At 46.7% G+C, this 41,825-nt stretch carries 48 protein-coding genes; all 48 read left to right on the top strand.

All coding sequences use genetic code 11. From position 1 onward, the window contains the following. Nucleotides 1-128: 128 nt before the first annotated feature. A complete protein-coding gene (gene cpaB / locus HP568_RS26795; RefSeq protein WP_173630694.1) occupies nucleotides 129-857 on the top strand; it encodes a Flp pilus assembly protein CpaB in 729 nt (242 codons plus the stop codon). Continuing rightward, nucleotides 854-2,257: a CpaE/TadZ family protein gene (locus tag HP568_RS26790; RefSeq protein WP_048035597.1), complete on the top strand. Its 1,404-nt coding sequence runs from the start codon at nucleotides 854-856 to the stop codon at nucleotides 2,255-2,257. The genes cpaB and HP568_RS26790 overlap by 4 nt, the downstream gene beginning before the upstream one ends. 11 nt (nucleotides 2,258-2,268) lie before the next feature. Continuing rightward, complete coding sequence (locus HP568_RS26785; protein ID WP_048035598.1) at nucleotides 2,269-3,756, top strand: TadA family conjugal transfer-associated ATPase; 1,488 nt, start codon at nucleotides 2,269-2,271, stop codon at nucleotides 3,754-3,756. Nucleotides 3,757-3,767: 11 nt separating this feature from the next. Beyond that, entirely contained in the window at nucleotides 3,768-4,664 is an 897-nt protein-coding gene (locus HP568_RS26780; RefSeq protein ID WP_048035599.1) for a type II secretion system F family protein, read from the top strand. A gap of 11 nt (nucleotides 4,665-4,675) precedes the next feature. Beyond that, complete coding sequence (locus tag HP568_RS26775; protein WP_173630693.1) at nucleotides 4,676-5,590, top strand: type II secretion system F family protein; 915 nt, start codon at nucleotides 4,676-4,678, stop codon at nucleotides 5,588-5,590. A 90-nt stretch (nucleotides 5,591-5,680) separates the two neighbouring features. After that, nucleotides 5,681-5,857 carry a hypothetical protein gene (locus HP568_RS26770; RefSeq protein ID WP_017246982.1) on the top strand — a complete coding sequence of 59 codons (177 nt, stop codon included), beginning with the start codon at nucleotides 5,681-5,683 and terminating at the stop codon, nucleotides 5,855-5,857. Next, entirely contained in the window at nucleotides 5,854-6,351 is a 498-nt protein-coding gene (locus HP568_RS26765) for an A24 family peptidase (RefSeq protein WP_173630692.1), read from the top strand. Before HP568_RS26770 ends, HP568_RS26765 begins: the two co-directional genes overlap by 4 nt. After that, on the top strand, nucleotides 6,348-6,779 hold the full coding sequence (locus tag HP568_RS26760) for a TadE/TadG family type IV pilus assembly protein (RefSeq protein ID WP_056493455.1): 432 nt from the start codon (nucleotides 6,348-6,350) through the stop codon (nucleotides 6,777-6,779). The genes HP568_RS26765 and HP568_RS26760 overlap by 4 nt, the downstream gene beginning before the upstream one ends. After that, a complete protein-coding gene (locus tag HP568_RS26755; protein ID WP_173630691.1) occupies nucleotides 6,776-7,285 on the top strand; it encodes a hypothetical protein in 510 nt (169 codons plus the stop codon). Before HP568_RS26760 ends, HP568_RS26755 begins: the two co-directional genes overlap by 4 nt. Before the next feature lie 97 nt (nucleotides 7,286-7,382). Beyond that, nucleotides 7,383-8,000, top strand: coding sequence for a DUF4046 domain-containing protein (locus HP568_RS26750; RefSeq protein WP_056493481.1), 618 nt, complete (start codon nucleotides 7,383-7,385; stop codon nucleotides 7,998-8,000). Between the two features lie 108 nt (nucleotides 8,001-8,108). Then, nucleotides 8,109-8,387 carry a hypothetical protein gene (locus tag HP568_RS26745; protein ID WP_048035604.1) on the top strand — a complete coding sequence of 93 codons (279 nt, stop codon included), beginning with the start codon at nucleotides 8,109-8,111 and terminating at the stop codon, nucleotides 8,385-8,387. Between the two features lie 148 nt (nucleotides 8,388-8,535). Next, a complete protein-coding gene (locus tag HP568_RS26740) occupies nucleotides 8,536-9,300 on the top strand; it encodes a hypothetical protein (RefSeq protein WP_173630690.1) in 765 nt (254 codons plus the stop codon). A gap of 44 nt (nucleotides 9,301-9,344) precedes the next feature. Beyond that, the gene (locus HP568_RS26735; protein ID WP_254551546.1) at nucleotides 9,345-10,181 is read left to right on the top strand and encodes a CpaE/TadZ family protein; all 837 of its coding nucleotides are present in this window, start codon (nucleotides 9,345-9,347) and stop codon (nucleotides 10,179-10,181) included. Beyond that, a complete protein-coding gene (locus HP568_RS26730) occupies nucleotides 10,178-10,966 on the top strand; it encodes an SAF domain-containing protein (protein WP_173630688.1) in 789 nt (262 codons plus the stop codon). The genes HP568_RS26735 and HP568_RS26730 overlap by 4 nt, the downstream gene beginning before the upstream one ends. Further along, a complete protein-coding gene (locus HP568_RS26725) occupies nucleotides 10,963-12,081 on the top strand; it encodes a P-loop NTPase family protein (protein ID WP_173630687.1) in 1,119 nt (372 codons plus the stop codon). The genes HP568_RS26730 and HP568_RS26725 overlap by 4 nt, the downstream gene beginning before the upstream one ends. Then, nucleotides 12,081-13,433 carry an ATPase, T2SS/T4P/T4SS family gene (locus HP568_RS26720; RefSeq protein WP_048035609.1) on the top strand — a complete coding sequence of 451 codons (1,353 nt, stop codon included), beginning with the start codon at nucleotides 12,081-12,083 and terminating at the stop codon, nucleotides 13,431-13,433. The genes HP568_RS26725 and HP568_RS26720 overlap by 1 nt, the downstream gene beginning before the upstream one ends. Then, on the top strand, nucleotides 13,430-14,329 hold the full coding sequence (locus tag HP568_RS26715) for a hypothetical protein (protein ID WP_173630686.1): 900 nt from the start codon (nucleotides 13,430-13,432) through the stop codon (nucleotides 14,327-14,329). Before HP568_RS26720 ends, HP568_RS26715 begins: the two co-directional genes overlap by 4 nt. Then, the gene (locus HP568_RS26710; protein ID WP_173630685.1) at nucleotides 14,329-15,168 is read left to right on the top strand and encodes a hypothetical protein; all 840 of its coding nucleotides are present in this window, start codon (nucleotides 14,329-14,331) and stop codon (nucleotides 15,166-15,168) included. The genes HP568_RS26715 and HP568_RS26710 overlap by 1 nt, the downstream gene beginning before the upstream one ends. Before the next feature lie 12 nt (nucleotides 15,169-15,180). Beyond that, nucleotides 15,181-15,327, top strand: a complete 147-nt coding sequence (locus HP568_RS26705; RefSeq protein ID WP_007725181.1) for a hypothetical protein — start codon at nucleotides 15,181-15,183, stop codon at nucleotides 15,325-15,327. Between the two features lie 394 nt (nucleotides 15,328-15,721). Continuing rightward, complete coding sequence (locus tag HP568_RS26700; protein ID WP_048035612.1) at nucleotides 15,722-16,129, top strand: hypothetical protein; 408 nt, start codon at nucleotides 15,722-15,724, stop codon at nucleotides 16,127-16,129. 3 nt (nucleotides 16,130-16,132) lie between these two features. After that, nucleotides 16,133-16,285: a hypothetical protein gene (locus HP568_RS26695; protein ID WP_007725191.1), complete on the top strand. Its 153-nt coding sequence runs from the start codon at nucleotides 16,133-16,135 to the stop codon at nucleotides 16,283-16,285. After that, nucleotides 16,285-16,701 carry a hypothetical protein gene (locus HP568_RS26690; protein ID WP_173630684.1) on the top strand — a complete coding sequence of 139 codons (417 nt, stop codon included), beginning with the start codon at nucleotides 16,285-16,287 and terminating at the stop codon, nucleotides 16,699-16,701. Before HP568_RS26695 ends, HP568_RS26690 begins: the two co-directional genes overlap by 1 nt. 55 nt (nucleotides 16,702-16,756) lie before the next feature. Further along, nucleotides 16,757-17,320 (top strand): hypothetical protein, encoded by a 564-nt coding sequence (locus HP568_RS26685; RefSeq protein ID WP_048035614.1) that lies wholly within the window; start codon nucleotides 16,757-16,759, stop codon nucleotides 17,318-17,320. A 137-nt stretch (nucleotides 17,321-17,457) separates the two neighbouring features. Further along, a complete protein-coding gene (locus HP568_RS26680) occupies nucleotides 17,458-17,799 on the top strand; it encodes a DUF3870 domain-containing protein (protein ID WP_173630683.1) in 342 nt (113 codons plus the stop codon). 136 nt (nucleotides 17,800-17,935) lie between these two features. Then, nucleotides 17,936-18,874: an ABC transporter permease gene (locus tag HP568_RS26675; protein WP_048035615.1), complete on the top strand. Its 939-nt coding sequence runs from the start codon at nucleotides 17,936-17,938 to the stop codon at nucleotides 18,872-18,874. Nucleotides 18,875-18,900: 26 nt separating this feature from the next. Next, nucleotides 18,901-19,788, top strand: coding sequence for an ABC transporter permease (locus HP568_RS26670; protein WP_375154946.1), 888 nt, complete (start codon nucleotides 18,901-18,903; stop codon nucleotides 19,786-19,788). Nucleotides 19,789-19,793: 5 nt separating this feature from the next. Beyond that, nucleotides 19,794-20,819: an ABC transporter ATP-binding protein gene (locus HP568_RS26665; RefSeq protein WP_173630682.1), complete on the top strand. Its 1,026-nt coding sequence runs from the start codon at nucleotides 19,794-19,796 to the stop codon at nucleotides 20,817-20,819. Between the two features lie 117 nt (nucleotides 20,820-20,936). Beyond that, nucleotides 20,937-22,595, top strand: a complete 1,659-nt coding sequence (locus tag HP568_RS26660) for a peptide ABC transporter substrate-binding protein (RefSeq protein ID WP_048035618.1) — start codon at nucleotides 20,937-20,939, stop codon at nucleotides 22,593-22,595. A gap of 151 nt (nucleotides 22,596-22,746) precedes the next feature. Further along, nucleotides 22,747-23,841: a dipeptide epimerase gene (locus HP568_RS26655; protein ID WP_173630681.1), complete on the top strand. Its 1,095-nt coding sequence runs from the start codon at nucleotides 22,747-22,749 to the stop codon at nucleotides 23,839-23,841. A 1-nt stretch (nucleotide 23,842) separates the two neighbouring features. Next, nucleotides 23,843-24,760 (top strand): C40 family peptidase, encoded by a 918-nt coding sequence (locus HP568_RS26650; RefSeq protein ID WP_173630680.1) that lies wholly within the window; start codon nucleotides 23,843-23,845, stop codon nucleotides 24,758-24,760. 25 nt (nucleotides 24,761-24,785) lie between these two features. Next, complete coding sequence (locus HP568_RS26645) at nucleotides 24,786-25,745, top strand: ABC transporter ATP-binding protein (RefSeq protein WP_173630679.1); 960 nt, start codon at nucleotides 24,786-24,788, stop codon at nucleotides 25,743-25,745. Between the two features lie 250 nt (nucleotides 25,746-25,995). After that, the gene (locus HP568_RS26640; RefSeq protein WP_007725227.1) at nucleotides 25,996-26,940 is read left to right on the top strand and encodes a sigma-70 family RNA polymerase sigma factor; all 945 of its coding nucleotides are present in this window, start codon (nucleotides 25,996-25,998) and stop codon (nucleotides 26,938-26,940) included. 189 nt (nucleotides 26,941-27,129) lie between these two features. After that, entirely contained in the window at nucleotides 27,130-28,002 is an 873-nt protein-coding gene (gene hslO, locus HP568_RS26635; protein WP_048035622.1) for an Hsp33 family molecular chaperone HslO, read from the top strand. 28 nt (nucleotides 28,003-28,030) lie between these two features. Further along, on the top strand, nucleotides 28,031-28,933 hold the full coding sequence (locus HP568_RS26630; RefSeq protein ID WP_173630678.1) for a peptidyl-prolyl cis-trans isomerase: 903 nt from the start codon (nucleotides 28,031-28,033) through the stop codon (nucleotides 28,931-28,933). An 82-nt stretch (nucleotides 28,934-29,015) separates the two neighbouring features. Beyond that, nucleotides 29,016-29,948, top strand: coding sequence for a cysteine synthase A (gene cysK / locus HP568_RS26625; RefSeq protein ID WP_048035624.1), 933 nt, complete (start codon nucleotides 29,016-29,018; stop codon nucleotides 29,946-29,948). Between the two features lie 120 nt (nucleotides 29,949-30,068). Next, nucleotides 30,069-31,562 carry an anthranilate synthase component I family protein gene (locus HP568_RS26620; RefSeq protein WP_173630677.1) on the top strand — a complete coding sequence of 498 codons (1,494 nt, stop codon included), beginning with the start codon at nucleotides 30,069-30,071 and terminating at the stop codon, nucleotides 31,560-31,562. A 17-nt stretch (nucleotides 31,563-31,579) separates the two neighbouring features. Next, the gene (gene pabA / locus HP568_RS26615; RefSeq protein WP_173630676.1) at nucleotides 31,580-32,164 is read left to right on the top strand and encodes an aminodeoxychorismate/anthranilate synthase component II; all 585 of its coding nucleotides are present in this window, start codon (nucleotides 31,580-31,582) and stop codon (nucleotides 32,162-32,164) included. A gap of 136 nt (nucleotides 32,165-32,300) precedes the next feature. Beyond that, nucleotides 32,301-33,944 carry a PhoX family protein gene (locus HP568_RS26610; RefSeq protein WP_173630675.1) on the top strand — a complete coding sequence of 548 codons (1,644 nt, stop codon included), beginning with the start codon at nucleotides 32,301-32,303 and terminating at the stop codon, nucleotides 33,942-33,944. Nucleotides 33,945-33,964: 20 nt separating this feature from the next. Next, nucleotides 33,965-34,165: a twin-arginine translocase TatA/TatE family subunit gene (gene tatA, locus HP568_RS26605; protein ID WP_017247013.1), complete on the top strand. Its 201-nt coding sequence runs from the start codon at nucleotides 33,965-33,967 to the stop codon at nucleotides 34,163-34,165. A gap of 69 nt (nucleotides 34,166-34,234) precedes the next feature. Beyond that, entirely contained in the window at nucleotides 34,235-34,969 is a 735-nt protein-coding gene (tatC, locus tag HP568_RS26600; protein ID WP_048035628.1) for a twin-arginine translocase subunit TatC, read from the top strand. Nucleotides 34,970-35,002: 33 nt separating this feature from the next. After that, complete coding sequence (gene pabC / locus HP568_RS26595) at nucleotides 35,003-35,848, top strand: aminodeoxychorismate lyase (RefSeq protein ID WP_173630674.1); 846 nt, start codon at nucleotides 35,003-35,005, stop codon at nucleotides 35,846-35,848. A 52-nt stretch (nucleotides 35,849-35,900) separates the two neighbouring features. After that, nucleotides 35,901-37,088: a dihydropteroate synthase gene (folP, locus tag HP568_RS26590; protein WP_173630673.1), complete on the top strand. Its 1,188-nt coding sequence runs from the start codon at nucleotides 35,901-35,903 to the stop codon at nucleotides 37,086-37,088. 2 nt (nucleotides 37,089-37,090) lie between these two features. Then, complete coding sequence (gene folB / locus HP568_RS26585) at nucleotides 37,091-37,462, top strand: dihydroneopterin aldolase (protein WP_173630672.1); 372 nt, start codon at nucleotides 37,091-37,093, stop codon at nucleotides 37,460-37,462. After that, nucleotides 37,459-37,989 (top strand): 2-amino-4-hydroxy-6-hydroxymethyldihydropteridine diphosphokinase, encoded by a 531-nt coding sequence (gene folK, locus HP568_RS26580; protein ID WP_048035631.1) that lies wholly within the window; start codon nucleotides 37,459-37,461, stop codon nucleotides 37,987-37,989. Before folB ends, folK begins: the two co-directional genes overlap by 4 nt. Beyond that, nucleotides 37,941-38,150 carry a helix-turn-helix domain-containing protein gene (locus HP568_RS26575; protein ID WP_173630671.1) on the top strand — a complete coding sequence of 70 codons (210 nt, stop codon included), beginning with the start codon at nucleotides 37,941-37,943 and terminating at the stop codon, nucleotides 38,148-38,150. Before folK ends, HP568_RS26575 begins: the two co-directional genes overlap by 49 nt. Nucleotides 38,151-38,221: 71 nt before the next feature. Further along, entirely contained in the window at nucleotides 38,222-39,250 is a 1,029-nt protein-coding gene (gene dusB, locus HP568_RS26570; protein WP_048035632.1) for a tRNA dihydrouridine synthase DusB, read from the top strand. 217 nt (nucleotides 39,251-39,467) lie between these two features. Then, nucleotides 39,468-39,944, top strand: a complete 477-nt coding sequence (gene greA, locus HP568_RS26565) for a transcription elongation factor GreA (RefSeq protein ID WP_047074771.1) — start codon at nucleotides 39,468-39,470, stop codon at nucleotides 39,942-39,944. A gap of 102 nt (nucleotides 39,945-40,046) precedes the next feature. Next, on the top strand, nucleotides 40,047-41,567 hold the full coding sequence (gene lysS, locus HP568_RS26560) for a lysine--tRNA ligase (RefSeq protein WP_048035633.1): 1,521 nt from the start codon (nucleotides 40,047-40,049) through the stop codon (nucleotides 41,565-41,567). The last annotated feature ends 258 nt before the right edge of the window (nucleotides 41,568-41,825 follow it).

The following is a 41,825-nucleotide window of genomic DNA, read 5'->3' as shown; positions in this document are numbered from 1 at the left end:
GTAATGGAGAATGCAGCTTTTTTTGTGTAATAGGTGTAACCGTGCAGAACGAATGCACGGTTTTTTTGTTTTCTTTTTTTGTCCCTCTATTCTCCCCTACGCTAGAAAAAATGGAGAGGAGGGGGAGAATGTCTATACATCCGCTACGACTATTGGCTATATTGCTTTTCGCTACATGTATAGGTGTAGCGACTTACATCATTTTGAAGCCGCAACAAGTGACCTATATACAATTGCGATCAACAGTGGAAAAAGAAAGTGGCCAATTACTTGAGGCGAGGGATATGGAACCATTGACACTGAGACTGGGAGGGATCTTTCAACAACCCATTGCCCCAATTCCAGGCTTGATTCCATGGGAAGAAGGACAGAGTCTTGTCGGTTTAGCACTCACGCGTCAAGTAAAGGGAGGACGACCGTTATTGCAAAGTGATTTGGAGCAAAAAAGCAAAGCGCAAGGCAGCGGAGAGATATCAGGAAAAATGACAGGTATGAGCATTCCCGTAGACAATGTAGCAGGAGTTTCACCGCATGTATCAAGCGGAGAAAGGGTACACGTCTATGCTTCCTTTGAAGATGAGACAGGAGCACATTCTGGACTCCTATTGCAAAACATGCCGATCATTGGCATTCAACGTGAAATGGAAGGTGATCATCCCAATTTGGTAGCTGTTACTCTCTCCCTGACACGTGATGAGGCTGTTCTACTAACACACGCACTTCATTATGGAAAAATCAGATTGGGCTTGGCGGCAGTGAAGGATGGGGGAAATCCGGGAATAGGGGACGCAAAATTCGCTGCAGAGTTAATGAAGACGAAAACACGCTGGGGAATTCAAAAGGAGGAGCACGAGTGAAAAGGCGTTTGCTCATAGTAGATGATGATCGAGATTCAGTTCGCTTGTTAACGGCTCAACTTATAAACAGCAGATGGATAGAAGTGTGCGGGGAAGCATTCGGAGTGGAAGAGGCATGGGCAAAACTACAGGCAAACCAACCTCATTTTGTGTTGCTGGGTGGTATTAAGGGAACGGAAAGAGGGGTGTTGTGTCAGCAGTTTCGGCTAGCCTTTCCTCATCTTTCATTTATTGCTGCTTGCTCAAGCAATGAACTGATGTGGGAGCCCTTTTTCCGGAACTTAGGCTTATGGGTTATTGCCAAGCCCATTGAATCAGGGCAAATTGAAGCGTTAGCCATGATGATACAACCTCCAGGCATGGTAGCAGAAGCTGCGCCACAACAACAGCAGTATATCATCCAGGAACAAACCAAGAGCTATCCGAGCCAACCGCCGTCATTCCCCGAGCCGATCACAGAAAGTCAAGTTCCTGAAATGGCTCGTCCCAAACAGCTTATTACTGTTTACGGTCCAAAGGGTGGCGTAGGAAAAACATTTATTTCTCGAGAGTTAGCAATTTTCTTTTCCATGCAAAAAAACGAAGGTCTCCCATTGCGGGTAATCGCTGTTGACTTCAATCTTGATCTCGGAACATTTGCGACTACCTTGAATCTCCCTCGTACCCCTAATCTTTTTACGTGGGTAAAGGATCTTGATGCTCAGTTGCATGCCCTTATTCAGAGTCAAGGAAAAGAGCCGTATTCCATTAGCAGTGAGGAATGGCAGGAATACGCACAAGCCTTGCCGTTATCTCCACAACAAATCGAGAAATATGTGGTTGCTCATCCTGATACGGGATTGCATGTACTTACTTCCCCCCGTGATATTCGGCAAAGCTTTGAAATCCGTGACTATCATTTATATCTGATTCTCGAAACGTTAAAACAAAGCAACTACGACGTCATCCTAATCGATACGGCTCCTGATACAACAGATGCAACGATTCAAGCGCTGTTTTTTGCAGAACATGTCGTGATGGTGGGAAATCCGGTGGTAGATTCCATTGAAAATATTCAACGATTGCTGAAACTGTTGAGAGAAGCAGAGTACCCTGAAGAACGCATTCAAATTTGTATGAATCGTTTGCAGCGGAAAGAAATGTTTACCTTGGATGAAATTCGTGCCTATTTCCAACTTCACCCTAGCAAAAAAATCTTCTCAATACCTGACGATGTGGAAGTAAAAAAATCGATTAACACCGGAACGCCAGTCATGCTCCAGACAGGGAGAATTCCGGCCAAGGAAGCTATTGAAACATTAGGAAAAGCACTGTTCCCTGTAGATGGGGAGCAAATGAAGGCTGCTGGAAAAGAGAAACAAAAAGAGAAAACATCTCTCTTCAAGTGGTTATGGGGATAAGGGAGGGTGTCATGTTCGATAAAAAACACTTACTAGGCATCTCTAATCAAGTCCGACCTGCCCAAGAATTACGATCAACCGGCAGGGGAATGGCGGGAGTTCCTTCGACGCTTCACGAAAAAATGCAAGCCCCCGATCACGAGCGGACGAATGAAAAATGGGTCGGGACAGATAGAGAAACATCGATACGCACCCAGATTGTCGAGAAATACGGAAAACGATTATGGGAAGAAAAGCAGTCCCCACTCTTTTTAGATGAGCTAACAGCAGATATTCGAATGCTGTTGGAGTCGCAAACCACCCTGACTTCCGTACAAAGAGAAGCAGAAGTAAAACGATTACTGCATTCTTTGACCGGTTGGGGGCCATTAGACGCTTTATTAGAGGATAACGACATCACGGAGATTCTTTTTCACCGCTATAACTATCTCGTCATTGAAAGAAAAAGTACTGGTCGCCTTGAATCGCCGGACATTGCTGTTTTTCGCGATGAGGAGGAGCTGCTGCGCTTATTGGAACAAATTGCAGCGACAATGGGGCGTGAGTTTAATGAAACAAAAGCAGAGCTACATACACAGCTTCCAGACGGTTCCCGGGTTGCTGCTACACATCGCTCTATTTCTCCCGATGGTCATATGCTCACGATCAGAAAACACCGTGAGTTACTCAGCGAGTTCGACTACTTGCGGTATGGTTCCATTTGCGAGCCGATGCTTCTCTTTTTAAACAGAGCCGTCCGTTTATCTCGTGCATCTGGCATTGTCAGTGGAGGAACAGGCTCAGGCAAGACACACATGCTCAACCTTATCTCCCAATATGTCCCTGATCATTTAAGTATTATTACGATCGAGGACGTTTTGGAGATGAAGCTTCAGCATCCTTTTGTGCGCAGATTTTTAGCGAAACCTGCGAATTATGAGGGCAAGGGTGGGTTTTCGATCAAGGATTGTGTTCGTTTGTCCTTAAGAAAAAGGCCGGATGTCATTATGGTCGGTGAGACACGTGGTGGTGAAATCGTAGATATGCTTTGGGCGATGAATACAGATCACCCTGGTAGCTGGAGCACAGCGCATGCAAACTCACCGCGAGCTTTGGTCGATTCAACATTGCCCATTTTATTTGGAAAAGCAGATGAAGGGTATAGTGCTGAGGAGCGCAATTTAATGATCGGTTCAGCACTAGATCTGATTGTTCAAGTAAAACGTTTTGAAGAAGATGGCAGTCGCAAGGTGGTTGCAATAACGGAGGTAGTGGGGACGGGTCAATCGCATGAAGAATGGATAAAACGGGCTTGCAACATTAAACAGGTTCTCCCTGATCGGGTGTATTTGCAAGATATTTACGTGTACGAAGCAACTGGGGTGGAGAATGGGAGAGTAAAGGGTCACTTTAAATGGACAGGCTATCGCCCAGAGCGATTGATTAAGCGATGGCTAGAAAAAGGGCTGTCGCGAGAGGAGATTGAGCAAGTCTTTTTCACCACACCAATACCGCTATAGGAGGAGAAGGCATGGATATTAGCTTACCTGTTGCGATAGGGATGGGAATGGCCATCCTGTTATTGATCATGCCCAACAAATTTTACATGCGGGAACCGACGGGGAAGCACGAAATCGTAGAAGTGCTGCAACAGGACAGAAAAACGATTTGGAAGCAGTTTGAGGAGAGGTTGGCGAAATCGCGCTCAGGGTGGGGGGTAAACCAGTATGTCACCCTCTCTTTTTTATTGGGGATCGCGTCCTTTGGTGTGAGTAGTCAGATCTTGCAGTCTTGGTGGATGGCATTGCCTGCTTTGCTGGCAGGGATTATGTTTACCGAACGGTTGGTGAGTGTATGGGGGGCTCGTCGAAAGGACGATTTCGAAGCAGGCAATGTAAAAGCGATTCGTCTCATGGCCAGTTCTTTACGTACCTCTCCATCGTATTTACATGCGTTTGAACAGGTAGCGGCTAGTCCATTTTTATCAGAAATTGTATTAGAGGAGTACAAGCGCATTGTAGAGCTATTGCGGGCACAAGTCCCGTTGGAGCACGTAATGAATCGATTCTTTGAACGTACAGGATCAGCAGATGTCAAATATTTAGCGACCATTGTTCACATTCAACGTGAGATGGGTGGAGATATGGCCAAAACGCTCGATTTGGCTGCTTCTTCGATATTGCGGCGCAGACAGTCACTCCGTAGACAAAAAGCAGCTATGGCTCAGATCGTTGCACAAGTAAATTTACTAAGTGTCATGCCGTTTGTTTTTGTCATTGCGTTGTATGTGAATAATCCCAATCATTTCGACCCACTAACGGCCACAATGGGGGGACGGTTGCTTATTTTGGGTAGCTTGGCTTCTATTTTGATTGGGGGAGAAGCAATTCGTTATGTTGCGCATAAAAGCATAAGCAGGGGAGCATAGGAGAGGGTGCAATGTTCGTTCTCGTTATAAGTATCATGGTGAGTGTTGCTATATTTCTGTACGGCTTGCCGTCTTGTGTGAGTAAGGGAGAACCATTCTCCTCCACACTTTTGGGCAGGATTGATGTTGAGCAACAGGCAAAGCTTGAGCAAGCGTTTCAAAAAGGACGAAAAAGGTGGACACTGATTCGAGGCTTGGAGAAAAACCAGGTACTGCTACAGTATTTCTACAAATGGACGGGTGTCGATAAGAAAAAAATAGAGGAAACATTGGCGCGTCTGGAGATTGATATAAGCCTGACAGAGATTGTCTTGTTCCGGCTCATCAGTATGTGTTTCATTGCTTCTTCTTTAGCTTCATTGGCAATGACCATGGTTAACGGTGAGCAAATCGGTATGGTGACTGGGCTTCCCTTAACGTTTAGCTTATTTTTGTACTTGCTACCCAATATGTTGCTAGATTGGGTGGACAAGCGGGCAAAAGCTGAAATTCGTGAGCAGGTCCCTATCTTTTTCAGCATTGTGCAATCACTTGTGGAAGCAGGCATGCCATTGCAGCAGGCTGTTAAGCAGACAGCGAGACGTTTTGATGCAAGACTGGGCAGAGAGCTCGCGAGCCTAGAAATGGGAGAAAAAAGGCATGGGAACTGGAGAAAGGCGCTTGAAGAGCTGGCATTTCGGTGGGAGGTTGATTCGTTGACTACCATTGCGTTGGAGATGAACGAAGCGATGAAAAAAGGGGTTAGCATATCACAAATGTTGTCTGTTCAAGTAGAGGAGCAAGTGAGACAACAAGAAGACGAGGCTGCTACCCATATGAATCGGTTAAATATCAGGTTATTGCCTTTTGTCATTTTGTTAATGGGTCTACCGCTATTGTTCTTGGTGATGGGCCCTGCATTCATCGGTATCGGAGAAAGCTTGTAGAAAAATAAGTCCGTGTAAATATTTTTGCGAGAGGCACTGTCTTTTGGCAGAGTGAAAATAGAACCAAAATCTCAATGAGGAGTGAATGGAATGGGAGCCATCGCAGATTACGTGAAGCGTTTTTGGTACGAGGAGGACGGTGTTACGATCGTGGAAATGGTCATTATCATTGCCGTCATCTTGATTGTGCTTATTCCGACACTGACACAACTAGGCACTGCCGAAGACGAGAAGCTGAAGGAACTGCAAGAAAAGATAAGCAAATGACAAACGTAGTCTTGCTTGGCGTGTTAGGAGCGGCAGCATGGATGGATTGGAGACAAAGAAAAATACCGAATACTCTTGTTTTTCCAGCGATTGCTGTCGGCTTATGGTATCAGTGGGAAGGTGAATTATTAGCTGGAGCATTGTTAGGTGTGGCAGGAGCCTTTTTGTTGACAGTTGGTCCCGTATTCTTAAAAGGGATGGGGATGGGGGATCAAAAGCTGCTGATGGCTGTTGGTGCTTGGACGAGCTGGAGTGTGGTGTACTCTTTGTTTTTGCATTCCATCGTTTTGTGCCTGATTGTTATGGTGTTCTATCCGCAAAATTGGGCTCGTTTACGCAACAATCTTCAAATCATAGCAGCCGGATGGTCGGCTCATCGACAAGTATGGCTTCCAGGTAGGGGAAAAACAGCCTTTTCATTCCCCTACGCGGTATATTTGCTGGGTGCTTTTGTGTTCCAATCCGTACGAAATGTCATCGGAGCAAGCGGATGATCACACGAATGGGACGAGTGATACGTGCGAGGGCGAAAGATGAGCGAGGCAGCCAAATGATTGAGTTTATTTTGGTGTTTCCTTTAGTTTGGATCTTGATCGTATTCTCCTTTGACCAATTCAGCATGATGTACAACAAGCAAAAGGCATTGGCAGCTGCGTATGAGGCAGGAAGAATTGCTGCAGTGCAGCCCAATTTCGGTTTGGCCAAATTCCATGCGAAAGAGCGAGGCACATCGGAATTAGCACAAGGTATCGGAGTCCTTCATAAAGATGTGCAGTTGGAGCTTGATGGGAACGGCTGGAGAAAAGGCAGTCATGTAAAAGCTGAAGCAACAGTTTCATTTCGGCTTCTCGCTACGGGGGAATTATACGAGATAACCGAAAGTTATCACATGATGGTTGAAAATGCGGAGGAGAAGCAATGAATGATCTGTTGCATCATTTTTTGATTCGAGTGAAGGAAGAGCGCGGGGCAACAATGATTACTGTGCTCTTCTTTCTCTTCTGCTTGGGCAGTCTGCTCTCTATCCTGTTATTTTTGGAGCAGACAGATTATCTAAAAATGAAGATGCAACATACAGCAGATCTGATTACCAAAGGATCGCGTGCGGCTGGAAAATGGGAGTACGTAGATTCAAACGGTGATAAGCAAATCAGATTGTTTGCGACAACAGAAGAAGCTGATCGGCGTGATGCGGATATCATTCGCGGGGCACGTGAAGAAGCGGAGATTCTTTGGAGATTAAATAGGGCGAATCTAGAGGGGACAAGTGATGAAGTCTCTGTCACTCACCAAAAAGGTGAACGGCCTTATCTGTACTTGCAAGGAATCTATCATCTAGAAGTAAAGGTTGAAAAGAATATACCTGTATTTTGGGATGAGCTTTTTGTAAAAATGAACAGAGTCTCCCAGTCTGGGGTATATGAATAAAGTCACAATTGCGAACGAAGTTACTGTTATTTTTGTCCTATTCTCGCATGGTAATTTAGTAGCATATTCCAAAAATGGGGATAGGAGTGAGATAACAGTGCCCTCAAAAATAGTCGATAGGTACAAACGAATTCTTAACGGAGAGCAAAAGCGTTTTTCCCCGTATGAGTTCGAAGATGTGCAGTACCGTAAGCAAAAAGTCCAATTAGTTGTCAGATATGCGATTGAAAATGTAAAAAGATGGACGCCAGAGCAAGCGCGACGCGAATTGAGCTTGCAAGATGTCAAAGAACTGAAGCTGCATTTAGTGAGAGAATTTATTGAGCCGCCTATTGAGGCAAAGGCTGAGGATGTGTATTACTTCGTCGAATTTGCTTATCCGTATTTACCTCGGCTTTCAGAAGAGCAACGAGTGCTATGGGTTTACCAGGAAGTGCTTTCAGGCATAAGACGCCATTTTCCCCCCGGTTATTTTCAGAGCATAAAGGGTGAGGAACGGGCAAAAATATGCGTCGATTATATGTGCGAGCATCTACTAAAGCTGGCAGATTTGCGTCAACTGCCAAGTATCTTCAGCAAAACAGAGAGAGCGTATACGCTCCTGAAAACATATAAACTCAAGATTCTAGTCGATACACTCTACTTTTCACCATTTGATATGGTCACTGAAATGTATCCCGAACTTAGTGATCCCTCTTATTGGGAAGAGTTATAAAAATATTTGCACAACCCTGCTGTCTTTTTTTACGGTAGAGATAGTTTCATAGGCTTATAAGCAGATGAAACGGCCGTACTCTACAGGTGAGAGAAGGAGGCGTTGCGTATGGCAACAGTAGAGGCTCACCAGAAATGCTCTGCATCCGTGGAGCAGCTTCTAGGGCGAAAAGTACGCTACCAGAAGCACAAACCCGGCAGGTATCTTTCAGTGGAAAGAGTTCCGCAGGGAGCGTTCCAGATCGAATCCGTACATCGATTTGGAGACAGAGTAGTACTCAATGACGGACTGATTGTAATGGAGAATGCTCCAACCGTCATGGAGCGCGGGGGAAGGATCGCTCTTCTTTTCGCGACCGGAGAAGAACTTTACTTTGTAACGCAGTAGGTTCTCTTAATCGCCTTGCACGGGTGCGTGTGAGGCGACCAATAAAGCGAAATGCCTGGTTTATCAGGCTAAATAGGATTCGATGAGTCGAGAATGCTCTTGGAGTATATCTATCGCTCTATAAAAAGAAAAATGGGGGTATTTTTACGTGTTGGCAAAGAGTGCAATCGAATTAGTCAACCGCTGCTATGAGGAGACAAACAAGCTGACATTGTTGTCATTGGAAGAGTTTAAGGAATCCTTTATTGCTTTTGTTTTTGGAGATTACCAGGAAGAGTTTATGGTTCAGTATGATCTGGAAGAGTTTTATGAGCATCTGAATCAGCTTCAGTTATCAAATTGCCGGAGAGATTTTGATCGAGCAGTTGAGGAATGGTACATCACAGAGTATGGAAGTGGGAATAAAGGCGTCAATTATCATGACATTTTGTTTACGCTAGTAAAGGAAGCAGTCGTTCAATACCAATCTCCAAATCGGATAGCACTCATCCGAGACGTAACCAAGCTCCTAACTATGCCAAATGGATTCCTTGCCCGTTGGCAAAATGGGCAGATACGTGAGCGTCCCATCCCCACATATTTTAAATATTTGATGAAGCTCGGAGTACGTACACATGAAGATATCGAAATGTTGGTAGACATGTGGCTGGTAGAGTACCCAAACGCATTTAATAAAAAGCAACAGGAGCTATTTGCCAATCCACCGAGAAGAGGAAGACCTAACAACGTCGAGCTCGCTCTGTTAATCGAGCTAGCCATGAAAGTGAGACCAGAAATGACAGCTCAGGAACGGGAGCGACTGCGCAAAATATACTATTATCATCGCAAGTCCCTCACTGTTCGAGAGATGGTTGAGAAATTCGAGAAATACATTGCCAGTAAAAATAAATCAAATGATTCCCAGGTGGGATAATCATGTTTTGCCAAATGAGCCGCTTTGTCTCCAGGTTCCGTGATTTGGAGCAGCGGGAGTTTTCACAGTCTATTGAAGAAGAGCGACAATGGAGAGTGCTTAAAGAAAAGCTTGCTTCGTCACCAATAGTTGAGCAACAGGAGTCGTATCAACGTAAATGTATTGCTGTTATGAGTTTGTACGAACAGGCTGGAGCTAGTTTTCTTGCAAGTAACCTAGCGTATGCATGGTCAGGAAAAGGCATTCCCGTCACCCTTTGCGAGTTACCAAAAGTGACTTCCTATTATTATTTTGCACTTGATTTTGAACGTAGAGTTCGACAACAAGTAAGAGATTCGCTTACACCATCGCTCCTCATGCAGAATAACCATCTACGCATCCAGATAGAATCCCCAGCACAATTTCAGCACGAATCTTCTCAAACAGATATAGCCAACTGGTTACTACGGATTTGTAAGGATAGTCCCATTGTTGTCATTGATGTTTCTTCCTACTGGAATGATATCCACTCCAAACAAATTTTTGAGCATGCCGACGAAATATGGGTAGTATTTGATGCCGATTTGGCAAGACTTACCCGTTTGTTCCTAGTAGGTCCAGCCCCTGCTTGGTGGAAGACAGAAAGAAGGAAAATAAAAATGATAGCAAACAAGTGGAATAGCCAATTGTCTCGGACAAGCATCATGAAAAAAGTAGAAGGAACGCTCTCCCTATGGGATCAGCAGCCTGGAGCTACACGGGTAACTGACATGATTCCATTGATGGATGGAGAGAAAACAGCATTGGCAAGCGCCAAAGCCAATCTACTATTGGAGCTTTTTCCGGAGGAAGAGATTGAGTTCCAGTCATTGATTCATGCTTATAAAGGAAGGATGTTATGAAGAAGCAAACATTACTTGTCATTTGTTTAATCTCATTTCTGTTAGCAGGGTCGTCCTTTTATGCAGCGACTCAATATATTGACGCGATGGCTGCGGAAAAGCTGTTTGCCCCAGTTGTAAAGGTTGCTACAGGAAAAGAAATATCAGCCTTCGAGCCGATTACACAAGATGATGTGATACTTGTACAGGAAGAAGTGGATGAAATTCTTCCAGATTCAGCCCGTGATTTGGATACTGTTCTGGGGAAAAGGAGCACGCAGACTATATACGAAGGCGAGCAATTATTAGTGGAAAAGCTGACAGATTCGCAGCTTTTACCGGAAAAAGGGGAGGCGCGCTACGAGTTCCCCCTACTATCCATTCATCCTTTAACGGAATTACGCAAAGGCGATCATGTGAAAATTTGGGTCAAATACAAGAGTCTCTCGGAGCTGCAAGACTATCCTACACCACTGCATTTTCGAAAAACCAATGATACGGCAGATTTGCTATTTGAAAGTCAGCTTGCAAGCGTGAGGGACAGTAATGGTATTGAGATCTATACATTAAAGCCGAGCTTGTTGCCATCGCCTGATCAGATGGATTCCATCTTTCATGGATCACGAGAAAAGCCGTTGCAGAATGGCGAAAAACGATATCGTGACTACCGGGTCCAGCCAACAGCACTACCTGCTTTTATCGGCTTTAATTTGACAGACGAGGAGTATGTGATAGTAAGCGAGGCAATGTCATATGGGATGCTTCAGGTAGGTCATATCATGGGTTCAAAGGAGCAAGCATCATGAAAATTTTAGTTTGTTATCCGATGAAGTCACTCGCCAAGACGTATATGCCTGAGTATAGTGATGTGCTGGTAGCAGAGTCGGCGGAGGAGTTTTCACGGCTTGTACAGCTTTATATGCCAGAGGCTACCGTGATCTTTTCCGAAATGTTCAACGCTCCCGTTTGGGAATGGCTTCCCGCCCTGAAAGGACAACTCCCGTCAAACTCACCGTTAATTATTGTTCCTCTCTATCGGGATGAGAAGATGATTGAGAAGGTAGCGGAGGAGTCCGGGCTAGAGCGTGTATACCTGTTATCAGCCCATTTATCACAAGAAGAAATACGCCATCAAATCAGTCTGATTCTTGGCTTCGTGCAAGAGTGTCCTGATATTGGGTCGTCAAAAGAAAAGGGGCTCGTATACGCTTTGTTGAGCTACGGAGCTTCTGGCATTACTACCTTTTGTATTAATTATCCCGTCATACTAGCGAGGCAACATCCTGAAAAGCGAATTGTTGTACTTGATATGAATGAAGCCAAGCCGGATCTAACGCGTTTCTTCAAGCTCCAACGACATCAATTATCTTTATTTCGTCCTGATTTTATCGATATACAAAAAACTGCCAAGCGTAACTGGAGCAATGTCTGCAAACAGAGCGATCACTTACCTAATCTGTATTACGCACATGCTGCTAGCAAATGGAAAAGCTCAGAATTAAGCAATCTAATTCGTGTGTTTCGCATGCAATTTGACTATGTATACGTCGATTGGGGTTACTGCTTTCCTGAGTCTGAGACTCTACAGCGGTTGCTTCATATCGTTGACCGCAATCTTTTATTCGTGAGAGCTGATCCCTTTAGTATCGACAGTGCCAGAGAGTGGTTGCACAAATGGAGAGAAAGAGGAGTGAAATGCGAGGTTTTACTCAGTCATTTAGATCCTGGGCAACCCTTTCGAATCGGGGAGGATGTTTCGGTTTATGGTGTAGTACCACGCATTTCGGAGAGTAGACTCAATCAATCTCATCAGAGCTGCAGTGTATTAATAGAAGAGTTTTTCCCTCCCAAATCGTACATCAGCAGTTTGAAGGAGATTGCTAAGGCACAATATATGGATAAAAGTGCGGTGTTTTACTGATGAGAGGGATAGAACGAGAACAACCAATTAGATCGGACATCCAAACCATTGAGGACATTAAACAAGCAGCAAGAGATTATTTAAATCATTTTGGCAAAACTCGAGAAGAGAAGCTAGAGATGCAACGAATTCTCGCTTTGGCAGAACAGGGAGATCGTGATAGTCACAACCATATTATTCTTCGCTTGCAGCATTATTTTGAAGAAGTCCTCCAACGACCAGTAACCGAACAAATTTTGCCGCATGTGAACGGTTACGAAGGTCTCACCTTTTCTACATACGGGTGGGGCATACTCGATGCTGTCCTCCATTTGTCTCCGTGGGTAGAGGAAGTGCGAATTTCTGCAAACCGCAACATTGCGTACTTGGAGCAAGGGGTCAAAAAATTTCTCTCTTACACACCGAGCTGGAAAGAGGTTGAAACCCTCCAACAAAAGTTGACTAATACAGCCGGTCTATCTTTTAACGAGAAAAAACCTAGATTGAGCGGATACTTACATTCACTAAAAGCGAGACTGACCATGTTTACTTTCCCTTATTCCAGAGTACCGACCATTCTGGTTAGACGATTTACTACGCCTACTTTTTCGCTCGACCAACTCCGTACACAACAACAGCCAGCTTTCGACGAAAGAATTCAATGGCTAATGGAACAGCAAGTGTACGGACGCAGCAATGTACTGGTTATTGGACCGATGGCTGCTGGGAAAACAACGTTGATGATGTGTATGATGAAGCTGAAGGACCCTCGGACAGAATATATCACGATCTTTGAAAGTGAACATGAAATGCGATTCGGTGATATTTGGCCAGGTGAAGTGATTGAACTCCAAAACGTGGAGGAAATCGGCATTGAATTAGGGCATTGCTTCAAAGACATGTATCGATCGACCGCAAATACGATTTTAATTGGAGAAATTCGTGAGCCAATAGAAGCGTACCATTTTATAAATGCCGGAATTAGAGGGACGGACGCTACAATCGGTGCGATGCACGAACGATTTGCTCATAGAGCGTTACATGATTTGACCGATCTTGTTTATCAATACGGAGGGCGGAGTGTCGAGCTGACCCAGGAGCGGATTAGCAGGGCAGTCAATTTTGTTAATTCACTTACATACCGCAACAGTGGTCACCGTTTTATTGATGCCATTCATACAACGGAGTGGAATTCATCTTTTAACCGAGTCGAATCTATTCCCCTCGTAGTTCGCAATATGCAGACGGGAGCTTATGAATGGACGGGAAATCAACTGAGCCCACATTTAGTTGAATACATGTGTTACGTCGGCAAAGCAGACATTGAAGTGTTGAAAGAGCTACGTCTTACCGATATAGGTAGGCAGCTATGATTTACACATTTCTTTTCCCGGTGTTTCTATGTCTCTTCTCTGGCTTTCTGTTTCTCGGCTTACACCTGTATAAGGGATGGAGAAGTCCACGCGTATTCTTCCCGCGTACAGTTGAGGTATGGAGAGAGAAATTTTTAAGGCATTCTACCCGGCGCATGATGTATGAACGCTTTGAGCGTTGGTGTCAAATCGTGGGGGGGACAGCAGAAGGATACTTAATACTATCCATGATTGGCGGGGTAGCGGGATTCATCTCGGGTATTTTGTTAGGAAATATGATTGTATCCTTGTCGCTTTTTCTCTTATTCCTCTTGCTGCCAACACTGATTCTATACGCACGCTATACCGTGCAAATGAATAAAAAAATCAGCTCATTCTGTCGTTTCGTCGAGTTGTTTGCCCGTTATTATAACAGTCGCAAAAACATTATTCTTACCTTTCGCGAAATGATAGAGGAATGCCCTAAAGAGTTATTGCCTGACCTCCTTCTGCTGAACAATAGCCTATCGGATGGGGGAAACTCGGTTGCGGCAGTAGAACAATTTGCGCAGAGACTGGACCATCCGTGGGCTTTTGACTTTGCAACGTATATTTCCAGTGGTTTGGAAGGAGAAACAGAAGATATTCAATCACCTCTAAATCGGTTAACGAATGAGATGTTTGTACAACAAGATGAAAAGCATGAGCGTAATAGTGAAATATACTCCATTTGGATCAGCCTGCTTATCGTCATTGCGATTTGCATTTGTTTGATCCCTTACAATCAAGGGTTGCTTCAAGATTCCTATCGTCTCTATTTCTACACGCCAGATGGACAAGCCATATTAGCGATTGCGGCGACTGTTTGGACTTTTTCGATCCTATTGGCGTTTATTTGGGGAAGGAGATATCGCTAATGCCAATGCTAATCATGTATACCTACCTTGGATTAGGCGCTCTATTTGTTTTTAGTGCAACGTTTATGATCGGGAAGTATTTGTTTCACAAGCAAAAGCCGAAGCTGTTTGTTTCCGGGGTGTGGTGGGGAAAGTGGGAGCAGGCACTCAAGCCTGACGAAGACGACAAATGGGAGCAGTTACTATCACGAGCAGGAAGACCTTTTGGGTGGGGAAAACCGGAGTGGGTGTTTCTGCAATTGTTGACTGGAAGTACCGTTTGCATCCTTATTCTTATGTGGGTCGTCGTAAGTCGAATGGAATCATTTCCACTTCTGTCGATGTGCCTGGCATCTGCAGGGAGTTACATGCTTCCGTACATGGGCTTGAAGATGTGGGCAAATCACAGGGAGGATATGCTGAGCACAGATATCGCCAGATTTATCAATCGCTATGTGACCCTTCTAGAAAATCAGGTGCCCATTTACAATGCCATGGTCAAGGCAGCAAGACCGACTAGAAAGCTAAAAGAGTATATCCCTACTTTATCTGAGTGGAACAGGGACCCTAATGAGGCACTTGAGAGCTTTAAACGCAAAATCGGTGTCGACGACGGAATCATTCTCGTATCGAGTATGCGTACAATTGAGACGCTGAGCGAGGGACATGTAAGTACAACTATGCAACGAATGGAGTGGGCTGTCGATCACCGAAGAATGTTCCGTCATCGAAAAAAGATAAAGTCTTTAGGGATTGGCTACACGGTCATTGTCTACCCGGCATTTTATATGGGGTTATTGGTAGCCATGTTTCCTTGGTATAAGCTGCTTACAGAAATTCTGGATAAATATTTGACCTGAGGAGGAGCAACTATGACAAAGCTATTATCAATCATCATGTGCATCGTGTTCTCTTTAGGAATAATAGTTTCTAGCTTGTCCGAAATAAACACATCGGTTGTGAGAGAAGACGGGCTGAGAGATCGAGCAGTTGGATGGATCGACAAAGCCATACCTTAAATCACGTATGAGAAAAGGGGAAATTCGAGATGTCGAAAATGTTTTTTATATTTTTAGCATGTGTCATGGTGTTAGGGATCGGTGTCAGTAGTTATGGTAATGAGTTAAGCCCTGCGGCAAACGATTCTGCCGAGAGCATTAACCAATCTATCACATCGCTGAATTACGATACTCGCAATGAAAACATAAACTTTAGGATGCAAAACGGGACATCCTATACGTCGTCAAAATGATGCTGCACATCCACGTTCTTCTCATCATTTCGATTATGGTAGGGAGCTTATGCGCGGTGCTTTGGAATCTCCAGCCAGAGGAGCAGCTTAAACAGACGCAACAAGAAAGGGTATATCGAGCAGCGACGGTCATCTTCCATTAAAGAGGAGTTGGCTAAAAGATGGTGAAAGCAAAGGTCTTTCTTATTTGTCTATTGGTCCTTCTATTGGTTACTTCTGCACTGGGAGCTTACCACTTGTACGCAATGGAAAGGGCGATTGCCCGTGGAATCTATGCTGACTTACTGGATGATATGCAGGACATCGGGTATTTGGAGCCTAAGTTAGCAGATTACTATCTCCTTAAAATGAAAGAATTGGGTTGGGAAGTGACAGGAGATGCGTTTGCTGGGAGCTGGCCTCGAACCGAGAGCGAGCGAGCTCGCAAAGAGCGGCAGGAGGCGATTACCTTGTCGGTTACCATCCAGCCTTCAAAAGTGACCCAATGGCTGCACAAATTTGTGGAGGGGGATACATCCTTTTCCTTTACGGGAAGCCGTCCGTCCGAATACTTTGATCCAGGGTGGTAGTGCATGAATAAAATGATTAGCATTTTGGCTGTAATGGCTATTGTATTGCCTTTGACGGTAGGTTTGCTTCTCACCGGTCCGCAAAATCTCCTTTCGGCATGCACGCAGTTTTTCGGTGATTTGCTCGCTGAAGTAACGCGTTTTGGTACAGGCTAATGGGTCAATTAATCGCTGTGATTCTGAACATTATGGTTATGCTACTCGTTCCATTGGGACTTTTACAGGTACATACGGTTGTTCAGGCCAGAAACGAATTATTGGAAGTGAGCGTGGCCGCTACGAAATACGTCAGCAACCACGGGGGGACGAGTGAAGCCAACTTACAACAAGAGGTTCGGGAATTGATCGCTCGGGAGCTGAGGGAGAAAAAGTTTTCTGTTTCAGAGCAGGATCTGTCTGTCAGTATCACTCGCACTCGTTCACTCGATCCCGTCCTGTGGAGCCACGAAGATGAGTTTGTCGTGGAGCTAGCAATCCCATACCCTCGCTTTACCTCATGGATTCCAATGCCGGCTGATTCCTTGCAAGTCCAAAGAATAGGTACAGTTAACATCATGGACTACGATCTGTAAAAGCTCCCGTTAGGAGGCTATCGTTACGGGTATAAACATCTTATCCATTTCTACAATGCTGTTCTTTTTGCTGGTAGGTATGTTTATTGTAGATGCAGACATCGCCATGCAGAAAAAGACAGAAGTGAAGATACTCCTGGAGTTGTCTAATCATCACGCCACCTTTGCTGTTGATCCTGTATTGAAAACAGAGGGTGTGATTGATCTGCTGGAAGACGAGGCGCTTGAACGTTTTGATGACAGAATGTACGAAAATGGAGGATACCGTCGTGAGCAAGCCTTGTTCGTCCCTCAAGCAGATAGTGTGACCACTGATCCCATTCCTTTCTCACGCTATTATGTGGATTTCCGTTCGTGGCGCAATGACCTCCAATTACGCCTACAGTACAATGGGACGACCCTCGTGACAGAGCGGGCAACGAAAGGTCCAGCTCGTCCGGGAGGCGGAATGCTGCAAATTACCGTAGTAACCGAGCGTGGCGAAGTACTACAGCTCGCACCGAAAATAATGGTCGGTCCATCCCATGTCGTAGTTGCCTACATCGACGAGCGACCGTTTCTGCCGATGCTGCCGTCACATTCGTTTCCAGTCGTATCTGTAGAAGAACTGAAAGATTAGTCAGACTTATTTACAAATTGCGAATTCTTCTGGTACTATGTAGGAAAGTGCTTACCCAGCTTGCGATTGTGAGGAAGTCGCTCTCCGAACATCCCGTTTGCCGGTCCGTTAAGCATAGTAAAAGTGGGGTTATTGATTTGTTTGATAAAGATACCATTTATATCGTAGGCGATGCACAGTCCTCTTCGAACAATCCGATTACACAGCAGTTCAGTGCTTTTTTTATCGGATTGGTTGTCGATACTTCCAACAACAAGATCGTAGATGCGGCCTGTTCCTCCACAGTTCAACTGACGTCTGATTTTGCTCGGTCGATCTTTATCGGTCATTCGATTATGGCGTCTGAGGAAATTGGTGAAGAGATTCGCTTTCGGTATTTTGGATCTTCTCAAAAAACATTGATCGCAGCGTTCAAGGACGCGCAAAAGAAGTACAAACAAGCAGTTTCAACGAGAAATAAAGCCACAGTCACCAAATGAATACACCCGCTGCTTTATTTATTCGTATGCACGGCATACACGTAAGTAAAACCCAGCAAATGCCATGGTTGTGTGCATTTGCTGGGTTTTTTGCTTATCACGATAGGTCAGTTTTTGATGAAAAGGAGGAGAGTCCTTGCTATCTTTTGTTTTCCGCAGATTTATCTCCATGATCGTGACGTTATGGCTCATCATTACCCTCACCTTTTTCCTGATGCATGCCGTTCCAGGATCTCCTTTTGAAAGAGAAGGAAAGGCATTAGACCCAGCGGTGGAAGCTAACCTCAATGCATACTACAACCTAGATAAGCCGCTAGTGGTCCAATACGGGCTGTACTTACAAAAGCTGGTGCAATTTGACCTCGGGCCATCTCTTGCCAACAGTTCAGATACTGTCAACAAAATGATCGCCCGTGGATTCCCCGTTTCTTTTCAACTCGGTCTGATTTCTGTCGTCTTTGCGATTGTCACCGGTATCGCACTTGGTGTGATCGCTGCCCTACGACATAACCGTCTCATTGATTACCTTGCCATGATTATTGCCGTTATCGGGATATCTGTTCCCAGCTTTGTTGTCGCTTCCTTATTAATCAAATATTTGGCGGTCGAATGGAAGCTGTTGCCGACCGCAACATGGGGGACTTGGCAGCATGTGATTATGCCAGCGCTTGCATTGGCGTTTGGTCCGATTGCGATTATCGCTCGTTTGACCCGTACCAACATGCTGGAAGTGTTGACTCAGGAATACATTGAAACAGCTCGAGCAAAAGGGCTGTCTCCGGCGACGATTGTGTTGAAGCACGCACTGCGTAATGCGATTTTGCCTGTCGTCACGCTTTTAGGCGCACTGATTGCCAACGTTTTAACGGGAAGCTTTGTAATCGAAAAAATATTTGCGATTCCTGGAATGGGGAAATATTTCGTCGCTGGCATTAATAACCGTGATTATTCCGTCATTATGGGAACGACAGTTTTCTATAGCGCACTTTTGATTTTTCTGATGTTTGTCGTCGATGTACTGTACGGCATCATTGATCCACGAATTAAGCTGCATCGAAAGGAGAGCGAAGGATGATCGTTTCTGATGATTTATTTATCCCGATGCGTAAAGACAACCTCAATGCGGAAGCGATTGTGCGACCTCAACTGACGTTTTGGCAAGAAGCTTGGCTTCGCCTCCGAGGAAACAAGCTGGCCCTGATGGGGTTAGTGGTTATTATCTTGCTCGGGGTTATGGCTACGATTGGACCGATGATCTCTGGTCATGAATACGCCAAACAGTCGATTATTATGAAAAACAAGCCGCCGTCGGAAGTAAACTGGTTTGGTACCGATGATTTTGGCCGCGATGTGTTCACGCGTGTTTGGTATGGTGCGCGCATTTCCCTGTTTGTCGGTTTGACGGCAGCACTTATCGATTTTTTCATTGGTGTCTTGTATGGAGGAATTGCTGGATATTTTGGCGGGCGAATCGATAATATCATGATGCGCTTCGTCGACATTTTGTACGGTCTTCCTTATTTGTTGGTTGTGATTTTGCTGATGGTCGTCATGGGGCCCGGACTTTTAACCATTATTATCGCGTTAAGTGCGACCGGTTGGATCGGGATGGCCCGGACTGTGCGTGGTCAGGTACTGCAAATGAAAAACTCCGAGTACGTACTGGCTGCAAAAACAATGGGGGCAAAGCCTTTCTACATCATTCGCAAGCACCTGCTGCCCAACACAATTGGCATCATCATTGTCTATGTCACGTTATCTGTTCCATCTGCGATTTTTGCAGAAGCGTTTCTGAGCTTCCTCGGTCTCGGTATTCAGGCGCCAATGGCTAGCTGGGGAGTGATGGCTAACGATGGACTCCCTACCATTTTGTCCGGTCATTGGTGGCGGCTCTTTTTCCCTGCTTTCCTCATCTCGCTGACGATGCTCGCGTTCAACGTGCTTGGTGATGGCTTGCGCGATGCGTTCGATCCGAAGTCAAGGAGGTAGGCAACATGGATAAAACGGAAAAGCTACTGGAAGTCAGTGGGCTTCGGGTCACATTCAAGACGCATGGCGGTGAAGTGAACGCTGTTCGGGACGTGAACTTTACCTTGAACAAAGGGGAGACACTGGCGATTGTTGGAGAATCCGGATGTGGGAAAAGCGTGACTGCAAGGAGTATCATGCGACTAATCCCGGAGCATATCGGAAAAATCGCGGGTGGAAGCATTCATTTTAAAGGGCAGGATCTGGCAAAGCTACCGGAAAAGCAAATGCGTGAGCTGCGTGGGAAAGAAATCTCCATGATCTTTCAAGATGCGATGACGTCGCTCAACCCGACCATCACCATTGGTGAACAGATAATGGAAGGAATCATTCGCCATCAAAAGGTCGCCAGAAGCGAAGCCAAGCGGCAAGCGATTGAAATTCTCAACTTGGTCGGGATCGCCAATCCAGAAAGTCGTCTTAAGCAGTACCTCCATCAGTTCAGTGGCGGGATGCGTCAACGGATCATGATTGCAATTGCGCTAGTCTGTAAGCCGTCCATTCTGATTGCGGATGAGCCTACGACAGCATTGGATGTGACGATTCAGGCGCAAATCATCGAGCTGTTCAAAAGCATTCAGCAAAAGACCGGAGTCTCGATCATTATTATCACGCATGATTTGGGAGTAGTTGCTAAGATTGCGGATCGGGTCAATGTCATGTATGCCGGAAAAGTAGTAGAGTCCGGACCTGTTCGCGACATTTTTTATAATCCGCAGCATCCATACACCAAAGGCTTGCTGGCATCGATGCCTCGTTTGGATGCGGATCGCTCTATTCCGTTGAGTCCCATACCTGGAACACCCCCGGATTTGTTCAGCCCGCCAATTGGCTGTGCATTCGCAGCACGCTGTGACTACGCGTTGGAAGTATGTCGGAATTTCCAGCCTGCGGAGACCCATGTCCATAGCAAACACGCGGTTTCCTGTTGGTTGCAGGACCCGCGGGCGAAGAAGTTGCTGGCGTCGATGCAACCGCCAACGGGAACCTGATTCTTGGCTGTCGAGAGTAGTGGTCAAGCCCGGCTTCATTCGTGTAAAAGAGGGTGTCGTCTGACGGCGCTATCCTTTTACGTCATACAAAAACAAAGAAATAAGGGGGACGAAACAGTGAAAAAACTATCAACATTGTTGCTGTCGGCTACGCTGGGTGTGTCTATGCTCATGGCTGGATGTACATCGGGTCAACCAGCTGCACCGAGTGAGCCTGCACCAGGTAACACGGCTCAGCCAAACGCTCCGACGCCGGGCGATCAAGCGGCAAAGCTTCTGTTGCTGAACAATATTAAGGAACCGACGTCATTGGACCCGCCGATTGGCTTCGATGAGCCGTCTTATAACATTTTGAACAACTTGATGGAAGGCTTGACTCGCCTGGACGAAAATCAAAAGCCTCAACCAGCGGCCGCTTCCGAATGGACAGTCTCTGTAGATGGAAAAACCTACACCTTTACCCTTCGTGACAACAAATGGTCCAATGGTGAACCGGTAAAGGCTCAGGACTTCGAATTCGCGTGGAAACGCATGCTTGATCCTGCACTGGCATCTCCGGCGGCATCCCTCGCGTACATTATTGAGGGAGCGGAGGCATATAACAGCGGTAAAGGACCGGCGGATGGCGTAAAAGTAAAAGCGGTGGACGACAAAACGCTAGAGGTCGTTCTCGCTCAACCAGCATCCTGGACGCTTCTATTGGCATCCAACCCAGCTTTCTTCCCTGTACACAAAGCAACTGTAGAAAAAGATCCGAAATGGGCAGCAGAAGCAGCAAGCTTTGTTGGAAACGGACCATTCAAGCTGACAGAGTGGGCGCATGACAGTGAACTGAAAATGATGAAGAGCGATACGTACTGGGATGCAGCAAATGTAACTCTGCCTGGTGCGGTTTGGAAAATGATTGATGACGAGAATACCGAGTATCAAATGTTTACGAACGAAGAGCTGCACAGAACGACAACTGTTCCTGCGGACATGGCAGACCAATTGTTCAAAGACGGCAAAGTATTCGTGCGTGATGGAGCAGGTACAGAGTTCTATCGTTTCAACGTAACGAAGGAGCCATTCGATAACGCCAATATTCGTAAAGCCTTTAGCTTAGCGATTGACCGTAAGACACTGGTCGACCTGGTGCTGATGCGTCAGCAAAAACCGGGAACAGGCTTCGTATCTTTTGGTTTGCCTGATGCCAACGGTGAAGGACAATTCCGTGAAGTAGGCGGAGAATTGGTGAACTTCAACCCAGATGAAGCGAAGAAGCTCCTGGAACAAGGAATGAAAGAAAAAGGCTACACAAAGCTGCCAGAGGTTACACTCACGTACCGCAGCGGAACGGCTAACGAAAAAACGGCACAAGCCGCGCAAGAAATGTGGAAGCAGACGCTGGGCGTTGATGTGAAGCTGCAAAAAGTAGAAGGAAAAGTTTTGACGGATATGCAAAAGCAATTGCAGTATCAAATTGCTCGTTCTTCCTGGTTGCCTGACTTCGGTGATGCGATCAACTTCCTTGATATTTTCCAATCGAAGGCAGCAAGCAATCGTACGGGCTGGAGCAATGCGCAATTCGACAAGCTGATCCAAGATGCATACAAGGAGCCAGACGATGCGAAACGTCTGAAACTACTGCATGATGCCGAAAAAATCTTGTTGGATGAAGCGCCAATCGCACCGCTGTATTTTTACAACACTTCCTTGCTCTCAAGCGACAAGGTGAGTGGTGTACAAAGCTCTTCACTTAGCTACACAGACCTGAGAAAAGCTGTCGTGAAGTAAGAAAAAATGAGTTGGGAGAAGTCATTTCAGGCGGATGGAATGACTCTCCCCCCTTTTTTGCTAGAATTTTTAATAGTGCTATAATTTAGTATGTCTATTAGAAAAAACACAGCTAAAGAAAGCACGAGTGCTGGAGAAGATGGAGGAAAACATGATTATTCAAGCCATCGAAGTAAAACGAATATCTGTTCCATTGAAAAAGCCTTTTAAAACCGCTTTGCGTACGGTGCATAGTCTGGAATCGATTCTGGTGAAAATCACCTGCGACAACGGTATGGTCGGGTGGGGCGAAGCTTCGGCTACCGTCGTCATTACCGGAGACAGCATCGAGAGCATCGAGTCGGCGATTATGAATACGATGAGACCTCAGCTCATCGGCTTGAATTTGCTTGCCTATGAACGAGTTTTCCAAACCTTGCATCAATCCATGGTAGGAAATACGAGTGCGAAGGCAGCGGTAGACATTGCGTTGTATGATCTCATTTCTCAACGCGCAGGAATGCCGTTGTATCAATTCCTGGGTGGCTACCGTGACCAATTGGAGACTGACTATACCGTCAGTGTGAACTCCCCGAAAGAAATGGGCGAGGATGCGGCTGCCTATCTCAAGCAAGGCTTCAACGTACTGAAAATCAAGGTTGGCAAGGACAATATCGAGGATGACATTTTGCGCATCCAGGAAATTCGCAAATCTGTGGGCAATCAGGTGAAGATTCGTCTTGATGCCAACCAGGGATGGAATGTAAAAGAAGCGGTGCAATCCATTCGCAAAATGGAGGACATGGGTCTTGGCATCGAACTCATTGAGCAGCCTGTAAAAGCGCATGATCTGGAAGGCTTGAAGCGGGTAACAGATTCGGTCGATACGCCAATCATGGCTGACGAGAGTGTGTTTTCACCAGCGCAGGCCTTGCAGGTTTTGCAAAACCGTGCGGCTGACATGATTAATATCAAGCTGATGAAGGCTGGCGGCATTTACAAAGCACAATTGATCAACCAATTGGCTGAAGAGTACGGTATTCCATGCATGGTTGGCAGCATGATCGAATCGCGACTGGCTGTATCAGCAGCAGCTCATTTTGCAGCTAGTAAGAAGAACATCACCCACTTTGATTTTGATGCTCCGTTAATGCTTTTGCACGATGGTATAGAAGGTGGCGTAACGTACGAGGGCCGCTTGATGCGCATGCCAGAAGAGTCTGGGCTCGGTATTCGTTCCGTCAGCTTGTGGGAGGGGGAGAACTAAGATGAAATCTGCCATTGTTTCTGTCTCTGTTGCCACTGTGTGGACCAAGCCGGAGTCGCCGCGTGAAATTGACCAAGTAGCACTCCAATCCCCGGTTGATGCACGAAGCTGGCTCGCTTCCCTTACTGTGGAGGAGAAGCTTGGTTTTTACGACAATAACGCGATTCAAACACAAGCACTGTACGGTACACGCGTAGAGGTAGTCGAGGAGCAAGGGGAATGGTCACAGATTCTGATTCCTGATCAGACTACGAACAAAAACGCAACAGGCTATCCGGGCTGGATTCCGTCTCGCCAGCTAGCACCGTGGTCAGATGCTTTTGAGGTACAGCAAGGCCAAAAGCTGGCGATGATCACGGCGGCGTTTACCCATCTACATACAACGGACAAAAAGCCAGACATGGAGCTTGCGTTTTTGACCAAACTGCCGCTGATTGAGGAAACTGCGGATTGGGTAACGGTAGCGACACCGAACGGCACAGCACTTTTGCCAAAAGCAGACGTCCAAATCGTAAAAGCAAATGAGCCCATCGAGCTTTCCGGTAATCGTGGAAAGGCAATCGTTGAAGCGGGCAAGCGATTCCTCAACCTGCATTATTTATGGGGCGGCATGTCTTCTTACGGGTATGACTGCTCGGGATTTGCGTACAACATGCACCGATCTGTCGGTCTCCAGATTCCGCGTGATGCATCTGATCAGGCAAAAGCCGGACAGCTCGTGGAAAAAGAAGCTTTGCTTCCGGGCGATCTGCTGTTTTTTGCCCATGAAGAGGGGAAAGGCAGAGTCCATCACGTTGGCATTTACATGGGGAATGGCGAAATGATTCATTCTCCGGATTCGCGAAGTGCCATTGAGATCGTCAAGCTGGATGGCTACAAGCTCGAAAAGGAACATTGCGTCTCCAGACGATACTGGTAAACGGATAACGGGGAGGAGTGGCCAGATGCAACGAAAGAAGCTGGTCCAGGTAAAGAACCTGACAAAAACCTTTACGTTGGGTAAAGGGCTCTCACTTACGGCAGCGGACAATGTTTCCTTCGATATATACGAGGGGGAAACGTTTGGACTGGTAGGGGAATCTGGCTGCGGCAAATCGACTACAGGCCGTACAATCATCGGATTGTATCAACCGACGACAGGTGAGATCATTTTTGACGGGCAAAACGTCCATCAGGCATCATCTGCTGAGCGGAGCAAGCTGACACGCCATATGCAAATGATTTTTCAGGACCCGTATGCTTCTCTGAACCCTCGAATGAACATTGCGGAAATCATTTCGGAGGGCCTGCATCTGAATGGGCTATATAAAGGGAAGGAACGAATGAATCGTGTGATTGAGCTGTTGGAGATGGTTGGTTTGCAAAAAGAGCATGCCAACCGTTTCCCGCACGAGTTCAGTGGTGGTCAGCGACAGCGGATAGGGATTGCGCGGGCGCTTGCCGTCAATCCTACCTTCATCATTGCCGATGAGCCGATTTCCGCACTCGATGTTTCGGTTCAGGCACAGGTCGTTAATTTAATGAAGAAATTGCAGCAGGAACAAAAGCTGACGTATTTGTTTATCGCGCATGATTTGGCGATGGTTAAGCACATCAGTGACCGGATTGGCGTCATGTATCTGGGCAATATGGTCGAGATGACCGCCAGTGAAATCCTTTACGATTCACCTAAGCATCCTTACACGCAGGCATTGTTGTCGGCCATTCCTGTCCCCGACCCTGATTTGGAGAAAAGCCGTGAGCGCACCATTATCGAAGGTGACGTTCCCAGCCCGATCAATCCACCTAGCGGCTGTGTGTTCCGTACGCGCTGTCCAGTAGCCAAAGCTGTATGCGCCGAAAAGAAGCCTGTCTGGCAAGAAGTAGACACCAACCACTTCGTCGCCTGTCACTTGTATCAGTAGACTTCCATTTTATCAGAAGATTCGACATTGTCCTTTTGCCATCCTTCGCTAATGGGGATGGCTTTTTCTTCATAAACTTTTAACTCTAACCTATGAAAGGGCTTTCATCAACTGTTTGGAGAGGAGAACTGTTAATATTCTGTTAACTAGCAGGAATCGAACGGGTTTTGTCGAAATACGGATACAGTAAAACATTCCGTGACTCACCTACTTCATCGTGAACTTCATTCCAGAGAAGTGAGGGTTGCATATGACTCTGAGTACCTCCTCGTTCCATTCAACTCCCCGTCGCTGGCGGGAAGTGGAGACACAGTTGGGAATTGTTGTCCCTAGATCACTTCGATCGGACACTTCTGCTCTACTGTTTTTGGAAAGCGTCGCTGCAACACCCATGTTGGACAAAGAAGAAGAGCTTGCTTGCCTGATTCGTTATCAAAGGGATGACGATCTTGAAGCACGTGAAACGATTGTGCGCGCCTATTTACGATACGTAGTTAGTACCGCTTTGCGCCATTTGAAAAGAGGGATGCCGTTCCTGGATTTGATTCAGGAGGGCACCATAGGTTTGTTTACCGCGATTGACAAATTTGATGTGGGACGTGGCGTCCGTCTCTATCATTACTCACACTGGTGGATCTCTCAAGCGATCACCCGTGCCATCAACGACAAAGCAACTTTGATTCGCATTCCTGTCCACATGCATGAGCAGATTCGCCAGTATCAGAAGCAAGTACTACATCTCGTCCATGCTTTGAACCGTACGCCTGATCGGCAGGAGATTGCCGTACTCTTGGATATTCCATTAGAAAAGGTGGAAGCCATTGAACTGGCTTTAATGATGAAGATGGAATCCATCGACGCTGAGCTGGATAGTGAGAAATGGCAGGCTTGGCATGAGGATGAGAGCTTGAGCTACGCAGAAATCATGGATGATGGGTTGTCCTCTCTGGATGACTGGATTGAAAAGGTAGACCTTCGCTCGCAAATGCGCGCAGCGTTGGAGCGACTTAGTCCCCGCGCCCAAGAAATTATCTCCATGCGTTATGGTCTCTATGATGATCAAGTGTATACGCTGGAGGAAGTGGGGAAAATGTTCGGACTTACCCGCGAGCGTATTCGCCAAATTGAAGCGACGACGATTGACCGATTGCGAACGCAAAAAGCTTCACACGTATTAAAAGATTATTTAACCTAACATAGGATTTGATTATTTCGGCCCCTCTTCGTGCAGAGGGGTTTTTTCTGTCAGAAATGGTCGAATTCACAAAGTGTCAGACTCACAGTAGGAGAGGCGTAGTCTTTTTCTCCTTGTGGTAAACTGGTAAGATAGCTTCATGATTTTTTTCGCTATGTAAAGAGGTAGTTTGAAAAGGAGGATCGCTACATGGGCGATTATATGATAAGAGCAACTGGTTTTAATGGGCATGTTCGTGCATTTGCCGCACGCACGACAGAATCTGTCGAAGATATGCGTCGTCGTCACGACATGTGGAATACAGCGACAGCAGCAGCGGGACGTACGCTGACCATTACCTTGATGATGGGGGCTATGTTAAAAGGAAACGAGAGCCTCCATGTCAAAGTAAAAGGAGACGGACCAATCGGGCAGATCATGGCGGAAGCAAACGCACATGGTGAAGGTATCGCTTATGTATCCAACCCGCATGTCCACTTTGAGCTAAACGAAAAAGGCAAGCTCGATGTAGCGCGTGCAGTGGGAACAGACGGGTTTGTGTACGTAACGAAAGATCTCGGTCTCAAGGAGCCGTATCAAGGCAGTTCGCCGATCGTCTCTGGTGAGATTGGGGAAGACTTCACTTATTATTTTGTGATGTCCGAGCAAACGCCTTCAGCAGTAGGTGTGGGTGTATTGGTTAATCCTGAAGACCGTTCTGTTTTGGCGGCGGGTGGATTTATACTTCAACTGTTGCCGAATACGCCTGAAGAGGTTGTGGCAGCAATTGAAGAGCGCCTGGGACAGCTTCCACAGGTTTCTCGCATGATTGGCGAAGGCTTGACTCCTGAAGAGATTTTGGCCCGCGTATTGGATGAGCCAAAAATCCTGAGCCGCACGGAGATTCAATTTAGCTGCAAATGTTCAGCGGATAAGGTTGTTCAGGCACTGATCAGTATGGGACGCGAAGAAATGGAAGGTCTGATTGAGGAACAAGGCGAAGCAGAAGTACACTGTCATTTCTGTAATGAACGTTACCATTATGACAGATCCGCGTTGGAAGACATCCTGAAAGACATGTAAGCGCGGCGTCAAGTAGGGGAGTGTTGGCATGACCAACGTAAAAGGGTTGTGGGCATTCATTGGGGCGCTTGTATTGTTGCTGCTTGCCGTTACCTGGGCATGGTACCAGGCATCAGGCAAGCTGCAGCCTGCCGCCATCGTAGGGGATAAGACGATTAGCAACGATGAGTATGTAACGGCACTGAAACAAAAGTTCGGTAAGCAAGTGCTAAACGACATGATTAATCGGGAAGTCGTTTTTCAAGAGGCGAAGCGATCCGGCATCACAGTTGATCCGAAGCAACTGGAGCAAGAGCTTTCCCAGATTCGCGACAGCTACGGCAGTCGGACAGATAGCGAGTTTGAGGCTGCGTTGTTAAAACAAGCGGGAACGACCGTGGAAGCCCTGAAGCAGGAGATTTCTTACCAAATCCTGCTGCAAACCCTGGCAACGAAAGACATGACCATCAAGGATGAAGAGATATTAAACGTCTACAATAGCCGATCTGACCGTTATACCCGACCGATGCAGATGCGTTTAGGGCAAATCGTCGTGGCTTCCCAAAAAGAAGCAGAACAAGTTTTGGCTGATTTAAAAAACGGGGCCGACTTTCAGACGATTGCCAAAGAGCGTTCGATAGATCCGGATACAGCGGTGAACGGCGGCGATGTAGGCTGGGTTTCCATCAAGGATAATCGATTGCCCGATGAGGCGAAGCCCATAGTAGAAAAGCTGGAGAAAGACAAATATAGCGAAGCGATCAAAATAGAAGATCATTTCGTCATTTACCAACTGACAGAGCGCAGGGAAGCCAGTCGACGGACGTTTGAAGAGGTAAAAGATGAGCTGCGTCGAGAAATCGCATTTGCCCAGGTCGAGTCGCTGGATGTTGTGCTGGAGCGATTGCGAAAATCGGTAGGGGTTCAGATTTCTGGGCAAATGCCTCATTGACCAAATAGGCTACCGTTGATATAATTATGTCAATAAATCCTAGCGTTTTACTCGGTTATTTAAAATAGGAGGGGCAGAACATATGCGCGTGGCTAATTCCATTACCGATTTGATTGGATTTACTCCGCTTGTAAAGCTGAATCGTATTGTCACCGAAGATATTGCAGACATTTACTTGAAGCTGGAGTTCTTCAACCCGGGGAGCAGTGTAAAAGACCGAATTGCGTTGTCGATGATTGAGGCAGCAGAGGCAGATGGAAGTCTGAAACCGGGTGATACCATCATTGAACCTACGAGCGGAAATACCGGTATTGGACTCGCGATGGTTGCTGCTGCAAAAGGATACCGTGCTATTCTGGTTATGCCAGAGACGATGAGTATTGAGCGTCGCAACCTGTTGCGTGCGTATGGTGCGGAGCTGGTTCTTACACCAGGCAGCGAAGGGATGGGCGGAGCAATTCGCAAAGCGGAAGAGCTGGCGAAAGAAGATAGCTCGTATTTCATTCCGCAGCAATTTAAAAATCTGGCAAACCCGGCCATTCATCGTGAGACAACGGGTCGTGAGTTGTTGGACCAAGCGAAGGAAATCGGCGGCGTAGATGCGTTTATTTCCGGTATCGGTACAGGCGGAACGATTACAGGTGTAGGGCAGGTTCTTCGTGAACACTATCCGAATGTACAAATCGTGGCTGTTGAGCCTGCGGCTTCGCCAGTTTTGTCTGGCGGCAAACCAGGTCCACATAAGATCCAAGGTATCGGTGCTGGCTTTGTTCCAGATATTCTCGATACACAAATTTACGACGAGATCATTAAGGTAGAAAACGAGGACGCTTTTGAAACCGCGCGTCGTGTTGCTCGTCAGGAAGGTATTCTCGGCGGGATTTCTTCTGGAGCAGCGATCCATGCGGCTCTGCAAGTAGCAGCGAAGCTCGGCAAAGGCAAAAAAGTGATTGCTGTCATTCCTTCGAATGGGGAGCGTTATTTGTCCACGCCTCTGTATCAGTTCGAAGATTAATGGTAAAAAGATACTGCAAGACCACGGAGCGCTATGTTGGCGACGTGGTCTTTTCTTTTTGTATCAGGCAACTATATAATGAACGGATAAATAGTGAAAACCGGAGCGTGAAGAGGAAGAATGTTCCCTACCTTTGCTGATTGCCAGACGTATGCCTTATCTTACCCGTTAGTTCCCCTTGTCCTGCGTAAACCGTGGCCTTCGACAATTGATCCGTGGCAGGTACTCACAAAACTACAGCCGTCACTACAACATGCTGTCCTGTTGGAAAGTGGACGAGCTGGGAGGTATACCTTTTTGGCATATGAGCCTATCGCTACGCTGCGCAGTCAGCGAGGAGAAACTATCGTTTCGTACCCAGAGGGAAAAATCGAGAGCATAGAGACTCTCAACCCATTGAATGCTTTACGAGAACTGCTCTCTCGTTACCGTACGCCTGCGCTTCCAAGTATGCCAGATTTTGCTGGAGGCGCCGTAGGCTATATCAGCTATGAGATGAACCGCTTTTTTGAGCCTAGCTTGCCACAGATAGCGACTGACGACTTACAGTTGCCAGACCTGTATGTTATGATAATGCAAGACCTTCTTGTCTTTGATCATGAGACCCGAGAGATCATTTGCCTGACGCATTTGAGCGCGGACAATTTGACCGAAGAGAGCTATCGACAAGCAGCACTTCACCTGGAAAAACGCATGGATTCAATTGCTTCATTGACAATGGATCGCGATGAGACAGATTGGGAAGCTTTACGCAAAAGACCGCTTGCCAAGCTAGTGCCAGCGTCAGTATCCTTTGCCAAAGACCAATTCGAGGATGCGGTTCGTCGGGTGCAGGAGTACATCGCCCAGGGGGACGTTTTTCAGGTTAATCTGTCCGTACGGCAAAGTAAGCCGGTGCAGGTGACTGCCCCAGAAGTGTACGATGTGCTTCGCAAGCTGAATCCTTCTCCTTATATGGGCTATCTGAGCTTCCCTGAGTTTCAATTAGTTAGTGCCTCGCCAGAGCTACTTGTAAAGGTAAAAGGCAAGGAAGTGCATACGCGTCCGATTGCCGGTACACGTCCACGTGGATTAACGGACGAGCAAGACGATGCATTGGCACGTGAGCTGATTGACAATGAAAAGGAACGTGCAGAGCATGTCATGCTGGTTGATCTGGAACGCAATGACATGGGCCGTGTCTGTCGCTTTGGCAGTGTGGAGGTCAGCGAATTCATGGTCGTGGAGAAATATTCCCACGTCATGCATATCGTCTCTCACGTCAAAGGAGAGCTGGCAGCAGGCAAGGATGCGCTGGATGCGATCGAAGCGACTTTTCCGGGAGGGACGATCACCGGAGCGCCAAAAGTTCGTACGATGGAAATCATCGAGGAGCTGGAGCCAGTCAAGCGAGGCGTCTATACGGGATCAATCGGCTGGTTTGGCTTCAATGGTGATATCGAGGTCAACATTGCCATCCGCACCATGGTGATTAAGGATGGCGTAGCTCATGTGCAGGCTGGAGCGGGTATCGTGATTGACTCGGTTCCAGAGGCCGAATATGCCGAGTCATTGAAAAAGGCAGAAGCGTTGTGGAAAGCGCTTGAGTTGAGCGAGCAGAGAACGATGAGTTGAGAGGAGACGAGTGTACGATGATTTTGATGATTGATAACTACGATTCCTTTACCTACAATTTGGTGCAGTATGTGGGAGAGCTTGGGGAAGAGCTGCAAGTGTATCGCAATGACAAGATTGCGCTGGAAGAAATCGAACGATTGGCACCGGATTATTTAATGGTGTCTCCAGGACCGTGCACGCCAAATGAAGCGGGGATCAGCATGGATGCGATCCGCCATTTTGCCGGAAAAATTCCGATTTTGGGTGTTTGTTTGGGCCATCAGTCCATTGGACAAGTGTTTGGCGGAAAAGTCATTCGGGCCGAGCGCTTGATGCACGGAAAAACGTCGGAAGTTTTCCATGATGGCAAAACTATCTTTCAGGACATTCCTTCTCCCTTTACGGCGGCACGCTACCATTCCTTGATTATTGAGGAAGCGACCATTCCGAGTGAGCTGGAAGTAACCGCCCGGACAGCCGAAGGCGAAATTATGGCTGTGCGCCATCGGGAGTACCCAATCGAAGGCGTCCAGTTCCACCCTGAATCGATTATTACCGAGCACGGCAAGCAATTGCTGAAGAACTTCCTTACTGCATACGCGCGCCATACGACAGGTTAACACATAGATACGACAGGAAAACCGCCTTTTTACGAGGGCGGTTTTTTATTTACATACTCTTTATATAACATTCATGGTTCCTCGATATACGGCTTGTACAATGAAACCGAAGAAGGCGAAAAAGGAGAGATAGTAAATGGATGTAAATCGTCGACAGTTTTTGACTTATCTCGGTGTAGGGACAGCGGCGTTGGCTTCGGTAGCAACAGGAATTCCTGCCCTGGCAGCTGGTAATACCCTATCAGGAAAAACAGCCGACCATCTGTTTGGTCTCGATACAAAGAAACATAACTTCAATCCGAAATTCAAAGAAATTCATCCGACTACGAAAGACGATGTTGTACTGCCGGACGGCTTCAAATACGATGTAGTGGCTTCCTATGGCGATAAAATCAATGCAGCAGGAGATACCTTCGGGTTCAACAATGACTTTACCTGTTTCCTTCCAATCGAAGGCAAGTCCGATCATGGCCTTTTGTGGGTGAATCACGAATATTTAGGTGAGTTGGAATATTACGTGAATGGCTATGACTATCTGAATGCAGATGCAGATGATAACAAACGTACCCCTGAGCAAATCAAGAAGTACTTGTATGCACTGGGCGGTTCCATTATTGAAATCAAAAAAGAAAATGGAAGCTGGAAGCTTGTTTCTGATTCCGAATATGGCCGTCGGGTGAGCGGACTAACCAAGCATGTGTTGACTGGTCCAGCAGCTTCTATTGCCAAAGAAGTAACCGGAACATTTGCGAACTGCTCTGGTGGCGTGACAATGTGGAATACAATTCTTTCCTGCGAGGAAAACTACATGGACGTCGTCGGTGATTGCAAGCTGCCTGAAGCCGAGCACTATGGCTGGGTTGTTGAGGTAGATCCATTTGATCCGAAATCGACTCCGAAAAAGCATACAGCATTGGGCAGATTCTCCCACGAAAACACGGCAATGGTTCTGGCTCCGTCTGGACAACTGGTCGTCTACATGGGGGATGATGCGAAAGACCAATACGTGTATAAGTATGTATCCAAAGGCAAGTACGATCCGAAGGCAGGGAAAAACAATTCCAAGCTGCTGGAAGAGGGTACACTGTACGTTGCCAACTTCGGTAAGGGCAAGTGGATTGCGTTGGATTTCGCAACAAACGAAGCACTGAAAAAAGCAGTTGATGAAGATGGCAAACCGATGTTTGCTTCTCAGGCTGACGTGCTTCTCAACTGCCGAGATGCATCCAAAGCAGTAGGGGCTACCCCGATGGATCGCCCAGAAGACCTGGAAGTGCATCCGATTGATGGTTCCGTCTTTATTGCCTTGACCAACAACGACAAGCATGGCAATTTCTACGGACAAATCGTTCGTCTGTTCGAAAATGATAACAACCATGCAGGCTTGGAGTTTACGTTTGAGATTTTTGCAGCAGGTGGACCACAAAGCGGTTTTGCGGCGCCAGACAACATGGCTTTCGACAGCGCGGGTAATCTGTGGATCGTGACAGACATCTCGTCCTCGTCGATGAACAGCGGCATTTACAAATCCTTTGGAAACAATGGTGTGTTTTTCATTCCAACAACGGGTAACGGCAAGGGGGAAGCCGCACAATTCGCGTCTGCACCAGTAGGCGCTGAAATGACAGGTCCTTGGTTCACCCCTGATGAAAAAACACTGTTCCTGGCGGTGCAGCATCCAGGTGAAAACCTGAAGTCGTATGACAAACCGACCAGCCACTGGCCTAAAGGCGGAAATGCAGTAGCCATGCCGAGCGTGATTGCTATTACAGGTTTCTAGGACAAGGAGTGTAACAGATTATGCTGTCGAGCATCGGTATTCCTGGATTAATTCTGATCCTGATCATTGCTTTGGTGATTTTCGGGCCGAGTAAACTGCCAGAGATCGGTCGTGCTTTTGGACGAACCTTGACCGAATTTAAAACTGCAGCAAAAGATTTGACCAAAGACGATGATGAAAAAGAGAAGGCTCCAGAAGAAGCGTTGAAACGAATCAACTAATCCAGCCAGAGAGAAGGCGGTGCGTACACGTGACGCACTGCCTTTTTCCGCGCATGAGGAGGAGTTCGAGTGAGCAAAGAGATGCCTATACTTGAGCATGTTACAGACCTGCGCCGCAGAATTTTGATTGTGCTGTCCGTTCTTGTTGTCAGTATGGTTATCTGTTTTTTGTTTGTGGATCATATTTATTTGGCGTTAGCGAATCATTCAGGGGAAAAGCTGGCGATTCTTGGGCCGGGTGATATCCTGTCGATCTATGTAAAGCTGGCCGCAGTCGGTGCACTTGCGATTACAATCCCGGTTGCCGCTTATCAAGTTTGGCGCTTTGTGGTGCCCGCATTGGAAGAAAGAGAGCGAAAAGTGGCGCTCATGTATATCCCGGCTCTATTTCTGCTGTTTATTTTCGGGCTTTCCTTCGCATACTTTGTGCTCTTTCCGATGATGTACAAATTTGTTTTGGGGCTATCCAACGGGAATTTTGAACTGGTCATTACAGCGAACGATTATTTCACCTTCATGCTTAATCTGTGCCTGCCGTTTGGGTTGCTTTTTGAACTGCCGGTTGTCGTTTTGTTTTTGAGCCATTTGGGGATTCTCAACCCGCATCGCTTGGCTAAAATGCGCAAACCTGCCTATTTGGTGCTCGCGATTATCTCGATTACGATTACTCCGCCTGATTTTCTTTCCGATATTATGGTAATTGTGCCACTCATCGTTTTATATGAAATCTCCATTACTATCTCGCGTTTCGTACACGGCAAACGTGTGCAGGAGACAGCGGTTTCTCCGGAAAATATGATATGATGCTCTCGACTATATTATCGGGAGAGAGCGCAGATGCACGTTTATGTTAACGGTACGATTTATCCGGCTCAAGAGGCTACAGTATCGGTATTGGACCACGGTTTTTTGTACGGTATTGGTTTGTTTGAAACGTTACGTGTATACGACCGCAAGCTATTTCTATGGGATGCTCATTACGCCCGGCTTTGTTCCGGGCTTTTTGCGTTGCAGATTCAACCTGCTTGGACAAAGGAAGAGCTGGCTGAAGCCATCTTGATGACCATAGATGCTAACGAGTTGCGAGATGCTTACGTCCGCTTGAGTATTACGGCCGGCTCAGAAGGAGTGGGCTTGGTAGCAGGGGGGTACGAGCGTCCGTCCTTATTCGTATTTGCCAAACCTGTAGCACCTCTGGCAGTACCTCCTCCGCCAAAACGATTGCAGACATTGGCGTTGGCTAGACAAACAGCGGAAGGCCAGCAGCGCTTTAAATCGCACAATTACTTAAACAACGCGCTTGCACGCCAAGAACTCGGCGCCCGTCCCGATGTTGAAGGTCTATTTTTAACGCATGATGGCTTCGTGGCGGAAGGAATTGTGAGCAATGTATTCTGGGTCAAGAACGGCAAGTTGTTTACCCCTTCTATAGATACGGGCATTCTTGATGGTGTGACACGGCGACACGTTTTGACGTTGGCACAGCAATTATCGATGCCTGTCGAAGAAGGGCGATATCGCTTGGAAGATCTGCTCAACGCTGATGAAGTTTTTACGACAAATTCCGTGCAAGAAATCGTTCCGATTACCGAAATTGACGGGCAATCCGTTCCTTCGACATATGGTACATATTCGTGCGAACTGCACCGCGCCTACCGTCAGTCTGTAGCGGCTAGCGAGTAAATTATGGTATGCTACTATTCAATGTGCGAAGACGGAAAAAGGGAGTTTGATCATGAAATACAATTCATTTCGAATCCATGCTGCGACCTTCGCTGAGATGGTATCGGAGCTTGTCAAAAGGGGAGTTCCTGTTCCGGAAGCCGAAGGCATGGCGGAAGCGGGGACGAGCCTAAAGATTCACACGGAAAATATGAGTGTGGCAAAAGCACAGAGTGTGAGAGAGATTATGCACTCTTTTGATGCGGAAGCCATTATTTCAGACCAACCAGGTAATGCCGACAAAAAATACGTGCTGTTGTTGGCTTCACATAAGCAGATGGATTTGGCGTTGGATTATATGAAGACCCAAACAGAAGAACTACGAGCGTTGGCGGCAGAGGTACGGGAAGTTTTAGCTATGCCTGCCAAGCTTCGTGCGCGCCGCGAACTGAACTGTGGCCAGTATGTCCTGCCATTAGGAGAGCGAACGCTAGTCATGGGCATTTTGAATGTGACACCTGATTCATTCTCAGATGGCGGTCGCTATGTCGATGTGGAGGCAGCACTGGCACAAGCGCGTGCGATGGTTGAGGCCGGAGCTGACCTGATTGATATCGGGGGAGAATCGACACGTCCGGGGTCAGAAGTAGTCGATGAGGCGACGGAGCTGGACAGAGTGCTGCCAGTCATTCGGATACTTTCGCAGGAATTGTCTGTTCCGCTGTCCATTGACACATACAAAGCGGCGGTTGCAGAACGGGCTATTTTGGAAGGCGCACATATCATTAATGACGTATGGGGAGCGAAGCGTGACCCACGGATGGCAGAGGTAGCTGCTCGTCTAGATGTGCCCATTATCCTGATGCATAATCGTGAAGACACGGACTATCACGACTTTTTCCCAAACTATATCAAAGACCTGCGTGAGTCAGTACAGATTGCCTTGCAGGCAGGGGTAAAACAGGAGCGAATCATCCTTGATCCGGGGATCGGCTTTGTAAGGACTGTCGAGCAAAATCTCGAAACGATGCGCAGGCTGGATGATCTGGTAGGGCTGGGCTATCCCGTTCTGCTTGCCACCTCACGCAAGCGGATGATCGGTCATGTTCTCGATTTGCCCGTAGATGAACGTGTCGAAGGTACGGCAGCGACAGTTGCCCTCGGGGCGGCAAAAGGCTGTCATATGGTACGGGTGCATGATGTCAAAGAAATGAAGCGCGTGACGAAGATGATGGATGCGATGCTAAGAGGGGGCATTTAACCTTGGATAAAATCTACTTCAATAGCATGTCTTTTTACGGATATCACGGTGTGTTTGGAGCAGAGGCTGAGCTGGGCCAACGTTTTTATGTCGATCTGGAGCTATCGCTCGATTTATCCAAGGCCGGAGCAAGTGACGATCTTCACGATACAGTCAATTACGCCGATATCTTTACTTGTGTGCAAAAAATTGTCGAGGGTGAACGATTTCATCTGGTAGAAAAACTGACTGCTGTGATAGCAGAACGTCTATTGGGGCAATTCCCCTTGCATGAAGTTAAAGCAAAAGTGACCAAGCCGAATCCGCCGATCAATGGGCATTATGAGTCGGTTGCGATTGAGATGATCCGTAGAAGAGAGGATTTTGCTTCATGACAGTTTGTGCGTATTTGGCGCTAGGCTCCAACCTCGGGGATCGGGCACAGAATTTGCGCCGAGCAATACAGAGATTGAACGAGCAGCCTGGAATTCGCGTGCTGCGTGTCTCCTCTGTTTATGAGACTGATCCATTTGGTTACGTCGAACAAGATGCATTTTTGAATATGGCGATCGCTGTGGAAACAGAACAGAGCCCGGATCAACTGCTAGAGACAGCTTTGTCAGTAGAGCGAGAGCTGGGTCGTGTGCGAACGGTTCGATGGGGACCGCGCACGATTGATATTGACTTACTGCTGTACGGGACATCTCGTGTTTCGCAAGACAATCTCATGATTCCTCATCCCGGGCTGAGCGAGCGTGCTTTTGTACTCGTGCCGCTTCGAGACGTTTGGGAAGGCGGCGTTTTACCTGAGCATAACCAGACCATTGATCATTATCTTTCCTTATTGGTAGAAGATCACAAGGGGGTACGTGAGTGGGGAACAATCAACTGGGAAATCGAATCCGGTCCTTCCGAAAGCTAAAAGGGTATACACAACAGTCCCTTTCGGAAAAGATGGGAGTGTCACTGTCGTTTGTTGGATCACTAGAGAGAGGAACTCGTACGCCAACAGAGCCTGTATTACGGAGGATCGCCAGCACTTTACAGGTAGACTACGATGAATTATGTGCTAAAAATAAGTGATGTAATGAAGTTTGGATAGGATTGTCCTCTCCAAGACCCCGACTAAGCGGGAATAAGGAGGCGAAAAATAGATGAAAATCGGTAATATCGAATTAAAGAACAACGTAGTTCTCGCTCCAATGGCAGGTGTTTGTAATCCTGCTTTTCGTCTGATTGCCAAGGAGTTCGGTACTGGCTTGGTTTGCGCTGAGATGGTAAGCGACAAGGGCATCGTGCACGGAAACAAAAAAACGATGGATATGCTGTTTGTCGACGAACGCGAAAAACCACTAAGTTTGCAGATTTTTGGTGGAGACAAGGAAACTTTGGTGAGTGCGGCGAAATATGTAGACCAGCATTCGAATGCGGATATCATTGATATCAACATGGGCTGTCCTGTGCCGAAAATTACGAGCTGCGATGCAGGTGCGCGTCTGTTGCTCGATCCAGATAAAATCTACGAAGTGGTGTCTGCTGTGGTCGATGCGGTCGACAAGCCGGTCACCGTGAAGATGAGATTAGGCTGGGACGAAGATCATCTGTACGTACTGGATAACGCCAAGGCAGTTGAACGTGCAGGCGGCAAAGCGGTTGCTGTTCATGGACGTACCCGCGTACAAATGTACAAAGGGCAAGCGGACTGGGAATGGATCCGTCGCGTGAAGGAAACCGTTTCGATTCCGGTGATTGGTAACGGGGATGTCGCTACTCCTGAGGATGCGAGACGCATGCTGGATACAACGGGCTGTGATGGTGTTATGATTGGACGTGCTGCGCTCGGAAATCCATGGATGTTGTATCGCACCATTCAATACCTGACGACGGGCGAGCTTGGTCCAGAGCCAAACGCACGTGAAAAGATGAATATTTGTTTATTGCATGCAGAGCGTTTAATCGCGCTGAAGGGTCCGAGAGTGGGAGTCCTTGAGATGCGCAAGCACGCGGCGTATTACTTGAAAGGTTTGAAGGGCTCGACGCACACGAAAAATCTCGTGAATGCGGTTGAGACAGAAGAGGAGCTTCGCAGCGTCCTCATGAACTATGTCGACTGGATTGAAAACTACGCAGATGACAGCGAAGAACCGCTGGAAACAGCGCGTGATGAGGCTGTCAGCTACTAAAATTGGTGGTTCATTCCAGACATTGACAAGGGTTCCTTCATATCCTATAATACTCCGTAATATTGGGAGCCGAGCTGCCAGTCCACACTGGCAGCTTTACCTTTGAACCTCACAGGCGATTGCATTCTGCTGTATATTGTATAGAACATCTACATATAATCCTTTGTACTTTACCCAGTATAAATGGAATCATTTTTTAAAACGGGGGAATTGAACCATGTCTGAAAAAGAAGTCATCCTTACACCAGAAGGTTTAACGAAGCTGGAACAAGAGCTTGAAGATTTGAAAACGGTTAAACGCAAGGAAGTAGCTGCTCGTATTAAAGAAGCGATTAGCTTTGGAGATATCAGTGAGAACTCTGAATACGAAGAGGCAAAGAATGAGCAAGCGTTCATCGAAGGCCGCATTCTGACGCTGGAAAAAATGCTGCGCAATGCCCGTATCATCACAAATGAAGATGTAGATACAGGTGTTGTAAGCGTTGGTTCCCGTGTGAAACTGAAAGACCTCGAGTTCGGTGATGTTGTCGATTACACGATTGTAGGTTCTGCTGAATCCGATCCGATGAACAACAAGATTTCCAACGAGTCCCCGGTAGGTCAAGCGCTCCTCGGCAAAGCAAAAGGTGCGATTGTTGACGTGAACGTACCGGCAGGAGTCATTCAGTACGAGATTCTTGATATTAACCTGTAAGCAGTCGATCTATGGCGTACCTTTTGCGAGGTACGCCGTATCGCTATTATAAAAGTCTGTACAAAATTGTTAATGCAGGCATTTTCTAGAGGAGTGAGTGAAATGGCAAACGAGCAAGACCTTCAACAAGAAGAACAGCAACAGGAAGGGCTCCACGAGCTTCTTCAAGTGCGTCACGACAAAATGAATCAATTGCGTGAGTGGGGCTTTGATCCGTTCGGTAAAAAATTCGAGCAAACGCATCACGCTGCAGATATAACGAAAGCTTTTAGTGAAAAGAGCAAGGAAGAGCTGGAAGCGGAAGAGAACGTGGTTACGATTGCAGGCCGCTTGATGGCGAAACGTGGAATGGGTAAGGCGAGCTTTGCTCAACTGCTGGATCGTTCCGGTCAGATTCAAATCTACGTCCGTCAGGATACCGTTGGCGAAGAGCTGAGCAAAGTATTTGATTTGGCTGATATCGGTGACATGATCGGTGTAACTGGTGTTGTTTTCAAAACCAAAACCGGCGAGCTCAGTGTAAAAGCAAAGGAAGTATCCTACCTGACCAAATCACTGCGTCCACTGCCTGAGAAATACCATGGCCTCAAAGATATCGAGACCCGTTACCGTAAGCGTTACGTGGATTTGATTGTGAATCCAGAAGTTCGCGATACGTTCATTACTCGTAGCCGCATTCTTACTTCGATGCGTCGTTATTTGGACAACCTTGGCTATCTGGAAGTAGAAACACCTACACTCCATGCGATTGCCGGTGGTGCATCTGCTCGTCCATTTATCACGCACCACAATGCATTGGATATGCAACTGTATATGCGTATTGCAATTGAGCTGCACTTGAAACGCCTGATTGTCGGTGGTCTGGAAAAGGTATATGAAATCGGTCGCGTTTACCGCAACGAAGGGATCTCTACTCGTCACAACCCTGAGTTCACGATGATTGAGCTGTACGAAGCTTATGCCGACTACCAGGATATCATGAGCCTGACTGAAGAAATGGTTGCTCATATTGCACAGGAAGTATTGGGCACTATGAAAATTCAGTACCAAGGCAATGAGATTGACCTGACACCAAAATGGCGTCGTGTACACATGGTAGATTTGATTAAGGAAAATCTGGGCGTCGATTTCTGGAAGGAAATGAGCGACGATGAAGCGCGTGCTTTGGCAAAAGAGCATGGCGTATCCGTTGAGCCTCACCATACGTTCGGACATGTAGTGAATGAATTCTTTGAGCAAAAGCTGGAGCATACGTTGATTCAGCCTACCTTTGTTTACGGTCATCCTGTGGCAATTTCGCCATTGGCGAAGAAAAATGACCAGGATCCGCGATTCACGGATCGTTTTGAGCTGTTTATCGTAGCTCGTGAGCATGCTAATGCATTTACAGAGCTCAATGATCCAATTGACCAGCGCGAACGTTTTGAAGCACAGCTCTTGGAAAAAGAAGCTGGTAACGACGAAGCGCATGATATGGACGACGATTTCATTGAAGCGCTTGAATATGGTATGCCGCCAACTGGAGGATTAGGAATCGGAATTGACCGCCTGGTAATGCTTTTGACCAACTCTCCTTCTATTCGCGACGTACTGCTGTTCCCACATATGCGCAACCGTGACTAGTCTTGCAGAATAGAACCATCTGAGAAAAACTCAGGTGGTTTTTATTTTTTTACTTGCACTTAAAAAGGTTAAGTGTTATATTAATACCTGTTCTTCTTTTTTACTGAATCGATCACAAAAAAAGATGTGAAAATAGTTCTTGCTTTTCCTTCGGGGTTTGTGATAGATTAATGAGGTCGCTGAAAAACACGTTGAAAAAACTTGTTGACACGACCTGGACAACCTGATAAGATGAAATGGTTGTTGTGAAAATGCTCT

The organism is Brevibacillus sp. MS2.2 (genome assembly GCF_013284345.1).
GTDB classification, from domain to species: Bacteria; Bacillota; Bacilli; order Brevibacillales; family Brevibacillaceae; genus Brevibacillus; species Brevibacillus brevis_C.
This window is presented reverse-complemented; position numbering and strand designations above follow the sequence as displayed.

Bases quoted from the DNA above. Each gene is read 5' to 3' on its own strand.
- cpaB (WP_173630694.1), top strand. From the start codon at position 129: ATGTCTATACATCCGCTACGACTATTGGCTATATTGCTTTTCGCTACA.
- HP568_RS26785 (WP_048035598.1), top strand. From the start codon at position 2,269: ATGTTCGATAAAAAACACTTACTAGGCATCTCTAATCAAGTCCGACCT.
- HP568_RS26780 (WP_048035599.1), top strand. From the start codon at position 3,768: ATGGATATTAGCTTACCTGTTGCGATAGGGATGGGAATGGCCATCCTG.
- HP568_RS26775 (WP_173630693.1), top strand. From the start codon at position 4,676: ATGTTCGTTCTCGTTATAAGTATCATGGTGAGTGTTGCTATATTTCTG.
- HP568_RS26770 (WP_017246982.1), top strand. From the start codon at position 5,681: ATGGGAGCCATCGCAGATTACGTGAAGCGTTTTTGGTACGAGGAGGAC.
- HP568_RS26765 (WP_173630692.1), top strand. From the start codon at position 5,854: ATGACAAACGTAGTCTTGCTTGGCGTGTTAGGAGCGGCAGCATGGATG.
- HP568_RS26760 (WP_056493455.1), top strand. From the start codon at position 6,348: ATGATCACACGAATGGGACGAGTGATACGTGCGAGGGCGAAAGATGAG.
- HP568_RS26755 (WP_173630691.1), top strand. From the start codon at position 6,776: ATGAATGATCTGTTGCATCATTTTTTGATTCGAGTGAAGGAAGAGCGC.
- HP568_RS26745 (WP_048035604.1), top strand. From the start codon at position 8,109: ATGGCAACAGTAGAGGCTCACCAGAAATGCTCTGCATCCGTGGAGCAG.
- HP568_RS26730 (WP_173630688.1), top strand. From the start codon at position 10,178: ATGAAGAAGCAAACATTACTTGTCATTTGTTTAATCTCATTTCTGTTA.
- HP568_RS26725 (WP_173630687.1), top strand. From the start codon at position 10,963: ATGAAAATTTTAGTTTGTTATCCGATGAAGTCACTCGCCAAGACGTAT.
- HP568_RS26720 (WP_048035609.1), top strand. From the start codon at position 12,081: ATGAGAGGGATAGAACGAGAACAACCAATTAGATCGGACATCCAAACC.
- HP568_RS26715 (WP_173630686.1), top strand. From the start codon at position 13,430: ATGATTTACACATTTCTTTTCCCGGTGTTTCTATGTCTCTTCTCTGGC.
- HP568_RS26710 (WP_173630685.1), top strand. From the start codon at position 14,329: ATGCCAATGCTAATCATGTATACCTACCTTGGATTAGGCGCTCTATTT.
- HP568_RS26705 (WP_007725181.1), top strand. From the start codon at position 15,181: ATGACAAAGCTATTATCAATCATCATGTGCATCGTGTTCTCTTTAGGA.
- HP568_RS26700 (WP_048035612.1), top strand. From the start codon at position 15,722: ATGGTGAAAGCAAAGGTCTTTCTTATTTGTCTATTGGTCCTTCTATTG.
- HP568_RS26695 (WP_007725191.1), top strand. From the start codon at position 16,133: ATGAATAAAATGATTAGCATTTTGGCTGTAATGGCTATTGTATTGCCT.
- HP568_RS26690 (WP_173630684.1), top strand. From the start codon at position 16,285: ATGGGTCAATTAATCGCTGTGATTCTGAACATTATGGTTATGCTACTC.
- HP568_RS26685 (WP_048035614.1), top strand. From the start codon at position 16,757: ATGCTGTTCTTTTTGCTGGTAGGTATGTTTATTGTAGATGCAGACATC.
- HP568_RS26670 (WP_375154946.1), top strand. From the start codon at position 18,901: ATGCGTAAAGACAACCTCAATGCGGAAGCGATTGTGCGACCTCAACTG.
- HP568_RS26665 (WP_173630682.1), top strand. From the start codon at position 19,794: ATGGATAAAACGGAAAAGCTACTGGAAGTCAGTGGGCTTCGGGTCACA.
- HP568_RS26655 (WP_173630681.1), top strand. From the start codon at position 22,747: ATGATTATTCAAGCCATCGAAGTAAAACGAATATCTGTTCCATTGAAA.
- HP568_RS26650 (WP_173630680.1), top strand. From the start codon at position 23,843: ATGAAATCTGCCATTGTTTCTGTCTCTGTTGCCACTGTGTGGACCAAG.
- HP568_RS26645 (WP_173630679.1), top strand. From the start codon at position 24,786: ATGCAACGAAAGAAGCTGGTCCAGGTAAAGAACCTGACAAAAACCTTT.
- HP568_RS26640 (WP_007725227.1), top strand. From the start codon at position 25,996: ATGACTCTGAGTACCTCCTCGTTCCATTCAACTCCCCGTCGCTGGCGG.
- hslO (WP_048035622.1), top strand. From the start codon at position 27,130: ATGGGCGATTATATGATAAGAGCAACTGGTTTTAATGGGCATGTTCGT.
- HP568_RS26630 (WP_173630678.1), top strand. From the start codon at position 28,031: ATGACCAACGTAAAAGGGTTGTGGGCATTCATTGGGGCGCTTGTATTG.
- cysK (WP_048035624.1), top strand. From the start codon at position 29,016: ATGCGCGTGGCTAATTCCATTACCGATTTGATTGGATTTACTCCGCTT.
- HP568_RS26620 (WP_173630677.1), top strand. From the start codon at position 30,069: ATGTTCCCTACCTTTGCTGATTGCCAGACGTATGCCTTATCTTACCCG.
- pabA (WP_173630676.1), top strand. From the start codon at position 31,580: ATGATTTTGATGATTGATAACTACGATTCCTTTACCTACAATTTGGTG.
- HP568_RS26610 (WP_173630675.1), top strand. From the start codon at position 32,301: ATGGATGTAAATCGTCGACAGTTTTTGACTTATCTCGGTGTAGGGACA.
- tatA (WP_017247013.1), top strand. From the start codon at position 33,965: ATGCTGTCGAGCATCGGTATTCCTGGATTAATTCTGATCCTGATCATT.
- pabC (WP_173630674.1), top strand. From the start codon at position 35,003: ATGCACGTTTATGTTAACGGTACGATTTATCCGGCTCAAGAGGCTACA.
- folP (WP_173630673.1), top strand. From the start codon at position 35,901: ATGAAATACAATTCATTTCGAATCCATGCTGCGACCTTCGCTGAGATG.
- folK (WP_048035631.1), top strand. From the start codon at position 37,459: ATGACAGTTTGTGCGTATTTGGCGCTAGGCTCCAACCTCGGGGATCGG.
- dusB (WP_048035632.1), top strand. From the start codon at position 38,222: ATGAAAATCGGTAATATCGAATTAAAGAACAACGTAGTTCTCGCTCCA.
- greA (WP_047074771.1), top strand. From the start codon at position 39,468: ATGTCTGAAAAAGAAGTCATCCTTACACCAGAAGGTTTAACGAAGCTG.
- lysS (WP_048035633.1), top strand. From the start codon at position 40,047: ATGGCAAACGAGCAAGACCTTCAACAAGAAGAACAGCAACAGGAAGGG.